Below are 57,671 nucleotides of genomic sequence, written 5' to 3' on the forward strand. Positions count from 1 at the left end.
AATTACACCGCATATAAAGTACGCCCCAGCCATCACCAACAGTCCTAAACCAATCGAACCATGTTGTGATAAATAACCGATGGTTAATGGAGAGAAAATTGAAAGTACTTTACCGATGTTATACGCACCGCCGACCGCCGAGCCTCGAATTGAGGTTGGAAAACTTTCAGTCATATACGTGGCATTGATTGCATACGGTATGCCGTATAGAAAACCAAAGAACAGCATGAGCCATAAAATATTGGCAGGCGTGTTAAGGTAAACAATCACGGGAATAAATAGAGCTGTGCCAATTGTGCCGAATGCAAATACAGCGCGGCGACCCAATTTATCCGCAATAATCCCAGCAATAATTTTGGCAAACATCATGATTAAGAAAGTGCCGACCATATACATCGCCATTTCTTTAAACTTGATTCCTAGATCAGATTCCAAATAAGCCGGCAGCCAGTTACTCACCCCGTAATAACCAAATTGCAAAGCACCAGTACTCAAAATCCACAGTACAAACATGGTGCCATGTTTCTTATCTTTCAAAATTTCCCAATACGGATTCTGACGTTTAACAGGCTGTGCATTTTGTGGCGTTGCAATGACTTTTAATTGGCGTGCTTTTTTCCATGACTCAGGCTCAGGTACGATAAAATGCATCAGTACTGATAAAATAATCGGGGTAATTGCAAGCCAATATAGGAAACGCCAGCCATGTTCAGGAATAATATGACCTGCCAATAAAGTCGCAAGTAAAGACCCCAAGGTATAGCCCGTCATCAGTGTTGCCAACACTGTAGAACGATGTTTGGTCGGCACCATTTCAGACATTAAAATATTACAGGCAATATAAAGTGCGCCTAAGCCCATTGCACCGACTGTTCTTAAAATCGCAAATTGCATATATGAATGCGTAAAACCCAATGCACAGGTCAGAACAGAAGAAAAAGCAATAAAGAATACGATCACGCGTACTCGGCCAAAGCGATCACAAGCCCATCCACCGACTAACCCCCCCACAGCGGAACCTAACAGTGTCAAACTGCCCAATGTCCCTGCTTGTACACCGCTTAGATGAAACTCGGCCTTTAAACTGGTCAAACTTAATGCTAAAAAGCCTAAATCTGCGCCATCACAAAGCAAAGTAAAAAATGCAAAGATAAAGGCCGTAATCCAAATCTTTTTGGGTGTCTGAATCACCTCTCCAGCACCATTATTACCGCTATTATTTTGTGTAACTGTTTCCGTTGTCATGTCCATATCCTCAGAAGGAATATGAGGCATCCCCTGCCTCATGGCATCTAATTGTTATTAGGCTGTAGCGTCCCTAATCATGTTTTTTGCGATAATCAATTGTTGAACTTGCGTGGTTCCTTCATATAAACGGAACAAACGCACATCACGATAAAAACGTTCAATGGCATATTCACTGATATAACCAGCACCACCGTGAATTTGTACGCAACGATCTGCGACCCGACCACACATTTCAGTGGCAAACATTTTTGAACAAGATGCTTCTGTACTAATGTTTTCACCATTATCACGGCGACGCGCAGCATCGAGCACCATACATTTTGCCGCGTAAATCTCAGCTTTTGAGTCTGCAAGCATGGCTTGGATCAATTGAAAATTAGCAATCGGCTGACCAAATTGTTTGCGCTCAATGGCATAGTGAAGTGCGTCATTTAACATCCGTTCAGCCACACCGACGCTATATGCACCAATATGTAAACGACCTTTATCTAAAACCTTCATGGCTGTTTTAAAACCAATACCTTCAATCCCACCAATCAGTGCTGATGCTGGAACGCGGCAGTTTTCAAAAATCACATCACAAGTATGAGAACCCTTTTGTCCCATCTTTTGATCGATTTTTCCCAAACTAATCCCAGGCGTATTGGCTTCAACTAAAAATGCAGAAATACCACTTGCACCTTTAATATCAGGATTGGTCCGTGCCATCACGGTAAAAGTAGCAGCATGTGGTGCATTGGTAATAAAGCGTTTGGTACCATTTAAAACATAAAAATCACCATCCTTGACTGCACTGGTTTTTAAAGAGGCGGCATCTGAACCTGCCTCAGGTTCGGTTAAGCAAAATGAACCAATAATTTCACCGCTGGCATAACGAGGAAGATATTTTTGTTTTTGTTCTTCTGTGCCATCAATCAAAATCGCACTTGAACCAATACCATTGTTGGTACCAATCAGTGAACGGAATGCTGGTGAAGTTTGTCCAAGTTCAAATGCAACATTCACCTCCTCTTCCATGGTAATTCCCAATCCACCATATTCTTCTGGAATGGTTAACCCAAACAAACCTAATTCACGCATTTGTTGCACGATATCCTCAGGAATTTTGTCCTGCTCGGCAACCTCATGTTCACGTGGAATCAATTCATTTTTTACAAAGTCACGAATTGTTGTGAGCAACTGTTGCAACATTCCTTCATCACGGATCATCTATGATCTCCCTTCTTTTGTAGCTTCATTGCATCCATCAGCTATTCCAGCTGGGTAATGGATACCCTGTTTTAAATCTTGTTTACTGCGAATGTGTTTCATAGTACGAGATTAAAAACACAAATTTCAAGCTTTTTTGAAAATTAATTTCATTAAGCGAAATTTTACACTCTACCAATATTAAATATCAATCACTTAGAAAAATATGCAGGCGATAAAGTGTCAAAAGGAATAAAAAATACTTGAAATAAATTTCAAAACACGCATTATTAAAGAAACATAGTTTTGATCTGCGAAACAAGGAATCAAAAAATGAGTGAAATAACAGGGAACAGTTTCATTGAAGTTGACTATTCTGTTCAGAAAGTAGCGATCGTGAAGATTAATCGTCCAGAGGCTAAAAATGCCTTAAATACACAGGTACGTCAGCAACTGGCTCAAGTGTTTACTGAGTTAAGTTTTAATGACCAGATCCATGCCATTGTGCTTACAGGTGGTGAAGAAGTTTTTGCCGCAGGGGCAGACTTAAAAGAAATGGCAAGCGCAACCTCTACAGAAATGTTGCTACGTCATACAGAACGTTATTGGAATGCAATTGCGCAATGCCCTAAACCCGTGATTGCTGCTGTAAATGGTTATGCACTGGGTGGCGGTTGTGAACTTGCCATGCATAGCGACATTATTATTGCGGGTAAAGGCGCAACTTTTGGTCAACCTGAAATTAAAGTCGGTTTAATGCCTGGTGCTGGTGGAACCCAACGTCTCTTTCGTGCAGTGGGTAAATTCCACGCGATGCGTATGATCATGACAGGTGTAATGGTCAAAGCAGAAGAAGCATATAGCATTGGACTGGTTTCCCAAGTTACTGAAGATGACCAGACCATCTCAACCGCTATTCAAATGGCGCAAAATCTGGCAAAAATGCCACCCATTGCCCTGCAACAAATCAAAGAAGTTGCTTTAATGAGCGAAGATGTTCCATTAAATGCAGGTTTGGCATTGGAGCGTAAATCATTTCAATTGTTGTTTTCGACCGAAGATAAAAATGAAGGCATTCAAGCGTTTATCGAAAAACGCAAACCTTCATATCAAGGCAAATAAGTTTAATTGATAACAACAATGGAATAGAAATGGCTAGAAAAGTATTGATTAGTGCAGGCGGTTCAGGAATTGGACGATGTATTGCAGAAGCATTCTTAGCGCATCACGATGAAGTTTTCGTTTGTGATATCAATGCAGAAAGCTTAGCGCAATTCCAAAAGGCCTATCCTGCACTACATATTTATGCATGTGATTTAGCTAACCATGATGAAATCAAATCTATGTTTAGTGATGCCATCAGCAAACTGGGGCATATTGATGTTCTGGTCAATAATACAGGGATTTCTGGCCCAACCATTGCAGCAGAAGAATTGAGTTTTGCCGATTGGAGTGCGGTATTAAACCTTAATTTAAATAGTACCTTTGCTATCACCCAACTCGCCATCCCCTTTTTAAAACAGTCGGAAGCAGGTGTCATTATCAATATGTCATCGATCGCTGGACGTTTGGGCTATCCATATCGTTTGGCTTACGCGACCTCTAAATGGGGATTAATTGGTTTTACCAAAACATTGTCGATGGAACTTGGTGCAGACAATATTCGAGTCAATGCCATACTTCCAGGTGCAGTGGATGGGGAACGAGTTCAACGGGTGTTACAAGCGCGTGCAGATGTCGCGCAAACATCCTTGGATGCCGTTACGCAAAATGCACTTAAAAATCAATCGCTCAAATATTTTGTCAATCCAAAGCATATTGCCGATTTGTGCATATTTTTAGCCTCGGAAAGCGGTTGCTCTATTTCTGGACAAATTTTACCGATTGATGGTGATAAACAATGTCTGAGTTAACCCACCAGACTGTACTGATTTCTTTCGTTTCTATTTTTTCCGTCTCTAATTTTTCGTTTAATCTGGATCAGTTATCAGGATGATCGACATGACTTATGATATTCAAAGCATGGCTGTAATTGGTGTTGGCATTATGGGCAGCGGTATTGCTCAAATTGCCGCACAATCAGGTCATACCACTTATTTATATGACACCAAAGAAGGTGCTGCGCTACAGGCCAAAGAAAAGCTGGCAGCAACATTTCAAAAGCTGGTCGATAAAAATAAAATCAGCGCTGAACAGGCGGAAAATGCCAACAAACATTTGATCGTTGCCGCGCAACTTGAAGATTTAAAAGCCTGTGACTTGATTGTGGAAGCGATTATTGAGCGTTTAGATATCAAACAAGCGTTGATGCAACAACTCGAAGAGATCGTTTCAGACACCACTATTTTAGCCTCAAACACTTCATCGCTTTCAATCACAGCCATTGCAGCAAACTGTAAAAAACCACAACGTGTAGTCGGTTTCCATTTCTTTAATCCGGTACCGCTGATGAAAGTTGTGGAAGTGATCCAAGGATTAAAAACGGATCCACGCATTGTAGCTGCATTAAATGAGCTATCACGTGCATTTGGTCATCGACCTGTTGTTGCCAAAGATACCCCAGGATTTATTATTAATCATGCGGGGCGCGCCTATGGCACCGAAGCGTTAAAAATCTTAAATGAAAACGTCTGTGACATCAGTGAAATTGACCGCATTTTAAGAGATGGTGTTGGTTTTAGAATGGGACCATTCGAACTCATGGATTTAACAGGACTGGATGTATCACATCCTGTAATGGAGTCGATTTATCATCAATACTATGAAGAAGCCCGTTACAAGCCCAATCCATTGACCAAACAAATGCTTGAAGCCAAACAACTTGGGCGTAAAGTTAATCAAGGCTTTTACCACTATGAAACAGGCACAAAAACAGGTGAAAAACCTGCACAGTTTGTTGAGCGTTTAACCAACTATCCAACAGTTTGGATTGCAGCTGATTTTGCTGAAGATAAACAACAACTGGAAGATTATTTAATCCAGCAAAATATTGTCTTAGATACAGGTTTAGAACCATTACCTGAGAGTTTATGTTTACTCGCTTGCTACGGTGAAGATACCACCCAAGCAGCGACACGTTTAAAAGCCAATCCACAACAAGCTGTTGCCATAGATATGCTATATGGCATAAGCAAACATAGAACGTTAATGCCGTCACTGGCGACAAGCACTGAGTATCGTCAAGCAGCCCACTCTATGTTTAATTTAGATGGTGCTATGGTCAGCATGATCGCTGAAAGTATTGGCTTCGTGGCACAACGTGTTTTAGCCATGGTGATTAATTTAGGTTGTGATATTGCACAACAAAATATTGCCAGTGTCGATGATATCAATGCCGCAGTCCGTTTAGGTTTAGGCTATCCATTTGGCCCTATTGAATGGGGTGATCATATCGGTAGCCAAAAAATCTTACTCATTCTCAATCGTATCTCAACACTGACCTATGACCCACGTTATCGCCCTAGCCCATGGTTACAACGTCGTGTCGCATTAAATTTACCGCTTACTTTTAATTCTGGATTTTGAAAAGGAACTTCTCAATGTTAAATGCCTATATTTATGATGGTTTACGTAGCCCGATTGGTCGTCATGCAGGTGAGCTTGCTTCAGTACGTCCAGATGATTTAGCTGCGGCAGTTTTGCAAAAGCTCCTTGAAAAAACTGGGGTTCCGGGTGCAGCGATTGAAGATGTTATTTTAGGCGATACCAACCAAGGTGGTGAAGATAGCCGTAACGTTGCCAGAAATGCCCTATTAATCGCGGGCTTACCTGTGACTGTTCCCGGCCAAACTGTAAACCGTTTATGTGCAAGTGGTTTGGGTGCTGTGATTGATTCTGCACGCGCCATCACCTGTGGCGAAGGCGACTTGTATATTGCGGGTGGTGTAGAAAGCATGTCACGTGCTCCATTTGTGATGGGTAAAGCTGAAACTGCCTATAGCCGTGATGCCAAAATTTACGACACCACAATTGGCTCACGCTTTCCAAACAAAAAGCTGATTGCGCAATACGGTGGTCACTCAATGCCTGAAACTGGTGACAATGTCGCAGTTGAGTTTGGCATTACCCGTGAACAAGCAGATTTATTTGCTGCCCAATCACAAGCCAAGTATCAAACAGCCAAACAAGACGGCTTTTTTACTGGTGAAATTACCCCAATTGAAGTCTTTCAAGGCAAAAAGTTACCGCCAAAACTGGTTTCTGAAGATGAGCACCCTCGCCCAAGCTCAACGGTTGAAGCCTTAACCAAATTAAAACCATTATTTGAAGGTGGTGTAGTCACTGCTGGAAATGCGTCGGGTATTAACGATGGTGCTGCTGCATTGCTCATCGGTTCCGAAGCAGCGGGCCAAAAATATGGCTTAAAGCCAATGGCAAAAATCTTGTCAGCAGCAGCAGCAGGTATTGAACCTCGTATTATGGGTGCTGGCCCAATCGAAGCAATCAAAAAAGCCGTTGCACGTGCAGGGCTAACTTTAGATGATATGGATATCATTGAAATCAATGAAGCTTTTGCTTCACAAGTATTATCTTGCTTAAAAGGTTTAGATGTTGATTTTAATGATCCGCGTGTCAACCCAAATGGTGGTGCAATTGCCATTGGCCATCCACTTGGGGCTTCTGGTGCACGTCTTGCACTGACAGTTTCGCGTGAGCTGATCCGCCGCAATAAGAAATATGCTGTCGTTAGCTTATGTATTGGCGTAGGACAAGGCTTAGCTATGGTGATTGAAAACGTGTCATAGCATTGACTGTTTAATCACTAACCGAGTATCCATTCATCACAACAGCGCAGTGATGAATGGATTTATTTTGCAGAGCGAAATATAATAGCCAAACTGTTGCTTTATTATATTTGAGTATTGAATGTCTCAGAATTCAGAAACTGAACAACCTATAAATTTTGATGAGATACGTCTTGATCCTATTTCACATATTCATCGGGAAAATAACCCCCAATTTATCGCTTCTTTAGCACGTGGTTTAGAGCTATTACGTTGTTTTTCTGCCAACAATCAAGTCTTGGGTAACCAAGAACTGGCAAAAATGACGGGTTTACCAAAACCAACCATTGCGCGGATAACCAATACCTTAGTGTCATTAGGCTATTTAAAACAACTACCTAATTCCACCAAATATACCTTGGATATCGGTGTTTTATCTTTAGGCTATGCAGCCTTGTCCAATATTTCTATCCGTAATATTGCACATCGCTATATGGAAGAAATGAGCCAATATGTACAAGCACCTGTTGCAATGGCAACCCGTGACCGTTTAAACATGGTCTATATCGATGTGGTTCAGATCGAAACTGCTTTAAATATGCGCCGTCCCATCGGCTCAACCCTACCCATTCACAGCAGTTCCATGGGTCGAGCTTGCTTGGCGGCTACACCTGAACGTGAGCGTAACTTTTTACTGGATGCGCTTAAACAAAAAAATGCTGAAAACTGGCCTGCAATTAAACGTTCTTTAGAACGAGCTTTCCGAGATTATCAAGATTACGGATATTGCCTTTCTTTAGGTGAATGGCATAAAGAAGTAAACTCTGTTGCTGTACCTTTAGTCAGCTCCAAACATGGTCTTTATGTGTTTAACTGCGGTGCACCAAGTTTTCATTTAAACCCTGAAAAACTTGAAGGTGAAATTGGACCCCGTTTAATCCATATGGTGCACAACATTCAAGATGCTTTGAGTGAAACGCCTTAACAACCATGTTTAAAATCAGATGCTTAAAATCAGCAGATACATGGTTGTGTGGATTAAAAGTTCCGATTTCATAATGACAAACCATAGGCATGATGAAAAACACTCTCTATACCCCAACCATTATTTTAATGGCAGTTGCAGCAGGCATCTGTACTGGTGGGAATTATTTTAGCCAACCACTGATTCATTCCATTAGTCTAAGTTTAAATTTAGCAGATACCACCACAGCATGGGTGCCTACTTTAGCGCAAATCACCTATGCAGCAGGTCTGCTGTTTTTAATGCCTTTAGGGGATATTCTCGAAAAGCGTAAGTTGTTGTTTATATTTATGCTGCTTGCCTCAATTGGGCTAATTATTAGTGGTTTTTCCCAGAATATTTATCTGTTAATGTTCGGTACCATCATTACAGGGTTATTTTCTAGTTCAGCCCAACTGTTGTTACCACTGGCTGCCAGTCTGGTTCCAATTCAACATAGTGGTCGTGTTGTTGGTTTTTTACTGAGTGGGTTAATGATGGGTGTCTTATTGGCACGCTCATTATCAGGGATGATGTCGACGCTTTTTGCTTGGAATGTTATTTATCTGCTCAGCGGTTTTTTATTATTGCTCATTGCGATTATTTTGTACCGTAATATTGGCTTATTTCCTCCAACCAAATCTGAAAATTATCTCAAAACAATTCACTCACTGCCGCAAATCTTTATTCAAAATCGTCGCCTAAGAATCAGAACCTATATTGGTGGATTAACCTTTGCCTGTGTAAGTTTAACCTTTACCACCATGTCTTTACTCTTAGCTCCCGCACCTTATTTTTTCAGTGATTTTACGATTGGCTTATTTGGATTTGTCGGTGTTTTAGGGACATTCGTTGCCAATTTTTCAGGTAAATTTATTGATCAAGGCTATATTCATAAAATTTCGATATGTTGTGGTATCGGTCTGATCTTAAGTTGGCTATTGTTTTTGTTGCTCCCTTATCATTTTATCTTTTATATCATTGCCTTACTTATCCTTTACGCCTCACTCTCGGCTGTTCATGTCACCAATCAAAGTATTGTCTTTAAGCTTAACCAACAATTACGTTCACGTTTCAATGCGATTTATATGACAGGTTATTTCGCTGGCGGTGCTTTAGGGACCACGGGTGGAAGCTATGCATGGAAACATTTTGGCTGGACAGGTGTATGTATCTTGGGCTTAGTTTTTGCCCTGCTGTGTTTATATTATTGTCTTGCAGATGCTAAAAATCAGCACAATTCATAGTGTTGTGCTGATCTTTAAAAGCAGTCTTTCATCATCGAGATAAAGCTGAACTCAAATAGATATTTATAAAAGCCCGAATAAACGCCCACGAATAATGTCTTCTGCATCTTTTACAATACGGTTGACCAGTTCATCACATGTCGGAATGTCATGGATCAGACTGGCAACCAAACCACATGACCACGCCCCAGCATTGACATCACCATCGATCATCACTTTAGGATAAACACCTGCAACTTCTTCAATGATATCTTCAAATTTAATCTGGTCACCAAGTGCTTTTTCTTTGGCTACAATTTTTTCTACAGCCGCATTATTCATAACACGCTCAGTGTTACGTAAAGCACGCATAATTAAACGGGTATCTCTTTCCGTAGCATTCAGGATCGCTTGTTTTACATTTGCATGTACCGGCGCTTCTTGAGTTGCAATAAAACGCGTTCCCATATTAATGCCATCCGCCCCCATCGCTAAAGCGGCAGCAAGTGAGCGTCCATCAGCCATACCACCTGATGCAACAAAAGGAATTTCTAAGGTATCGGCAGCTAAAGGCAATAAAATCATATTCGGTACATCATCTTCACCGGGGTGCCCACCACACTCAAAACCATCGACAGAAACAGCATCACATCCAATTTTTTGAGCTTTTAGACTATGCCGAACCGAAGTGCATTTATGAATTACTTTAATTCCAGCAGCCTTTAAATAAGGCATGACCTGTTCAGGATTACGACCTGCTGTTTCTACAACTTTTACCCCACCCTTAATAATTGCCTCGACAAAACCCGGATAATCAGGTGTATTGACTGTGGGTAAGAAAGTTAGATTGACACCAAAAGGCTTATCGGTCATTTCTCGACATCGGGCAATTTCTTTTGCTAGATTTTCAGGTGTTCTCTGGGTTAAACCGGTAATAATGCCTAACCCACCCGCATTTGAAACTGCAGCAGCCAGCTCGGCAAAACCGACATAATGCATACCGCCTTGAATAATCGGATGTTCAATTTCAAATAATTCTGTAATTTTGGTTTTCATATTCTTTCCACTCACTATTTTATATTTAGAGGCTCATTTCTTAGCATCCTATGCTTATCGATGATTTATTAAATCTGATCGATCATGAGTCCACTGTATTCTCACTTTGTTTGCAAGGTGACGAATTTAAACAAGCACTGAGTGCATTGATGAAAAAAACACCCATTTTCCGTAAGCAAACTAATTAACATGCATCTTATTAAAAAGGCCAACAATGTAGATCGTTGCTGGCCTTTCAGTTTTAAAGCAATAAAATTAGCTAATTTCAGTGCGGATATTATTCACCATATGTAGAAGACGCGGTGCAATATCCTCTTCAAGTTTTTCGCGGTTCATAATAAAGCTTGGTCCGCCGCAGTTAAATACCAGTAGACCATGTTGTTCATGAATCAAGGGAACTGCCACTGAATTGACATCTTTATGCCATTCACCAATTGAAAAACAATAACCAAAATCTTGATAATCTTTAAATGCCTTATCTAAATCACGGTTGATCTTGATCCAATCGTCTTTATGTTTGCTACGGATTGCATCAAGTAAAAACTCTCTTTCATCTTCAGGCATTGCAGCCAGACATGCACGTCCCATTGAACTTAAATGAATCGGTAAATAAGTACCGACTTGGCGACGCATGGTCATATTGCCCTTGCCTTGTACCACATCCAAATAAATCATATTTAGACGATCACGCGTTGCCATTGCCACAGCAGCACCCGCATAATCCGCTAAATTTTTCATATAGGGATGTGCAATATTACGGATAGACACATTAGAAAGCATGGAGTAACCAAACGCCAAAACCCCAACTGAAAGTTGAAATTTGCTTGAATTTGGGACCTGCTTGATATAGCCCAAACGTGACAATGTGTGCGTTAAACGGGTAATGGTCGGTTTAGGCAAACCGGTCATTTGTGATAACTCTTGATTACCCAAATGCTGATGTTTTGGGGTAAAGCAACGTAAGAGTTCTAAACCACGTCCTAAAGCTGTAATAAATTGACGATCATTTTCATCTTGCATATCTTCAATCGGATGCAATAACTCATGCCTCAAAGGCGCTAATAATTTTTCTGTTTGTTCTGCATCTACGGCATCATTCATGGTTATACCAATTCACATATTTGTTTCGCACTGCGAAAATTATAATCTATTTTTTCTATAAATAGCAAAAAGCAATCATCTGATTCACTTTGAAAATAAAACGATGCATCCATCTCGATGTGAAAAGTCTAAATTTGCTTATTTTATTGAAAAAAATGGCTTTAGACTGCTCACATCATCTATTTAAAAACTATCCTATCACGCCTTTGGCTTTTAACTCATCAAGTTTTGCTGGAGAGATAATACGGCCTAAGATTGTTTGAGTATGTTCGCCTAATAAAGGAGGCGCATTTCTATACTCTACAGGTGTACGTGAAAGCTTAATCGGAGAACCCACCACAGTAAGTTTTTCACGTTGAGGATGTTGCATTTCTACCAGCATCTCTCGCGCAAGCACTTGAGGTTCATTAAAAGCTTGTTCTAGATTATTAATCACACCAACGGGCACTTTAGCAGCATAAATTGCACTTACCCACTCATCGGCAGTCTTGCTTAAAAAATGCGTTGATAAAATTTCGATCACTTCATCACGATGCTTAACACGATCTGCATTACGGGTAAATCGAACATCATTGGGTAACTCTGGCAAACCAATACTTCTACACAGTTGGATAAACTGGGTGTCATTACCACAAGCAATGATAAACTCTCGGTCAGCGGCTTTAAACAATTGATAAGGCACAATATTGGCATGTGCATTGCCATAACGTACCGGCACTTTACCAGATGAAAGATAATTCATTCCTTGATTTGCCATTGTGGCAATTTGCACATCAAGTAAAGCCATATCAATATGTTGCCCTAAACCTGTTACATGACGATTGAGCAAAGCAGCTTGTATGGCAATGGTTGAATATAGTCCCGTTGATAAGTCTGAAAATGCGACACCTACTTTTTGCGGACCACCACCAGGAAAATCATCTTTTTCACCCGTGATGGACATCAGTCCACCCATTCCCTGAATGATAAAATCATAGCCAGGTTCTTCTGCTCTCGGTCCATTTTGACCAAAACCCGTAATCGAGCAATAAACCAGTTTAGGATTAATTTCTGATAAAGAAGCATAATCCAAGCCATATTTTTTCAAAGAACCAGCTTTGTAGTTTTCAATGACCACATCGGTATCTTGAATAAGTGCTTTAATGAGTGACTGCCCTTCAGGATTTGCAATATCTATTGCAACAGAAAGTTTATTGCGATTGGTCGACTGATAATAAGCGGCTTCTCGTGTCTCTTGTCCGGCGTCATCTTTCATCCAAGGTGGTCCCCAAGAACGCGTATCATCACCTAGTTTCGGTCTTTCAACCTTAATCACTTCTGCGCCTAAATCGGCAAGAATCTGTCCACACCACGGTCCAGCCAGTACTCGACTTAAGTCAAGTACACGAATTCCATTTAAAGCACCCATGTTTATTCCACTAACCTTTGATTAATTTCCTACAGGAAAATTTATTTAATATAAATTTCGCATAGCGATATATATTTTTAATATACACAGAAAACTTAAAAAATAAAACTTAATTTTTTCATCAAAAGTGATGATTTTTATTCAACAAATATAGATTAATTAAATCAAATAATTAGCCAACTGAAAAACAAGCACAATATACCGCATTGCGAAATTAATTTTCAAAATATATTGTTTTCTACTGATCCTTTGATTACTATCGCATCAATATGCAGGGTTTTAGCAACATCTCCTCGATGTTTTCAACATGTTGTACAAAGGACAAGACTATGATTCGAGATCAGGAAACACTCAAACAACTGGTAGATATGATTCGACAGTTTGTAGATGGTGTCCTCATTCCTCATGAGAATGAAGTCGCAGAAACAGATCAAATCCCTCAAGCCATCATTGAGCAAATGAAAGCTTTAGGTTTGTTTGGACTGACGATTCCAGAAGAATATGAAGGTCTTGGCTTGACCATGGAAGAAGAGGTGTCTATCGCTTTTGAACTTGGACGTACTTCGCCTGCCTTTCGTTCACTGATCGGCACCAATAATGGAATCGGTTCGAGTGGTCTGATTATTGATGGTACCGAAACTCAAAAATCATTTTTCTTGCCCCGTTTAGCACGTGGTGAAGTGATCAGTTCTTTTTGCCTAACTGAACCAGATGCAGGCTCAGATGCTGCCTCTTTGAAAACCAGCGCAGTAAAAGAAGGTGAGTTTTATATTTTAAATGGCACCAAACGCTTTATTACCAATGCACCTCATGCAGGGGTATTTACGGTGATGGCACGAACCAATCCAGACATTAAAGGTGCTGGTGGAATTTCTGCTTTTATTGTAGATCGCAAAACCGCAGGAATCTCTCTAGGTAAAACAGATAAAAAAATGGGGCAAAAAGGTGCGCATACCTGCGATGTGATTTTTGAAAACTGTCGGGTTCCTGCCTCAGCACTGATTGGTGGTGTCGAAGGTGTAGGATTTAAAACCGCAATGAAAGTCTTGGATAAAGGTCGTTTACATATCGCCGCAATCAGTGTCGGTGCTGCCATACGTATGTTAGACGATACTTTAAAGTTCGCCCTTGAGCGTAAGCAATTTGGACAAGCGATTGCTGAATTTCAACTGATTCAAGCCATGCTTGCTGACTCCAAAGCAGAAATTTATGCAGCGCAATGTATGGTTTTAGATGCGGCAAGACAACGTGATGCTGGGCACAACGTCAGCACAGAAGCATCATGCGCAAAAATGTTTGCCACTGAAATGTGTGGTCGCGTGGCCGATCGCTGCGTACAGATTCATGGTGGCTCTGGCTATATCAGTGAATATGCCATTGAACGTTTTTACCGAGATGTACGTTTATTCCGTCTCTATGAAGGCACCACCCAAATTCAACAAATGATTATTGCGCGAAATATGATTCGTGCTGCGTCTTAATTAATTTTTAGGCACTTTAAAACGATTTGAAGTGCTGTAAATCAAATGTAGGTAATGGATTATGGCGACAAACTACAATACACATCTCTCTTCAATACAGCCTCATACTTGGAAAATTGCATTTATTTTTGCATTTTTAGCCTTGTTGGTGGATGGTGCCGATCTGATGCTGCTGTCTTATAGTCTCAACAGTATTAAGGCAGATTTTGGTTTAAGTTCCGTGCAGGCAGGTATGCTGGGTAGTTTTACCTTGGCGGGTATGGCTGTTGGTGGGATATTTGGGGGATGGGCATGTGACAAATTTGGTCGAGTACGGATCGTGGTTATTTCTATTCTCACCTTCTCACTACTTACATGTGGACTAGGCTTTACCCAAAGTTTTCTTGAATTTGGGCTATTACGCTTTTTTGCTTCTCTCGGACTAGGCTCGCTTTATATTGCCTGCAATACCTTGATGGCGGAATATGTACCTACACGTTACCGTACAACGGTATTGGGTACCTTACAAGCAGGTTGGACGGTTGGCTATATTGTTGCAACGCTACTCGCTGGATGGATTATTCCAGATCATGGCTGGCGTATGCTGTTTTATGTTGCCATTGTGCCGGTGTTGATTGCTGTTTTAATGCATCTTTTAGTACCAGAACCACTCGCATGGCAACAGTCTCGTTTACAACAACCAACACGTGACAAAAATTCTGAAGAAACTTCAGCATTTAAACTGATTTTTAAAGATAAACGAAATCGTAATATGTTTATCTTGTGGGCGCTCACAGCAGGCTTCTTGCAATTTGGTTATTATGGGGTAAATAACTGGATGCCTTCATATCTAGAAAGTGAATTAGGCATGAAGTTTAAGGAAATGACCGCATATATGGTCGGTACCTATACCGCCATGATCCTCGGTAAAGTCCTTGCGGGGATGATGGCTGATAAACTTGGTCGTCGCTTTACTTATGCCTTTGGTGCGATTGGGACTGCTATTTTTCTACCACTGATTGTTTTTTATAACTCACCCAGCAACATTTTATATTTACTGATCGCTTTCGGATTTTTATACGGTATTCCTTATGGTGTAAATGCCACCTATATGACGGAAAGTTTCCCAACAGCGATTCGTGGTACAGCGATTGGTGGTGCCTATAACGTGGGGCGTCTTGGTGCAGCACTTGCGCCTGCAACGATTGGCTACTTGGCGTCGGGTGGTTCTATTGGTTTAGGTTTTGTGGTGATGGGAGCTGCTTATTTAATTTGCGGTGTTATTCCTGCCCTCTTCATCAAGGAAAAACTCTACGATCCGCAAAAATCGTAAAAGTAGACCTTGTAAAATCAGTTATCCCATTTTAAAGCCAGCTAAATCTAGCTGGCTTTTTTGTGGATATCATTTTGAATTTGCTCATCAAGTAGCCCTTTTTTGATGCTTTTCTATTTGATATTTTTACCCCAATAAATTAAAATACCGCTAAGCGAAATAGGATTTCTTTTTATGAAAGATTTACAACGAGAGTCAATGGAGTTTGACGTAGTGATCGTAGGCGCAGGCCCTGCGGGTCTTTCTGCTGCGATTAAAATTCGTCAATTAGCGCTTGAAAACAGTCTTCTAGACCTTTCCGTCTGTGTGGTTGAAAAAGGCTCTGAAGTCGGTGCGCATATTCTTTCTGGTGCTGTACTTGAACCTCGTGCAATCAATGAACTTTTCCCTGACTGGAAAGAACAAGGTGCACCTTTAAATGTACCTGTGACTGAGGACAAAACTTATTTCCTCATGTCTGCTGAAAAGTCACAAGAAGCACCACACTGGATGGTGCCTAAAACCATGCACAATGATGGTAACTATGTTATTTCATTGGGTAATGTCGTGCGTTGGTTAGGTCAAAAAGCGGAAGAGTTAGAAGTTTCTATCTTTCCTGGCTTTGCTGCTTCAGACATCCTTTATCATGAAGATGGTTCTGTAAAAGGCATCCAAACTGGTGATATGGGTATTGGTAAAGATGGTGAACCGACGCATAACTTTACCCCCGGCTACGAGCTTCATGCAAAATACACAATTTTTGCAGAAGGTTGCCGTGGACACCTTGGTAAACGTCTGATTGCAAAATACAACTTAGACCAAGATGCTGATCCACAACATTACGGTATCGGGATCAAAGAACTTTGGGAAATTGACCCTGCAAAACATAAACCAGGTTTAGTGATGCATGGTTCAGGCTGGCCTTTGGCAGAAACAGGTTCTTCAGGCGGCTGGTGGTTATATCACGCTGAAAACAACCAAGTGACCTTGGGGATGATTGTCGATTTATCTTATGAAAATCCACACATGTATCCTTTTGCTGAAATGCAGCGTTGGAAAACACATCCACTGATCAAGCAATATCTTGAAGGTGGTAAGCGTATTTCTTATGGCGCACGTGCAGTTGTTAAAGGAGGTCTAAACTCTCTACCTAAACTGACCTTTCCAGGCGGTTGCTTAATTGGTGATGATGCAGGTTTCTTAAACTTTGCTAAAATCAAAGGCTCTCATACTGCGATGAAATCGGGTATGTTATGTGGTGAAGCTGTATTTGAAGCAATCCAAGCAGGTCATGAGAAAAGTGGCGATTTAGCGGTTGCGCGTGTCGCTGAAGGCGAAGATTTCTTTGCCAAAGAATTGACTGCATATACTGACAAGTTTAACAACAGTTGGTTAAAAGAAGAATTACATCGTTCGCGTAACTTTGGTCCAGCAATGCATAAATTCGGTTTATGGATGGGTGGTGCATTTAACTTTATCGATCAAAATATCTTTAAAGTGCCATTTACCCTACATGACCTTGCACCTGACTTTAGTGCATTAAAAACTGTAGATGCTGCGACATTTAAACCTACTTATCCAAAGCCAGACGGTAAATTAACCTTTGATCGTTTATCTTCTGTATTTGTATCCAATACCGTACATGAAGAGAATCAGCCAGCTCACTTAAAGCTGACCGATGCTTCTATTCCAGTCAATGTCAACTTACCAAAATGGGATGAGCCTGCTCAACGTTACTGCCCTGCTGGTGTTTACGAGATTATGGAAAATGATGATGGTTCTAAGCGCTTCCAGATTAATGCTGCAAACTGTGTTCACTGCAAGACTTGTGATATCAAAGATCCATCTCAGAATATCACATGGGTAACACCGGAAGGTGGTGGTGGGCCTAACTATCCAAATATGTAAGCTGGATACTTAGGACGATGCTTTAATGCTGCTCACCACTAAACATGCGAGTGTTTAGATAATTTTGTGTAGTATTAACAGCGTCTTTTACCCCAATTTGTCGAGTGATATAAGCTCTTCATTTTCATTATTTAGGTAAGCTTAGTTCCCAAGGGAGCTAAGCTTGAAAGGCAAAATAGAATAAGTCTTGGCTCAAATTAAGTTGACTATAACTTAATTTTGCACTTTAATTTTATTGATTAAAAGATACAAATGATTGAAAAAATGATGAAATTTAAAATTAAAAAACTGCTGTATCCTCTGATTATTCTTACATTGTTCCCCTCTACACTTGTATTTGCAGAAAGTTTTGAAGCGCTACTCGAAAAAGCTAACAATGGGGACGTAAAAGCGCAATACCAAGTGGGTTATCTTTATAGCAGTGGCAATCAGGGTGTGTCCTTTGATGAAGAAAAAGGTGTTTTTTGGTTTAAAAAAGCCGCTGAAGCGGGTGATGCAAAATCTCAACTCAGTTTAGCAATGAGTTATTTATGGGGATCAGGTATCAGTAAAAATTCCCGTAAAGGTATTGAATGGCTGACCAAATCTGCAAATCAGAACAATGCCATGGCACAATACAATTTAGCTGAAGAATATTCAGATGGGAAAAATATAAAGAAAGATCAAGATCTTGCAAATTATTGGTATCTTAAGTCGGCTGAAAATGGTGATGTGTCAGCACAATTTAAATTGGGATCTCTATACTTAGATGGAAATTCAGGCCTACCTCAAGATATCAATAAAGCGAAAGCATGGCTGAAAAAAGCCGCAGATCAAGGCTATGAATTAGCGCAACGGCAATTGGCTACACTATGATTGAAGACAATAAAACCACCAACTCACTAACTTATAAGGTTGATTTTTAATGATTATTTTTTTTGACTGATACTTTTTCAAATCAGCGGTTTTACAACATTTAAAACCTCATGGCTTTTAACAATTAAACAAATACATTGATCAAAAATGGCTTTTGAATTTTGTATAAATTCATCTTCCATCGCATCTAAATGTAAGTGGCTTTCTTTTTGGACTTTTTTGTACAAAGCAAATAAATCATGCTTATACTGAGACTTACAACTGAGATTGAAATCCTTAAGTTCTTGCTCAAGTTCTAAGCGCATATTTTCAATAAAATGCTGACGTGAAGCTTTATTATTCTGAATATAAAATAAGCGTGTTTGTTCATAAGTGCCTTTATGAAATATCATTTCATAAATTTTCATCGTAATACTTACCTATAGATTCGTATTATTACTCTTAAAATACAGCTCATACAAATGCATTATTTAATAAAATTTATCTGAGTCCGTATTGAGATAATATATTTTCTGTCTTTTATAAATATCTTTATCCATTGCTTTTTTATTCAGCCTTAAAAACTCCTATTTCCCTTGGGGAAAGGAAATAGGATCAAGGCATCAAGAATCTTTAAAAAAAGATCTCCCTCTAATTCTGTAGAATTTATCACATTAATCTTCAATTAATCAATACACCATCAACATAAAAACAGACAGTTCTGTATATTTTTGTTTAAAAAATATTCATTCGCAACCAAAGTGACTTGTTTATTTACATCGGCGTTTAAAGTTTAATCAGATTAAATTGTAGAGCTGGATAGATTCAAATTGTTGCTATGCTAAAACCAATGATATTACAAAGGTGTATTTTAATATCATGTATTAAACTATTACGAATATAAAACTTTCCGAATATGCCTAAAGCATATCCAAGGCCTTGTTATAAGCTGATGGTGCTCATTTTTTTAAGCCTAGCAGTATTTTGGTTTTATTAAACAGCTCAACATGCTTACTTTTAAATGATTTCAACATCTATTTGGAAGCATATTGAGGGCTTTTCTTTTTTTTAGATTAACAATCAAATTTTAATTATTTTTACCATAAAAATTAACACTCTAAACTCAGCCTAATTTTTTAGAAAACCAAGTCGACACGTATGTCTCATAAAAATCTGCTTACTACACTTTCCATTGCATTATTCAGCCTTTCAATTTCAGCATGTAATAATAATGATTCCGACCATTCAAATACTGTGGTGGAAACCAAGAAACAACCAAACATTTTATTCATCATGGCAGATGATTTAGGTTATTCGGATTTAGGCGCTTTTGGTGGAGAAATACACACCCCAAATATTGACGCACTGACCAAAGAAGGTCGGATTTTAACGGACTACCATACTGCCCCGACCTGCTCACCGACGCGTTCACAATTGATTTCGGGTACAGACCACCACTTAGCTGGCATTGGGGCTATGGCTGAGCTCACCCCTGCCCACTTAAAAGGCCAGCCAGGTTATGAGGGCTACTTAAATGAGCGCTCACTCTCAATTGCAGAAGTGCTTAAAGATAATGGCTACCGAACCTATATCAGCGGAAAATGGCACCTCGGTTTAACCGCTGAAACAAACGCACATGTAAAAGGCTTCGATCACTCATTTACGCTATTACAAGGTTTAGATTTACACTTTAAACAAGCACCTAGTGCCTACAAACGTAATGCCACCTATACAGAGGATGGTAAAGTTGTTCCAATTTCAGCCTTACCCGATGATTTTTTCTCAACTAATTATTTCACCGATAAATTAATTAGCTATTTAGAGTCAGGAAAAAATTCAGGCAAACCATTCTTTGCCTATGCTGCTTACACAGCACCTCATTGGCCATTACAAGCCCCAGCTGAATATCGTGACCGTTATCGTGGCGTGTACGATGCTGGTTATGATGTGATTCGTAATGGTCGTATTGCCCGCCAAAAACAACTTGGTCTAATTCCAGCCAACTTTACTGCAGCCGAACCGATTGCGACACAAAATGCACCACAAAAATATGGCAAATGGAATGAACTTTCCGCTGAGCAAAAAGTATTAGAAGCACGCAGAATGGAAATCTATGCGGGAATGGTTGAAAACCTTGATGCCAATATTGGACGCGTGATTGAGTATTTAAAACGAAATAACTTATACGACAATACTTTAATTTTCTTTGTTTCAGATAATGGGGCTGAAGGCTTTATCCGTGGTAATTATGGAGCCGAATCAGGTTTTGATAATCGGGTGAGTAATGTCGGTACATCCAGTTCTTATCACTATGTCGGTCCGCGTTGGGCTGAAGTCAGTGCTGCGCCTTTCCACTTATGGAAAGATACTGCAGGTGAAGGTGCAACCACAGCACCAGCCATTGTTAAACTTCCTCATCAAAACAAAGCGCAAGCAACCTATCATGGTTTTGCTTCAGTGCTCGATGTTTTCCCAACCGTTTTAGATTATGCCAATATTGCCGTCCCACAAGGTCAATATAAAGGCCGTCAGATTAATACCCCAAGTGGCTACTCTTGGAAATCGGTGCTTGAAAATAAAGCGCAGACGATTCGCCCTGTAAACTTTAGTTTTGCTGATGAATTGCATGGCAGTAAATATGCGCGTCAAGGCGAATGGAAAATTGCTTTACAAGGTAAAGCAGAGCTAGGAACGGGAACTTGGGAATTATATAACTTAAAAAATGACCGTGGTGAAACCCAAAACCTTGCACAAAATAACCCAGCAAAACTACAAGAACTGCTTGATGTATATAACAAATACACCCAACAAAATGGAGTCAAGGAATACAACATTCAATGAAGTTTAGCCCTCTTTTAATTGCACTGTGTAGCCTGTTCCTTGTAACAGGCTGCAATAAGGTTACGACCGACTCGCATCATTCTCCCAAACAAACCAGCAAAGCTTCTACACCGCTTGGTTCATTGCAGCAATGCGAACACTATTCAGGTTTACCTGATGCATGGCAAAAAAAGCCAACAGCGGGGATGGTTTGGATTGCCAAAGGCTCATTTCAGCTCGGCTCCGATAAAGCCTATCCCGATGAACTTAATTTTGGGCAAAAACAACGTCAAGTTGAGGGTTTCTGGATCGATCAAACCGAAGTGACTGTGGCGCAATTTAGCAGTTTTGTAAAAGCCACAGGCTATATAACCGATGCAGAGCAACAGAAACAGGCGGCTGTATTTTCACCAGATGCCAATCAGCCTAATCAGTGGTGGCAACTCAAATCTGATTACACTTGGAAAACACCCAATGGCGCTTCGGGTCAAGCTCCACGCCCTGCTGAACCTGTTCGCTATGTGACCAAAAATGATGCCGAACATTATGCAGTTTGGTTAGGACGAGATTTACCTACTGAACCAGAATGGGAATATGCTGCCAAAGCAGGTTCAAAAGTCGATACGCCACTGCATCAAGCACCTCAGGATGCCCATCAACATCCACAAGCCAATTATTGGCAAGGTGAATTTCCATTGCATAATTCTGTAGAAGACCATTTTGCAGGTGTGGCACCTGTCGGTTGCTACCCTGCCAATGCGTTCCAATTGTTCGATATGATTGGTAATGTTTGGGAGTGGACCTCTTCTGTATATCAAGGTGCGCATGATCAACATATGGGAAATTATACGGATCTGCGTCAGCAAAGCATCGCAGCAACCCAATATGTGATTAAAGGTGGTTCTTTCTTATGTGCTTCTAGTTATTGCTCTCGTTATCGAAATAGTAGTCGTTATCCGCAAGAGTTTGATTTGGCTGCAACGCATGTGGGGTTTAGAACAGTATTACGTACTCACCCATGAGACAAGGATGGGTTAAAATCTAAAGATATGGCGAATTTACACACTTAAATATGAATTCGCTTACTTTAAAAAAGAAAGGTTGAAAAGAACAAAGCAACACTTAACCACTTTCGCTAAAAATCAGTGCTTATACACGTTTACGTTTTTCAATCATCTTGCCAAATACCAACCCCAATTCAAACAGCATCCACATTGGAATTGCCAGCATGATCATCGAAATAGCATCTGGTGGCGTGACAAACATTGCAATAAAAAAACAGCCCACAATAATAAAGCGTCTTTTTTCCACCAGTGTTTGCGTGCTGACCAAACCGATTAAAATCAGTACCAGTGTAATAATTGGAATTTCAAAAGTGACCCCAAACACCAAAAAGAGTTTTAAACAGAAACTTAAGTAACTGTTAATGTCCGTCATTGGTGCAACGGTATCAGGTGAAACACTGATAAAAAAATGCAGAATCGAAGGCAAGGCAATAAAATAGGCAAAGGCAATCCCTGAATAAAACAAGCAAATACTGCTCAATAACAATGGCAATGCTAGACTCTTTTCTTTTTCATACAATGCAGGTTTAATAAATGCCCAAATCTGATAAATAATGAAAGGCATCGCCAACATCAGCGCAATAAAGAAATTCAGTTTAAAAGGTGCCATAAATGTTGCAGTTACATCTGTAGCAATCATAGTCGAACTGGCAGGTAATTGGGCACGTAATGGTTCAGATAACATTGAATAAGTTCTGTTTGCAAATGGCAGCAAACAGAAAAAAAGCACAATCAATACCCCGATAATTTTAAACAAATGCTGACGCAACAGCATCAAATGTCGGGTGATCGGCATTGCTTCAAGCTGAGTCGCTTCTTCAGAAGCTTGCTCTTGCAGCTGCGGTATCATTGACGTCATACGGCCACCTTCAATTGCGATATTGATTTGGATTGAACAGGAACAATGCTGAGTTTGTCATCATTAGATTTAGCCTGTTTTAGCCAAATACTTGGCAAATAGACTGTAGGAATATCACGTGAGACAGGTTGATAAATCTGCTTCACTCTCAGCTGGGCTATTTGCTGTTCTTTTAATTGCGGTTGTTCTAATTGCTGTTTCTCTAATAGCGCTGGCGCTTGTTCTGGCTGTATAGTATCTCCAGGCATAGCCGATAATTGCTGTAGCTCATGCATCTGCGCCTGCATTTTTTGCTCTAATTCTTGAATGCGCTGCATCTCATTCTGCATCTGTTCGCGCAATTCGGATAAGCGTAATTCACGGTCAATGTCGTTCTGAACATTGCTGATGAGACGTTTCAATTTACTGTACCATTTCGCAACAAAACGCGCAGCTTCAGGGAGTTTATCTGGCCCTAACACCAACAGCGCAATAATCCCAAAAACCAATAATTCAGAAAATCCGACATCAAGCATGTGTTAATTCTCCAGTTTTAGTGCTTTACCGTAGAGTTCACATCAGCATTGCTATTTTGATGTTCATGTGTTCTTGGTTCATTCAGTGCAGCAGTGGTTGTTTCATCATCTTGAATTGATTTTTTAAAATCCTTCACCGCACCGCCGACATCTTTACCTAAATTTTTTAATTTAGATGTGCCAAAAAGTAAGATCACCACAATTGCAAAAATAAGTACGTGCCAAATCGATAATCCAGCCATGGTTTTTTACTCCTAATGTTATTGTGTTATTTCATTATGTGTACAAAGACAGCTAAACCCTGCACTACTGAAGAAATGACGCGATAGCAATAGCATCTAAATCTTCTTCAGTAGTCAGGCGATATAAAATTAAATAAACTTTTATTAAGCAGTTTTCTTAATCGAACGGGTATTAACCAATTGATTATTCAACACCACTTGATGCCCACGTTTTGTATCCACAGTATATTGCGGCTCTTTAATGGTATCGACATAGATCCAGTCCGCTTGAACCTGCGTTGCAGTAAAGCTGACATTTAGATAACCACGTTGATTTAGATTGGTATAATCCAACTCATCAATCAGTGTGGTAAACGCCATTTCAAACTGCTGTAACTGTTCCACTGGAATATTGAGATACTTTTCAATTCCCGGCGATGACACTGAACTTGTCGCCAGCTCGACACCGACAAAATCACCCGCCTGACTATACAACTCTGATGACCATGCATTATGGGTATCACCTGCCAGCACTACGACCTTCTTGTTCAATGCTTTTAAAGTGTTATACAGAATTTCACGTTCAACATAATAACCATCCCAAGCATCTAAATTATAAGGTGCGACAGTAGTTAAACGTGCCTTTTCAATTGCGGTCAATGTTGGATCGCCCTGTAGCACACGCATTTTCAGTTGCACTAACTCCATGATCATCGTATTGATTTGATTTAAAACCTCTTGAGTTGCGTTTCCACTCAGAACTGCACTCAACGGTACCAGTAATTCAGCAGGGATTAATATCTTACCCATCAACACTTGCTGACCCAATACATTCCAAGTTGCCTTGGATTGAGCCAACTTTTGCTGTAACCATTCACGTTGGGTATACCCCATCAAGGTTCGATTCTGATTGGTTAAGTCAGTCTGAAAACGTTGAAAATCCATACCAGAAGCGGTGATATAATCGGTATATTCCAGTTGCTTATCTCTGGCAAGGATACGGGTATCTAACATGGTCAATTGCACCAGTGTACCAAAGTCAAACTGACGATAAATATTGAGATGATCATTTGCGGAAATAGGACGAATCGGCATCCATTCAAAGTACGCTTGTAATGCTGCAAGTTTACGATCGAGGAAAGACCCTTCATTGGCTTGGTGATTTTCAGCACCATCTCGCCATGTATCATTTGCCAACTCATGATCATCCCAAATCACAATAAATGGGTGACGGTGATGCAATGTTTGTAAATCTTTGTCTTTACGATATAACGCATAGCGTTTGCGATAATCATCTAACTTGATAATTTCTTGATTATTGTCCGCAGCCAAAGTACGTCCTAACTTCACTGCATCTTCTGTTGCATACCCACCTTGACCATATTCATAAATATAATCACCCAAATGAATCACCACATCAACATCTTGCTTAGCCATTTCACGATAAACATAGAAATACCCTGCCGGATAATTCGCGCAAGAACATACCGCAAAACTGACCTTGGTCGGATTGATTGGTAATGTTTTGGTTTGTCCAACTGGTGAAAATTTATTGCCAAAGCTAAAACGATAGAAATAGCGTTGATCTGGTTTTAAGTTTGTGGCATCAACTTTCACCGTGAAGTCTTGTGCTTTTGCTGTGGTGACTTTGTCTGTTTTAATGATTTGCTTGAATTGATCATCTAAAGCAATTTCCCAAGTCACTTGCAAACGTGCACTGCTATCATTGGGCGTTAAGCGTGTCCATAAAATCACGCGATCTTGTAAAGGGTCTCCACTGGCAACCCCATGTTCAAAATTGACTTGTAGTGTTGTTGATTCTCGATCTGAACTGTCATTACATCCCGTAAAACCCGCAGATAAAGACAGTGCACCAAAACCGAATAGGCTTTTTTGAATAAGTTCTCGTCGTGTAATTTTGGCTGTCATACTTTACTCCTTAAACTATGGCTAGATTACAAATACTAAATAAGACCTAACTTTATTTATTCTCTACGGTCCCATTAACTAGATTGATTCATTGAATACACATGCATTAATTGAGAATATCTAGCGATTTTTCCGTATCATAAATTTTTTCCAAACTGATAATTCTCCGCTTATCATATCTGTCACTAAAAATTTCTTTTCTAAGCACTTCAATTGATTTTTCCTGATCAAGCATATTTAAATCACGCTGCAAAATTTCACCTCGCTTTTGCATATATATTTCTGCTTGGTTTTTAAATTGCGCTCTTGATTGATCAACAGATTCCATCCGCTCGGTCACTTCAGGACCAAACACTTTTAACCGCTCCTTGCGTATCTCTTCCTGTGAACCTCCTCTATTTTTTATTTCCTGAACTTTACGAGATACATCGTTAAAGTCTTTATTAAACTTTATGGCCTTTCTCGATTTTTCGGGCAGGTTGCTTATCGCTGTATTGAGTTCCTGTTCAATTTCATCATCTGTCATCCCTGTAGATTGATTTATTTTTAATACAACCAACTCATAATCTTCAATTTTGTCACTTGCACCAAATAATGCCTTTATCTCAAAGGGAGTGAAAAATCTTGCTCGGATAGATCTAATCGCATCTAACAGTCTTTTCGCATTTATATAATTCGCTTGATTTTTCGAATGTGCCTTATGGGTTAAAATGACCTGATCGGTATATTTGACATACCTAATCCATAAATCCTTTACGATACTTTGAGTCGGATCAACCAACAGCTTATTGAAAAAATTTAAACCAAAATTGGTAGGATCAGATTCAGTTGGATTATTTTTTAGCAACTTATCAAAACAATCCTTGGTCATATTATCCAAAACAAAAGTTTGATTTGTATCAAAACTTAATTCACAGTAAATATTCCCTCCAAACGCATCAACCGCAATGGGTATAAAACCATTGCTTGGTTTTATACCACCTATATTTAAAGCGGTCGCTTGATCTGGCTTTAAATCCTCCTGATTGTTTGTCTGTTTATCTATTGGCTTAAACACAAGCCATAGAAAACAAACAATAACCACTAGAAAAAAAGATGAAACTAAAATACTTTTTTTCATTTAAAATCCCTGATTTTTTGTTTTAAATAAAATCAAGCTATATTTATTCTTTATAGATCAATATAGCCCAAAGTCAATCACATATTATTTTTCTTTAAATAATTTGTATGATCTTTTAAAACATCAATTGGGTTTGGAATTGTTGCCCATTTCGTCGGTGTTTGAACCCAACCCCAATTCCAAGGCCAGCCTGAAACTGAGAATGATTCATCGTATTTACTAAATGTTCCTGACTGTTCTCTATGTTTCCAGTTATAAATTCCTTTTAAGTTTCCTAGACGACTACTACATACCGAGACCGTACCATCATGTGCTTGGTTGGGAAATAAATTTACCACTTCATCAATTTTTCCCGTCCATGATGTCATATAAATAGGATAGGAATTTCCATCGGATCCTTTGATAAAATATCGATCAGGTGTATTGGGTAGATTATAATCGCTTGGATTAGCTGTCTGTTTTAGACATTGAGCAGAAATGGGAATACCTTCAGGGAATAAAGTATTAAAATCTTGCATACTTTTGGCACTATTGGCTCGGATCCCTTCAAGCAAATTAATATAATTTAGACTGTTACGACGATAATCTTCATCTGGTAATTTTCTAACACCCTCACCGCCCCACACCCAGAACGAGGTGTTGGCATTAAAGGTTTTAATATCATTTTCATCTAATCTGCCATCAATTATAATTTTATGAAGTGCACTTAAAAAATCATGTCTATAAATGATATTTTGCAAAAAATTCAACACAGACTGTAGCGAAGAATAAGGCAACATACTGCTAATATCTAATTTCCCAGTTGCTTCATATTCTTGGATATTTTGATCAGCAAATGGACTTCCCCGATGTGGAGAACCAACAGTCGCGATGGAGGACACCAACTCAGGTTTAACCCCAAGCGCATAACGGGATGTTGGTCCCCCTTGACTATGTCCTACTAAATTAAATTTAACGTCATCACGATAGTAAGTCGTTTGGATATACTGTAAATGCTTGATTAATTCTTCACCACGATATTCATTGCTATTTAAAGGACTTATAGAAACAGCTATGGCTGGTGTGGACTGTTCAGCCAATTGAGTTAATGTTGAGCCCCAGTAGTCATAAATAGAAAATTTTCCTAAAAACTTTACATGTTCTGCCCCAGCTAAGCCATGTACAAGCACAATTGGTTGAGGACTATTTTTATTTTCATAGCTGTCTACAATTGGATTTACATTAAAACCCGCAAAAGAATAGCTTGAATAAACTACTGTTGAAATTAAAAATGCCCACTTGGATAAAGTAAAATCTTGCATACGTACTCCAATTTATAAAAATTTTCTTGTCATGGTCTATATCGTCGTCTCAAACTAAAATACATACCAAGATTCACAAATCCTTCGTGCTGTCTTATCGATTGGTATTGATTTAAATCATTTCTTAAAGTTATAAAAGTTGTGGAATTTTATTGATAAATATTCACAACACAGTGTTAAAGTATAAAATTTAGAAATATGCGTATTGACATTTCACTACGAATTCATTGACAAATTACGACAAATATAAAGACCGATATGTATAAAGTATTTTCTTTTAGGGTTTTAGTAAATTCAATGGAATTAAACATACAAATAAAAATCACTTGAATAATAAAAAACTTATTATCTTAAATGCTTAATTATTATTTATGATGATGAAATAAAGTCAGGGTATAAATACAAAATTAAAATCATACCATCCAAGGTTATTATTTAATTTTCATTTGATTAATATAATAAATACAACCAAACCAACTCATTATTTATACAAGTGATTTATATCTAGTCATTGATCATAAATAAAGCATATATTTTTGTATAAACTTTTAGAAACTATTGGTTATCAATTCATTTTTTGTACTTTGAATCATAGATGGTTGTCTACCATAGGGCGACATGGATGTCGCTGTTGGGTGGGAGTACATATTTTTAAATGCTTCATTTTTAAACGCTTCATTTTTAAATATAAATATCCCACCTCACATATCTAAGTGACTAATAATTAATAAATTACAGATCAAAATCAATAATAATTTTAATCACATCTGCAGGTGCCGATGCCGCCAACTCAAATGCTTGAATACTTTGATTAAAATGAATTTTTTTTGAAATTAGCGGTTTCACATTAATTTGACCAGAAGCAATCAGCGCAATAGAACGCTCATAATCATTTGCGTAACGGAAAATTGAAATCGTCTCAATCTCTTTGACCTGCATGGCAACAATATCTATCGGCACAGCATGTTGTGGCATTCCAACAAAAACCAGTTTGCCCGCAGGTTTTAGACAATCGGGCGCTGCTGCAATTGCGCTTGCATGACCACTACAGTCAACAAATAGGTCGACACCACCGACAAAGTGCCGTTGCACAAAGCACTTTAAATCTTCCTGTTCGACATTACATGCAATTAAACGCTCACCATAATGCTGGACTAAAAAATCCAACTTTTGCTGTTTTACATCCGTAATGATAACTCGACTACAACCTGATGCGAGTAATGCCAATGCCATTAAAGCACCAATCGTCCCTGCACCAGTAACCACAGCAGTATCACCAGGTGAAATACCCACTTTGCGAGCCACATGTACACCTGAGGCCAAAGGTTCAACCAGCACTGCTTCTTCAAGGCTGACATGATCTGGTACCTTAAAGGTTAAGTTTGCAGGATGGACCACAGTCTCACGCAATACACCATGTACAGGCGGTGTTGCCCAAAACTGAATATTCGGATCAAGATGATACAGACCCTGCATCGCTTCTGGAGAATTTGGCTCAAAAACCCCAGGCTCCATACATACACGATCGCCTATTCTTAAATGTTGAACTGCTGAACCTACTTCAACAATGATCCCACTCGCTTCATGCCCCAGAATCATTGGTGCATTGACAATAAAATCACCAATTCGACCATGCTGATAATAATGCACGTCACTGCCACAAATACCCACTTTGGCAATTTTAATGCGTACATCAGTTGCGCTTAGATATTCATTGATCTCAATATCACGAATTTGCAGTTTGTCTCTTTCTTCCAGTACCAATGCTTTCATTGTGATTGCTTCCTTGGGTGTTGTTTTCCGTTGTTGCTTTTTTTGTTTTTGACTTTCTGCTGCTGCTGACTTATTCCACTGGGTTGTGTTGCAATGGTTGATGTCATTTTTAATTGAGTCATATTTTCAATTGAGTCGCATTTTTAAAATGAGCGATCTTATAAGACCACTCATTTTTGAATAATCAATTAAAGCCTTACCACCAATATTCCAATTGAGCACCAAAGTTTGAACCACGATTCACATTGTGAAAATTGTTAGTCGGCATCACCAAATCACGCATTTTTTGCTCATTATCGTTCCAAAATGCATAGGTATAATAAAGGCGCAGTTCTGGACGATCATAATAGCCTGTGCCCTTTATCGACCAGGTTGGTGCCAGTGTCAATTTGGTCAGATTACGGGTTTGGTCATTGGCCTTAATTTGGTCATAGCCAATTTCAGTGGAAATTTTAAAATGATCTTGAACCACATACGCCACCCGAGAGCCCACTGAAATCCAATCACGATCTTGTTGATCCTTTAGTTGGTCTTTTTGGTAAATAAATTGAGCTTGTCCATTGAATTTCTTACTGTCTGAGCTCCAATCCAAGATTTCAAGAAAGCGCAGTGAAGAAGTATCACGATCCAGCTCAGGGTTACCGGTATAACTCAGCCCGATCCCAGCGCCTTGACCATATTGTAGGGCCACGGTATTTTTACCATTCAATACTTCAGCAGTAACATTTTGCACGGTCAATGCCCAGCCCATCTCATCTGCATCAATCAATGACAAACCAGTATTGATTGTATTTTTAGAACCGATTGGAATCCCTTTGACTGTCACATCATGTCGATTGATATATTTTTCCTGAAATACATTGTCTTTTCGGGAAAACACATAACTTAAGGACAAGTCATTGATTTTATAATCATCAATACCGAAGCCAGTAGCACTCTGATTCCAATAAAAGAAATCAGTCATGTGAATGTCATTACGTTGATAAAATCGCCTACCTGCCCAGAGATTTGCCCCATTCAGATAGGAAATATTTCTCCAATCCAAATAAATTTGATTCATTCGGGTAAAACCATTGTCGTCATTAAAACTTAATGTTTGCCCATATTGGTTATAGAACTGAAGCATTCCTTTGATGTTCAGTTCGGAATTATCTTTTAATTTGATCAGGTTTTGTTGGGCAAAAAACTCACCGTATTGTTCACATTCATTGCCAAGACGATACTTAGTCGGCGCCCCCGTGAGTCGAAAACACTCTTGTATTTTGCCATTTTCAGTTGCACCGATTCCCGTACGGAAATAGCCACCAAATTCGATCGCAGATGCAATTTGCGACAATAAAAAAACCGCTGTTCCAACAATCCATAAGTTTGTTTTCATGTTAAATTCCTTTTTTAAGCATGAGTTTGCCTTATCCCTCTGATTCATTCAGTTGGATGGAGTAAAGAGCGCACTCGTTAAAGTTATATTTATTTCAATTCGATTTAGAGTTTAATAATGAGATAAAATCATCTCCTTTAATTCATCTCATTGCCTTTATTTTCAAGCACATTAGGCTTGATTTTTACTTAACGTAAATCCACAGGAAGTAAGTCTTCCGCAATATTTTGATAACACACAGGACGCATAAAGCGACGAATCGCCAGCGTGCCTACAGAGCTTGCACCAAAGTTTGTTGAAGCTGGATAGGGTCCGCCATGAACCATGGCATCACATACCTCAACCCCAGTTGGGAAACTATTTGCAAGAATACGACCTGCTTTACGTTCCAGCACAGGCAGTAATTGACTTGCAACGTGATGATCTGCTTGATCAAGATGAAGCGTACAGGTAATCTGCCCCTCAAGGGACTTCGCCACGTGCATCAATTCATCGATATTTTTAACAATAACCACTAAACCCAGTGGTCCAAATACTTCTTGTTCTAAGGTCTTATTCTCCAGCCATGCTTTGCCTGTTGTAACAAACAGATAAGGACTCGCATTACGCAAATCACTGCTTGAACTAAAGACTTCACTTACATCTGCTGTATTTGCCAAACGTTGTTGCCCTTCACGATAAGCCTCGGCAATCGCATCGGTTAACATAACCTGTGCTGGAACAGATTCAAGTGTTTTTACAACAGTTTGAATATATGCATCTGCTGCTAAACCTTCGATCAACACGGCGACCCCAGGATTGGTGCAGAATTGACCTGCGCCTAATGTCAATGATTCAGCCCAGCCTTTGGCAATTTCAGCACCACGATTGGCAATCGCATTGGGCAAAATAAACATTGGATTGACAGAACCCAGTTCACCAAAGAACGGGATCGGTTCTGGACGTGCAACACAAAGATCATATAAAGCACGTCCACCACGCAACGAACCTGTAAATCCAACCGCTTTAATCAACGGATGTTGTACTAAGCTTTGACCAACATCTAATGCTCCACCGTGGACTAAACTAAATACACCAGCGTGCAGTCCACATTTTTCAATCGCAGCATGAATCGCTTCAGCAACAATCTCCGCTGTACCTGGATGTGCCTCATGCCCTTTAACCACAACTGGACACCCTGCGGCCAATGCCGATGCTGTATCCCCGCCTGCTGTTGAAAATGCCAGCGGAAAATTTGATGCACCAAACACTGCAACTGGTCCGATTGGGCGTTGCATCAAACGAATATCTGGACGTGGCAATGGCTTTCGATCCGCAAGTGCAACATCATGCCGGCGATCCAAAAACTCACCTTTCAAGATATGTGCAGCAAAAAGTCGCAGCTGCCCCACAGTACGCCCACGTTCTCCTTCCAGTCGAGCCTTGGGCAACCCTGTTTCTTGGGTTCCAATCTGGGTAATCGCATCTGCTCGAGCTTCGATTTCATCAGCAATGACATTGAGAAAAGTCGCGCGCTGCTCAAGCGTTGAGTAACCATAAGTGCAAAAAGCATCTTCTGCCGCTTGGCACGCTTGATTGACAAGTTCACGATGACCGACAGAAAAACGAGATACTGAACCATCAATCGGGTTATTGGTAAAAGTCTGATCAGTCGCAATCCACTTCCCTGCGATTAAGTGCTGACCATGTGGTTGAAAAGACATTGTGCTTTTTCCTCGATCAAGTTGAGTAAATTAACCAAAATAACGGACGCGGAAAGCATCAATCAGTACTGCAATAAAAATCATGATTCCTCCAATCATTCCGACATAAAAAGAAGGCACATTGATAATTGCAAGTCCGACCTGAATGATCGTGAGTAGCAATACACCACCCAATACACCTTTCACATTGCCACGCCCACCAAATACACTGACACCACCAATAATGGGCGCCGCAATCGCATAGAGTAGATAGCTTGAGCCTTGATTTGATGTAATCGCCATTTGCCATGAAGCCAGTAAGAATCCCGCAAGAGCAGCAAGAAACCCAGAAATGGTATAGGTCATAATTTTGATACGCTTCACTCGGATTCCTGCAGAGAGTGAAGCAGCAGGATTTCCACCTACAGCATAGATTGAACGACCTAAAACGGTATGTTTCAACATCACGCCAATAATCAACAACATGATCAGAAATACCACTGGCATTAATGGCCAAGTCCCGAGGGCTGCTTGCCCAATCCAGGTATAAGCTTCTGCAAAATTATTCAGTGTTTTGCCTTGTGTTAAGGCCAAAAGTGCACCTTGAAGGATGATCATCATTGCTAGAGTTTGGATCAGTGCAACCATTTTTAATTGGGTGATACACCAACCGTTAAAGAACCCAATAAAAGTACCGACCAATAAGCCCAGTAAAATCGCGGCAAACCAAGGTAATCCCCAATCAGAATAAGCAAGTGCGCCCACAGCAGCGGAAAAACCTGCATTTGCTGGAATTGAAAGATCGATTTCAGCAATCAACAATGGCAATGCAACAGCCAAACCCAAAAGCCCTAAAACGGTTGCCTGCACCATGATATTTTGCAAATTAAAAACGGTAAGAAAGTATTCATTAAATGCACCAAAAATGATGACCAAAGCGATCAACCAAATCCAGACCACGTTGTGGAGCACCCAACCTAAAATTTCGCGGGTATTTTTCTTTGCTGTAATGTTGGTGATCTTATTGTCTGCTGCTATTTCATTACCCATTGCATCTCTCCTTACTCATTGCATCTATCCTTATGATTGTCTCGTGACATCACGCCTGAACGGATGCGCGTAGACGGTCGACGGTAATCTCCTGACCCGTCAATGTTTCTTTTACAGTCCCTTGATCAAAAATACACACCCGGTCGACCACACGAATCAATTCGTCCATATCGGTTGAAACAATGATGACCGCAACACCAGCACGACTAAGTTCATCAATGATGCGCAATACATCTTGTTTCACCCCAATATCAATTCCACGTGTCGGTTCATCCACCATCAGCAATCGTGGCTTTGCTGCCAACACTCGTCCTAAGCACACTTTTTGTTGATTACCACCACTCAATGTATCCACTGCATATTCAGCATTGGGGGCTTTCACCCCCATTGCGTTAAAATAATGCTGAATCACCGAATCCTCTGCCTGTTGATCGATAAATCCCAATTTTGAGCGTTGTGATAAAGAAGAAAGCGCAATATTCGATCCAATTGACATCTGTCCCACCGCCCCATCATGACGACGATCATCAGAAAGATAAGCAATTCCCATATCAAAGGCTTCATGTGGAGATGTTGCTAAAGCTTGCGCATCTTCGCCATGCATTGAAATTGAGCCTTTTGCAGGATGCAATCCAAAGATTGCCCGAGCAATTTCTTTGGCACCTGCGCCAGGCAGACCTGTAAATCCAATCACTTCGCCTGGACCAATGTTCAGTTGTTGCAAGGCCAAATCTTTGCCATATATATTTTTTAAACAAACAGCAGGGATTTGACCGGTGTAATCACATCGCTCCCGTTGAAAAAGCGCAAGATCTCTCCCGATCACCAACTCAGTCAGTTGTTCAGAACTCATGTTACTCACATTGTCAGAACCACCTGCCAAACTGCCATCACGTAATACAGTCACCGCATCACAAATTTCAAGAATTTCATCGTTGTAGTGTGAGATAAAGATAAACGTTACCCCCGTAGCTTTTAATTTATGCATAAAATCAAATAACTGACGGCGATCAGCAACAGTTAATGCCGCTGTTGGCTCATCCAAAATAATCACTCGACCACCAGAGAACATCGCCCGTAGAATATTTAACTTACGTCGTGCCACCGCATTTAAATGCCCTGCTAGCGCTTTGGCATCGATATTGGTTCCTTCAAGCATGCGACTTGCATTGCCACGCAAAGTTTTCCAATCGATAAAGCCTTTTTTATTCGGCCAAATACCCAGCATCAGGTTTTCTTCTGCGGTCATGTTGTCAATGATCATTGGCTCTTGTGTCACCAAGAAAACCCCAGCGGCTTCCATTGCTTTGACATCAACATGCTCAAGTACACGACCATTTAAAATAATTCGCCCAGATGTGGGGGTGACTTGTCCCGAAATGATGCCAACCAATGTGGATTTACCTGCACCGTTTTCACCCAGCAAGCCATGAATAGAACCTTTACCAATCTCAACCGTGACACCGCGTAGTGCTTGAACCACACCATAACTTTTGGTCACATTGTCAATGCTTAGGATCTTCTCATTAATTGCCTTATCAATATTCCGTTCATGTAATCCCATTTTTTCTCTCAACATTGCTTATTTGTCATCACTGGAACAAGTCTGCTTTACTCAATGCGAATTAAGCATAGGGAATGCCCCAATCCTTCTCAGCCACTGCCCCCCAATGTCTTGCATCACTTGCATTGTCCTTATTGATGACAAAAGCAGGAATAATCAGTGTTGGTCCTGTTTTACCTTTTACGATGACGCCTTTTTCCCAAAAGTACTTGGTGTTGTGGTATTCACCCAAAGGCACTTCTGCATTCTTCAATGAATGCTTAGTTAGCATTTCAACTGCAATCTCACCATAAGCGATTGGGTCTTGGGATACACATGCATCCATATAGCCTTCCTGAATCCATTTCAAAGCAATTGGTTCACCATCAATCGTCACGAAAATAACATGGCCTTCCTCACCGACCTTCTTCCAACGATTTCTTTGTTGCAATGCAGTCGCAATACCGCGAGCAGGAGAATCTGAAGGTGCATGTACAGCATCTAGATCAGGATGCTCAGATAAGGTAGATAAAGTTACCGCCAGCATTTTTTCCAGTTGCCCTTCAGTCGGTCGAGACAAATAGGTAATTTCTGGGTATTTCGCAAAAACTGAATCCATGCCTTCTTTACGTAAACGCCATGCCACAGAAGCCAAAGCACCAAAACAATTTAAGACTTTACCTTTTGGCTTTCCGTACTTTTTGACCAGACGACTTACAATCTCCTCTGCAGCAATGACACCGCCTTGAAAATTATCAAAACTCACAGTAATTGCGACATCACCACCATCCGCAGGCGTATCGATAATACCGACAGGAATTTTTTGCTGGTTATAGCGCTGGATGGCAGAAACAATCGCCTGACTGTCTATTGAATCTGAAATAATCGCCGATGGTTTTGATAAGAGTAAGCTCTGCCACTGCTCAAGCTGACGGGTACTGTCAAAGTTTGCATTGGTGGCTTGAAACTCGCCTGAGTTGGCTTGCACCGCACGTTTAACAGCTTCTTCCTGAATCACAAAAAAGTAGTAATCAAGACTTTTATTGGAATATGGAATTGAAAGACGAGTTGCGGTTGATGTAGAACGACTACATCCTATAAGCCCTCCCCCCAAACTCAGTCCTATACCTGCTGCAACTGCGCTTTTAAATAGATTACGGCGGGTTATTCCGCCCTGATTTGATTTTGTCATTGGAATATCTCCTTTATTCCTTATTTATTAAATCTAGTAATACTACATTTTCAATTAAACTGTCAATAACATCCCATACAGAATATTTAAAAAATAATCTTTAGATACAATAAATAGATACTTAAAATTAAACAATAAAAGCTTAAATATATAATAAACACGGATATTTAAGAGAAATATCAACCATTTTATTCTGGTAAATCGATTTTAGTTTTATAACCATAAAATATAGTTTTACTATATTATCGCATTTTGACGTAAGAGGTTCCATCAAAACACGCCACCACCATCCCCACCGCTTCACGGGTAAACAGACCATTTTCGACCACACCCGGAATTCGATTGAGCTCAATCTCTAATGGTGATGGATCTTTGATTATTGGCCCACAATGGCAGTCTAGAATAAAATGACCACTGTCTGTCACGACGGGTTGCCCATCACGCATTCGACGTTCAATCCGTATATTGTCAATACCATGTTCTGCAAGTACACGTTCAACCATTACTAAGGTTTGCTTCCATGCAAATTGCACCACCTCAACTGGAAGCGGAAAGCCACCCAAACAATCGACAATCTTGGTTTCATCACAAATACAGATCATTTGTTTAGAAGCATGTGCGATGATCTTCTCCCAAAGCAAACAAGCACCACCGCCTTTGATCATATTAAACTGATGATCAACTTCATCTGGACCATCAATGGTCAGATCAATTTCACCGATCTCATTGGGATCCGTGATTTCAATCCCCACCTGTTGTGCCACCTCAATGGTTGAACGAGAAGTGGTGGTACACCTCAGGGTTAATCCATGTTCTCGGATGTGTGCACCCAACTCTCGAACAAAAAAATGCGATGTCGTTCCAGAACCTAAGCCCAATTTCATACCATCATGGATAAAATCCTGAATTACTCGGCGTCCTGCTACTTTTTTTGCCTCATCCTGTTGATTACTCATTCAGTACTCCTGTTACTTACGCAGCTTCACTGCTACTTTTTAATTGATCAAATCTTGTCCGTGTGCCATAAATCAAGCGCCGGCAATTGATCAGGAAATTGACTACCACTTGCGATTGCAATGGCAGTGACTAACATATTGGTCACCAGATGATGGTTCAGACGTGAAGCCAACGGCGTCATAAGCTCAGTATGCTCATAAGGCTGCACGGCAATCAGCACATCTGAAATCTGTGCCAATGGACTATCATGTGCCGTAATCGAAACCACTTTTGCACCACGTTTACGGGCAATGCTGGCAATCTCAACCATTTTCCGCGTATGTCCAGACTGCGAATAAATCAAAATAACTTCTTCAGGTCTGGCGCTATCGGCATGAATACGTTGGTGCTTTGTACCAAGCAAGGCCTGACAGCGGATACCCAGTCGTTGAAATTTATGTTCTGCATCCACAGCATTGATTTCAGACATTCCTGTAGCATAAATGCCAACCCAATTTGCTGCTTGTAGGCAACCTGCTCCCGCCGTGATTTGCTCTGGCACTAAATCTTCAGCCAAGCGCTGAATTGCATTCAGTGAATTACGGCAGGTTTTCCGCACAATATTTTCAATACTGTCATTGGGAATAATTTGCTCATAAGCAAATGGTGCAGATGGCACTAAGCTCTGCGCCAACTGAAGTTTTAAATCCTGATAACCCTCAAAACCAAAACGGCGGCAAAAGCGCATAATGGTTGGATCACTGACAGAACAGACTTCAGACAGACTCGCCATACTCATCTGGATCACTTCAGATGGTGATGTCACCACAAAATCAGCCACACGTCGTTCAGCACGATGCATATTTTCACTTTCTTGAAGAATCCGCTGTAACAAACTGACGGTCATCCCACCACACTCCTCGCCGCCACTTGACAGCACATCAAATCAAACTTGTAATAAATCCGCCAAACGACTTAAACGTTGCTTGGCAGAAATCTCCACTTCTGGGCCACCGCCCCAAGGTACAACAAAAAAAGGCACATCGGCACCCACTGCGGCTTGTTGATCAATGGGTGTATCGCCAACATAAGCCCAGCCACCAGAAACCAAATTCATCGCGTCCGCCACAGCCAACAAATGTTTTGGATCTGGTTTACAGGCAGGTACCACATCCGCACCCAAGGCCACATCAAATAATTCAGACAAGCCCAATTGCTGCAACACTTTAGCAGTGATTGCATGGGTTTTGTTGGTACAAATGCCCAATTTTATCCCAGCCGATTTTAACGCCTCAAGATCTTCACGTACGTGTGGAAAAATTCGGGTATGCCCCGCAGGATTGGCCAGATACGCCTGTTGGTAGCATTGTAGAGTTTGCTGTAAGGTGAGTTCGTCATACGTAACACCCAATTCATCTAAAATATCGATAATCAGCCGACGTGGACCATTGCCAAGAAATTTTTCAACAAAATGCGCCTCAAGCTTGGGCCAACCATTTTGAGCAAAGCCAATATTTAAAGCCTCCGCAATATCAGGCGCACTATCAATCAGCGTGCCATCTAAATCAAAGATAAATGCAGAATAAGCAGTCATAAAAAACTCCTGAGAATTATTGGTCAAAAATTGGAGAACTTAACGCGGTAAGCGCTTGCCCCAATACGGGATAGAGACTGCGATACATTTCATGCGCTTGTGCATACACCTCAGTGACTGCTAAATTTGGCTGTTCTCTAGAAATTGCCCGAAAGTTTTTGATCGCACTCTGCGCATCGGGCCAAACCCCCATTGCCAAGCCAGCAACCAATGCAGCACCAAAGGCGGCACCTTCAGCAGCACCATCGGTCGTCACCACCTCACAACCAAATACATCGGCCTGGATTTGTCGCCAAAGGGTAGACTTTGCACCACCCCCAGAAGCTTTAATCACATGCTTTTCAATCCCTAATGGCTGCATTAAGGAATACATATCCGCCAAGGCATGCACCACCCCTTCCATCACAGACCGAGCAACATCACCACAATCATGTCGCGCAGTGAGACCGATAAGCGCACCACGCGCTTTAGGGTCGGCATGTGGGCAACGCTCGCCATACAGATAAGGTAAAAACAATAAGCCCTTTGCACCCGCCGTACTCGCTGTTGCTTTGGCAACAATTTGTTCAAATGAAAGATGTTGCCCGTCAGCAATATGACAAAAATTCTCACGAAACCAATTCATTGCACTGCCAGCATTGAGGGAGACACCCATACAATGCCATTTATCAGCAGCCACATTGCAGAAAACCTGCAAACGACCTTTCGGGTTTTCTTGTGCTGTATCTAAGGCAGCAGCGAGGATCCCACCTGTACCAAGTGTGGTTTGCAATTCACCCGGCTCAATCACCCCAGAACCAAAAGTCTGAATTACCGAATCCCCGCCCCCACCCGCAACAGGCAATCCCTCTGGAAGACCGAAGAGTGCTGCACCTGCTGCTGAGACGTGTCCTGAAATCACTTGTGATTCAAATACCGGTGGGAGTATTGCAGGATCAATTCCTATCTTTTCAATCAAGCCCATCGCCCATTGTCGTGCACGCACATCAAACAAGCCTGTGCCAGAAGCATCAGAAACCTCAGTGGCAATCACCCCAGTCAGACGTAAACGCAAATAATCTTTCGGGTTCAGCATGCTACGCATACGCGCAAACAGTTCAGGCTCATGGCGTTGCATCCAAAGAATTTTGCCACCGGTATAGCCCACCAACATTCTGTTATTGGTTGCCGCAAGTAATCCATCTAAGCCACCAGCAGCCACGACAATATCATCACATTCAGCTTGATTACGTTGATCATTCCATAAAATGGCTGGGCGTAAAACTTGCTGTGAAGCATCAAGTGGAACCAAACCATGCATCTGCCCAGACAAGCCAATACACAATATTTGCACTGGAAGCGCTTTGGCCAATGCCCCTGCGACAGCCTGACGTGCACCCTCCACCCACAATTCAGGATCTTGCTCAGTCCAACCTGGTCGAGGCCTAGACAATGGATAAGTTGCGATATCGGCTGCAACAACTTTTCCTTCAATATCGATCAATAAAGCCTTACATCCTGAAGTTCCTATATCTATCCCTAGAAGTACTTGCATAAATCAATTCTCCACGCCGTGGTGTAAACGAATATGTTTGAAATTAAAATATTCAAGCAATCCTTCACGACCATGTTCGTAGCCAACGCCACTTTGCTTACGACCACCATAAGCAGCATTCATTATTCCAGCGTCAACGTTATTGATCGCAACATTGCCATAGTCAAGACCCGCTGAAACCCGATGAATTTCTGTCAAATTTTGAGCATAACAATAAGCTGCTAAACCATAAGGCGTATCATTGGCATAGTTGATTGCCTCATCCAAATCATCAAAAGGTGCAACCCCAACCAAAGGACCAAACGTTTCTTCGCTCATGACTTGCATACTATGCTTACAATCCGCGATCACAGTTGGACGAAAAAAATGTCCTTTGGCATATTGAGTCCCCTCTGGTGCTTTACCACCAGCCACCAATCGTGCGCCTTTAACCAAAGCATCTTGGAGATGGATACGCGTTTTATCCAAAGGTTCAGCAGATGCCATTGCGCCGAGATCAGCGGCTGGATTTTCCAAGCCGTTATCGACACTCAATGCATCAGCTGCTGCTGCAAGTTGAGTAACAAACTCCTCATATACTGCGCGATGCACATAGATGCGATTAATCGCAATACAGATTTGTCCACAATTACGGAAGCTACGACGTGCTGCACCTTTGACCGCTGCATCAAGATCGGCACTCGCAGTGACAATCATTGGGCAATTGCCACCCAACTCTAAAGACAGTCGCTTCACTTGTAGGCAGCTTTGTTGAATATGCAAACCCACTGCACTTGAGCCCGTAAATGCAATTTTATCCACTTGCGGATGCTCGACCAGTGCCTGCCCCACTTGTGAGCCTTTACCTGTCAATACATTGACTACACCTGCAGGAATACCTGCTGCATGACATTTTTGTGCAATTGCCAAAGCAGTAAATGGCGTCAATTCAGCAGGTTTAATAACGATGCTACATCCAGCAGCAAGGCTGGCACATAATTTCCATCCAACCAACTCAGCGGGATAGTTCCATGGTGTAATTGCAGCAACCACTCCAATCGGTTCACGTACCACTAAACTTTGGAATCCTTGTTGATCATTGGGAATAATTTCACCATGCACTCGCGTGGCTTCTTCAGCATAAAAATGACATGCTTCAGCGAGTTTTAGAATTTCACCTTTTGCTTCATTAACAGGCTTGCCTTGTTCCGCTGTCATGATCATTGCCATATTTAAGGCATCCGCAGCAATAAGGTCGCCTAAACGATGCAAAGCGATCGCACGCGTTTTTGGCACAAGCTTAGACCATGAAGCAAATGCATGACGTGCAGCAAAAACAGCCGCATCAATCTCATCCGTTGTTGCTGCAGCAATATGACCAATCACCTCACCCGTTGCAGGGTTTAGCACAGGCAAGCGTGGTCCTTTACCTTTAGAAAATTTTCCGTCGATATATAAAGTACTGTCGAGTACAGCGATTGATTCAGCTAAAGCATTATTTTTCATCATTTACTTCACGCCTTCCTATGCGAGTAATCTTGTTATTCATTGTTAAAATATATAGTAATACTATTTTTATGCAAGAATAATTTATAAATTATCTAAAAACCCTTTGGGAAAACATCAAAATCAACAATAAAAATAAAATATTTTATAATTAAAAAACAATTATATAAACACATAATCTATTAATATAAGCGAATAATCTCTGCATATACTCAATACACTACTTGACCAATGCTAAAATTAAAAAGTAGTATTACTAGATAGAGCAAATGATAAACAAAGGAAGGATTCTCCATGTTACCCACATCACTCAACAGCGCCAAATTGGTTGGACGTGTTTGGCTTCCTCACAAAGGGCCATCGGTTGTCATCTTACGTGACAACATACTGATTGATGTTACTGAGTCAGTCATCTCAATGGCTGATTTTCTTGACCATGATCCTGCTGGTCGTTTTGACCAACTCACAGGTGAAGTACTTGGAAGAATTGAAGATTTGGTGCTTGATCCTACAGAAATGGGTTACCACGCAGATCGTCCTTGCTTACTTGCACCCTGTGACTTTCAATCCTTAAAAGCTTGTGGGGTTACTTTTGCCAAAAGTATGGTTGAACGTGTCATCGATGAACGAACCTCGGGTGATCCAGCTCGTGCCGAAGCATTACGTCAACGTATAGGTACACTAATCGGCGGCAGTTTATCGAATATTCAAGCGGGTTCTGAGCAAGCAGCCGAAGTTAAAGCGACCTTGATCGCTGAAGGTTTATGGTCACAATATCTCGAAGTCGGGATTGGGCCAGATGCCGAAGTCTTCACCAAGTCACAACCCATGTCTGCTGTAGGTTATGGTGCACAAGTGGGAATTAATCGGATTTCAGCATGGAACAACCCTGAGCCAGAAATAGTGTTGGCGGTGGATAGCCAAGGCAATATTCGTGGTGCAACGCTGGGCAATGATGTCAATCTACGCGATGTTGAAGGCCGTTCAGCGCTATTACTCGGCAAGGCAAAAGACAATAACGCATCATGTTCAATTGGCCCGTTTATTCGTCTATTTGACTCAGATTTCACCCTGAGCGATATTGAGAATGCCACGCTTCACATGTCTGTAACTGGTGCAGAAGATGGTTTTAGCATGTCGGGACATTCCAATATGGCGGAAATCAGTCGTAAACCCGCACATCTAGTCGCACAAACCTACAATGACTCGCATCAGTACCCAGATGGCTTTATGTTATTTTTAGGCACAATGTTTGCGCCAACACAAGATCGAGAAGGTCAAGGTTCTGGCTTTACCCATAAACCAGGTGACGTGGTCGAAATCTCAACTCCGCTTTTAGGCACATTACGTAATACTGTTGTTTATGCTGATCAAGCACAACCATGGACTTATGGAATCCGTGCACTGATGCGTAATTTAGTAAAACGAGGAGTGCTCTAATGAAATTAGTGGTCACTGATCAAGCCTTTGGCAATACACGACATGAGCAAGCAGCCGCGCAAGTTGCTGGGGCAAGTTTTGCAGCATTTCAATGCCGTAGTGAAGCAGAAACACTACAAGCCGTTGCAGGAGCAAATGTAGTACTCAACAACTTTGCACCAATGACCCATCGTGTGATGCAGGCCATGGCAACTGGTGCAACCATTGTACGTTATGGCGTTGGTGTCGATAATGTTGATCTCGTCGCCGCAAAACAACTTGGGATACAGGTATGTAATGTACCTGATTATGGTATTGAAGAAGTCGCTGATCATGCAGCTGCCATGACCTTGATGATGGCTCGTAAACTCAATCAGTATGACCAAGGTATCCGCGCAGGTGAATGGAAGATCGACCAGATGGTTACAGGTATTCGTTCATTGCGTAATACCACTGTAGGTTTAATCGGGCTAGGACGTATTGCGAAAGCTTATGCCTCACGCCTCGCAGCCTTTGGTTGTCATATGATTGGCTTTGACCCATATGTCACTGAAGCGCAAGCAAAAACACTAGGCGTTCACCTGATGTCACAGGATCAAGTGATTTCTTCTGCCCATGTTTTATCGCTACATGTTCCACTGACCTCAGCAACACGTCATTTGATTGATGCTGAGGCGATGGCAAAAATGCCTCAGGGTTCAATCATTATCAATTGCTCAAGAGGTGGACTGATTGATGAAACAGCATTAGCCGCAGCCTTGTTCAGTGGACAAATCTCAGGCGCAGGACTCGATGTCTTTGCACAAGAGCCATTACCAGCAGACTCGCCTTTACGTACAGCACCTCATTTAATCATGTCTCCACATGCAGCGTTTTTTTCTGATACATCGGTAGATACCTTACAGCGCTTAGCCGCTGAAGAAGCATTACGCAGTTTACGTGGTGAACCGTTACGATGCTCACTCATCACATAAAATGGAAAAGACAAAGAGAAAAGATATGGATTATCGCAAGAAAATGGACTTAAGCAATAAACTGGCACTGGTCACAGGTGCAGGTCAAGGCATAGGCGCAGCAATTGCTGAAGCACTTGCTGCGACAGGTGCCGAAGTTATTTGTACCGACATCTTACTGGATCGTGCAACAACAACTTCACAAGCGTTAAAGGCCAAGGGCTATGTTGCACGTGCGGAAAGCTTAGATGTCACGGATAGTGCAGCGATTAACGCGCTTGCTCAAGCATTACCAGCGCTGGATATATTGGTATGTAATGCGGGCATTGTGACGAATACCCCAGCTGAGCACATGACAGATGAGGAGTGGGATAATGTCATCAACATCAACTTGACTGACATCTTTAAAACTTGTCGTGGCTTTGCCCGTCAAATGCTAGATGCTGGACGAGGATCGATTATCAATATTGGTTCAATGTCAGGACAGATTGTCAACGTGCCACAACCGCAATGTCACTACAATGCCTCAAAAGCAGGCGTGCATCATTTAACGAAATCGCTTGCAGTTGAATGGGCTCAACGTCATATTCGAGTGAATGCTGTTGCCCCCACCTATATTGAAACACCGTTATTAAAAAACCTTGAAAACCAAGATCACTTAGTCAATCAATGGCTGGATATGACACCGGCTAACCGTATGGGACAAGCGCATGAAATTGCGTCTATTGTGCAATTTCTGGCTTCAGATGCCTCAAGTCTAATCACAGGTTCAATCATTACGGCGGATGCTGGTTATACCTGTATTTAAAATCAACACGCTCAATGCGATCTATTAAGCTTGGGCCTAACTCGAAAATAAAGGAAGATGATCTTATTCAAGCATTGGAACAGAATCAGATTATGGGGTATGGTACAGATATAGTGGATCAGCAATCCAGTTGAGCGGCTTGTTGTTTAATCAAGCTGAATAGCCCAAAGCAACTCAAGCCTCATCTGCTTAATTTATCCATTACAGGAGAGATGACTAAAACAACCACTGAAATATAGCAATGATTATTTTCAACACTATTTCGATATTAAAAGACGATTTAAACAAGAATATCCCAAGGATTAAACGGAATTTAATTGACTGGACAAACAAAGTGAAAATGATGCTGAAAGAGAAAAAATTCTTGTGAATTTATTGAAATTTTCTCTTTTAAAAACTTAACTTATACCCTACTCGCTCAAAACCTATTCATTTTAAATGCACTGCTTTTAAATGTAAGACCCTAAATGATTAGGTTATTTAAAACAATGAATTGAATCAATGGATGTTGATATCAATACAGTAAAAATCAATTCTCATGGACAGGAATAACAAGGGAGAACACTATGGCTGGTTTATCAATTTGGCATGTGATCATTTTTGCAATTGTGGTTATTTTATTATTCGGGACATCTAAGCTTAAAAATATTGGTAAAGATGTTGGCGGCGCAGTCAAAGACTTTAAAAAATCAATGCGTGAGGAAGAAAACATCGCATTGAAAGAGACCAACACGCTTGAACATGAGGAGACCAAGAAACCATCCGACTCAACCATTAACAGCTAAGTTTAGGGATGATATAGATGTTTAATGTTGGAATGTCTGAACTTTTTGTGTTTGGCATTATCGCTCTTCTGGTACTTGGGCCAGAAAAACTGCCAGAGGCCGCTCGTTTCGCGGGGAAATGGTATGCCAAACTCATGCATTTTGTGAACAATGCCAAACAAGATATTGACCGTGAACTCGGATTATCCGAACTGCGTGAGCAAGTCCAACAAGAAATGCAGCGTATGGCCGAGCTTGAACAAAAAATGCAATCCCAACTTGCTGAACTTCGGCAGCAAACAGAGGCAAGCGACGCTAAACAACAGCTACAGAGTAGCGCTACTGAAAAAACAGCAAAGTTTAACAGTTTGATTTATTGTAATTTATTGAATAATCAAGCGTATTACTCAGTATTTACACCCTATTATTTACAAAACTATTTACAGCATCAACAAGCATCTGATGATCATCAGACAGAGCCTAAAGCCTCATCTCCAGTAAAATTAAAGGTGATCGCATGAATACACAGCTCCCTCAATCTTCATCACCCGCTGTGATTGCAAAAGACCTACCGTCTGAAGAACTACAGCAAATGCCATTGATTGAACATTTGGTCGCGCTTCGTCAACATTTGTTTAAAACGGTAGGGGTTCTATTCGCACTATTTTTTTGTTTATTGCCTTTTGCCAATCGAACATATCAACTACTCTCAGAACCGTTAAGAGCACAACTTCCTGCCAATTCATCCATGATCGCAACAGATGTTACTGCAACGTTTATGGCACCCTTTAAGCTTAACTTTTTTGTGGCAATTCTGCTGGCAATGCCTTTTATTATTTATCAGCTCTGGAGTTTTATTAAACCCGCACTTTATGAAAAAGAAAGATCTCTGGCACTTCCCTTGTTGTTGGGTAGCATCCTATTATTTTACGCAGGGATTGCCTTCGCTTACTTTATTGTACTGCCTTCTATTCTGCATTTTTTCATCAGTGTCTCCCCCGAAACCGTCGCACCCATGACCGATATCAATAGTTATCTCAGCTTTTGTTTAAAGTTATTTTTGGTGTTTGGGGTAACTTTTGAAATTCCAATGATCACACTTTTATTGATTTTAATTGGTGTGGTTAGCACTCAGAGTTTAATTGCAAAACGCCGCTTTATTATAGTGGGCTGTTTTTTTATCGCTATGTTTGTAACACCACCTGATGCAATTTCCATGATTATGCTTGCGATCCCAATGTGGTTATTGTTTGAGCTGGGTTTATTATTTGGAAAATTACTGGAAAAGCGAAGAAAGCGCTAAACTCATCCAAATAGCTTAAAACACTTAACCTAAAATCTGAAACTAAACCCAAAATTTAAACTTAAAAAACTTATAATCAAAGAAATGGCATGCTCATCAATGAGCATGCCATACAAGATTATGCAATTTTAATAATCGGTTTGAGTGTAATACCCTTGTGACTATCTATCGCAGCTTGATTGATTTCATCAAATGCATAGAATTTTACAAGTTGGTCAAATGGAAATTTCCCTTGTTGATATAAGCGGACTAACTCAGGGATAAATTTCTTGGGTGAGCCACTCCCCTCAACAACACCTAAAATGGTTTTCCCACCCAATAACAGATCATTTACATCAAATTGTGCAGTTGTGCCTAATTGAGGTGCACCTACCACGGCGATTTTGCCTAAAATTCCCAGCGCATCAACACCTTGCTTTAATATCTCAGGTCGCCCAGTAGATTCCAATGCAAAGTTGGCTCCACCATCGGTAATCTCTTTAATCGCAGCCACAGGATCTTGAGTTTTACTATTGATCACATGGGTTGCACCCAATTGTTTTGCCAGCTCCAAACGAGATTCAACAATATCAACAGCAATAATGATCGAAGCACCACACACTTTTGCCGCAAGCAAAGCACTCAGACCAACAGCACCAGCACCCCAAGTCACAAAACTACTGGAAGGTGTCACTTTTAAAGCATTTATACATGCACCAGCACCTGTTTGAATACCACAACCTAATGGTCCTAATAGTTCAATTGGTACGTCTTTGGTCACTTTAACCGTGTTATTTTCACGACTTAAAGCATAGGTTGCAAAGGAGGATTGGGCAAAAAAATGATCATTTACCACGCCATGATCATGGGTACAAAGTGCATGATTCCCTTCTGAATCCGCCCCACTAAAATTTCGTCCAAAAAACTCTGAACAATAGGCAGGATTTCCAGTATTACATTGGGTACATTTTCCACAATACCCGTAACTTAAGACCACATGATCGCCCACTTGAAGCTCGGTTACATTAGGGCCAATCGCCTCGATAATTCCTGACCCTTCATGTCCAAGGACAGCAGGCAGCGGAACCGGATAATATTGATCACGTACAATCAGATCGGTATGGCACATTCCTGTAGCAACCACTTTTACCAATACTTCATCACCTTGCGGCTGACGTATTTTTAAAGCTTGCAGCTCAAAGTCAGCACCTTTACATGGGGTCACTGCGGCAATAATATCTTTTAATTCACTCATCGTATAACGTCCTGTAATGATTTATTTAATTGTTTAAAAAGGATAATGTGGCGCTTGAGCCTGTACTGTAATCCATTGCCATTGGGTAAATTCATCGGCATTGGCAGGGCCGCCAATACGCGTACCATTACCTGATGAACCAAAACCACCAAATGGATTGACCGTTTCATCATTTACGGTCTGATCGTTGATATGTAGCAAGCCCACTTTAAGCTGCGCTCCGAGTTGCATACCTCGTCCCACATTGGAGGTAATAATGCCTGCTGAAAGCCCATAATCGCCGTCATTGGCTAATTCAATGGCCTGTTCATCTGAGCTAAACGGGATCAACACGGCAACAGGACCAAAAATCTCTTCACTAAAAATCGAATTGTTTGCAGTCACATCGGTCAGTACAGTCGGTTGAAAAAACACCCCATCGGCATGTCCACCGATTTCCAATGTTGCGCCTTCATTAACCGCAGCGCTGACCAATTGTTCTACACGTTGCGCTTGTTTGGCATTGATCAATGGCCCAATGGTGACATTCTTGTCACAAGGATTCCCTACCACAAAATTCTGCACTTTTTCAATGACACGCTGTTTGACCTGTTGATAAATTTTTTGGTGAATCAAAATCTTGCCAGAGGTCATACAAATCTGCCCAGAATGTAAAAATGCACCCCATGCAATATTTTCTGCTGCCAACTCAATATCCGCATCATCCAAAATAATCAGTGAGTTTTTCCCACCCAATTCTAGAGAGACTTTCTTTAAGGTCTTTGCCGCATTCGCCCCCACAATCCGTCCAACTTGGGTTGATCCCGTAAATTGGATACTGGCAATATTTTTATCCAAAGTCAGTGCTTCACCAACTTCTGCCCCACCTGGCAATACATGCAGCAGCCCCTTTGGCAATCCTGCAAGTTCAAAAATCCGTGCAATCACATAGCCACTGCACACTGCTGTACGCTCATCAGGTTTTAACACCACCGCATTACCAAAGGCCAAAGCCGGTGCCACAGCACGTAAAGCTAAGTACAGTGGAAAGTTAAATGGAGAAATGACCCCAACAACACCTAAGGGCAAGCGTTTCGCTATACTTAATTTGCCATTTTGCGTAGGTAATAATGTGCCCTGTTCAGTTGCAGGTGAAGCAATACAATGTTTAAGCACTTGAATCGCAATACTCACTTCAAAGCCTGCTTTCAGTTGTAATGAGCCACTTTCCTTAACCAGCCACTCAATCACTTCCGCTTGATTTTCTGTCAGTAAAGCAGCAGCTCGCTCAAACACTGCCTGACGCTCTTGATAATTTAAAGCCCACCACTGTTGTTGAGCGGCTTTGGCTTGTTGTGCAGCACTCACCACATCAGCGGCAGAGGCATAACCGATTTCACCAAGCACTTGACCTGTTGCAACCTCAATCACACTGTAGGTGTCTTGGGCTGACTGCCATGAACCGTTAAATAATTTTTTATCCCAAACTTCTTTTGTGAATATAGACATGATGACCTCTTCAAAATTTATTTAAACAATTGCTTTACTGTTCCAACTGCATCCTTGTAAAAAATGACGCAATCAATGTGTTACACCTGCTTTAAATTAAAAAATGTAAAAAACACGAAAATTCAAACCGTAATCCTTCTTAAATCCGCTTTCTGTTCGTGTGTCTGAAAGCAACTGCGCACTTAATTGAGTTTTTGCATTCAGCATTTGCTGAAACTCCAATCGCGCTTGTTGTTTTTCCATGTTCTGATCCAGTTTGATTCCATCCAATTGTTGCTCACCCCCATAATTTGCGGCATAACCGAGGGCTATTCTCTGTTTAGAATTCAAGTCGTAACGTAAGTTAAATTGAGTTTGATAGCTGGTCGCTTGTGAAAGTGTTTGATCGCCCTTTCCCGCTTCATCGTTGTCTCCATACAAAATCACATCTTGATAAAGTTCAAAAGCAAGCTTGCCATATAGCGGCTGTACCCATGCCAGTTGAAGATCATACTTAAATCGGTTTTCGCCTAAATTCACCGCGTCATTTCGATCATATTGCCCAAATGGCAGATAAATAAATGGGGTAAATGCCAGATAACGACCCGATGAACCTTGTTCAGGTTGATTAATCAACCAAAAAGCAGAAGCAATCACTGGATCTGCAAAACCTGAGGCATTGTTTAAATCAGTATCGCCAATTTGCGTATGCCGTATTGTTCCAAATGGTAAAATTATTTGAGGTGTTGCACGTAAACCAGCGATGTCGGTGTAATGAATTAAGCGCGCAATACCGATATCCGATTTAGATTCAGCTCTGGTTTTATCGCCATTTTGGTAATAACCCTCCATTTGACTATGTTGATAATAGAACACACCTGCATTGGTCCCTTTTGGCAATGCTGTATAATCCCCCACGTTTACGTCAATCGCATGGCTATACTGTACAAACATGCCACTCAACATAAGAAGCAGGCTATTTTTATTGCTAAAACGCATCATTTATTCCCTTTAGTTTCAAGCATCCTTTTCACTACTCATTGCACTTGTTTAAATTTTGAATCAAAAATCAATCGATTTATCGATGACGAATCGACCATCTACACTTAATAAATCGATTGATAGATTTGTTTTAATCAAATATGAGCCATAGAATATTTGCAGTTAGCGTGCCAATATTTTTATAATTAATAATCATAGACTTAAAATAAATCCACATTCCCAATGTCCAATAAATGGACAGCATTGAGAATACACTGTCCAATCAATGGACAATCACTGGGGGCCTAAAACAAGGATGAGGGTTAAATATGAATAATGGTTAAAAACAAGAATAAGGGCTAGTTAAGTTTAAAAATAATGCGTACGTAATAAGTTGATATTTAGGCAACTTTGAGTTGCCCTAGCATGATGAACAATCAGAAAAAAGCCAAAGCTGTTTCGACAAGGCCTAATATACAGTCCCAAGATCAAGCTTTGGATGGAGTAAACGTTGCAATAAAATCAGTATTAATTGCCAATATATTTATATATCGTTGTTCTTGAAATGTTTAAGCGTTTCGCTGTCCTTGCGATATTGCCATGTTCTTCTTGTAACACTTGCACAATCATTTGCTTGGTCAAGCTATTTAAGTTTTTATTTTCATCTAATATCAGTTGCTTACTTTGCTGCTGAATCGCTAAATCAGCTTCAGGTAAATATAAATGATTTAAAATTTCACTGTCTTTAAACGCTGCGGATAGCTTCACCACATGAATTAATTCACGAATATTTCCTTCCCATGTGTGCCTTTCAAATTGTTGTTCTACATGGCTCGACCATTGCGCTATGCCAAATTGATCCAGAATGTGATGTAAAATAACCTGTTTATCTTGACGTAAGCGTAAGGGTTGTAAATGTACCTGAAAACCGCAAATACGATAATATAAATCACGGCGGAATGACTGCTGTTGTATTTTACTTTTTAAATCCTGATGTGTTGCACATAACAGTTTAAATGCTGACTTGATCGGTTTACGTCCTCCAACCCGATAGAACTGCTGATCTTGTAACACTCTTAAAATTTTCACTTGTAAATGTAAAGGTAAATCACCAATCTCGTCGAGAAAGAGTATGCCCTGATCTGCCAGTTCAATTAAGCCTTTTTCGCCTTGCCGTTTAGCACCTGTAAAAGCGCCGCCTTCATAACCAAATAATTCTGCTTCAAGCAAATGATCTGGTATTGCACCGCAATTAATTGAAATAAAAGGCAAATCTACATCCAGCTTCTGATGTAACTGCTGAGCAAAATGATCCTTACCTGTACCTGTTTCTCCGGTAATCAATACAGGAATATCGGCTTTTAATGCTTTCAGCGCTTGATCAAGCAAATGCTGTGTCGTGAATTTGCTTGTTTTATTCTGCAACGGCCCATTCACACTACGTAGCTGGGCATAAAAAAATGCATGGTCAAAACTTTGAATTAAAAAACAATCACTCGAATTTAACGGATTCAAATGCTCAGTGAGTAAAAAATGATCCATTGGTTGCTGCAACAATTGCTCAATAGAACAGTTCAGCAATTTCAACGCCATTTGGTTGGCTTTGAGGATTTTTCCTGAATGATCCAGTACCATCATGCCCGTATAGGCATTGTCCAGTAAATCTTTGGAATGTTGAAAATAAAGGACCCGTTGATCAGGTTGTAGCGCTGCCTGAATAATCTTATTTTCCAAAATATAACTTTGGTAAAGTAAGTGACGCAACCAATTGCTCGCCAAAAGCCCTTGTGGTGAAGTGATATCTAAAGCGCCGAGCACATCACCACAGCCATTGAATATCGGAACCGATGCACAAGAATAATTTGAAAATTCATCCAGATAATGTTGATGCCCTGTCATAATCATAGGCTGTTTAGACATCACACTACATGTCGGTGCAATCGCACCAAACACAGAGGGCTCAATAATACGACCCGTACATAAATAATGATATTGGTCATCTAAATCAGGATTGTGACGTTCAGCAATAATTTTAAGCTGATGATTAATTAAGAAAACGATAACATCCTGTTGCCCAAATAAGCGCCAGACATCATTTAATACACCTTCAGCCAATGCGGCTAATTTTATATCGCCCTGTGAAAGGTCAGCGACAGGAAACTCGTCTAAGTCAGTGATTTTGGAGAAAGGGCTCAAGCCCGAATTTTTTGCACTTTCCCAAAGCTGTAAAATAGGTGAATCTCGTTGCACAATCTCTGGCAGTTCTCCAGTATTGTAAAAGTTATATTTAATATTTTGCCAAGAAAATTCAGATAACCCATCCATAAGCCTATTCCAAATCCAGCAGTTGCTTTCGATCATCCCCTTGATGATCCCAATATAAAATCACCCTCTCTAGAATATGACAAGGGCTAAATACAATTAAATATGTAGCGCAACATCTGCACTATCACAAAATCCCATACGGAGATTTAAAATAAATATTGATGTAAATCAATTATATTACACATTGCATACTGTCTTTAAATGCAGTCTAGACTTCATTCTTAAATGTTATTTTTCAATCTAAATAAAATGAAATCAAACAATATGTTTGGGGTCTGTTGAGAATTCGTCTATGTTTGCGACTATGTGTGTTTTTTAGGCGATACTAGGCGCGAAATACGAAATTTAGTCATTCTAAATGAGTAGTTTGTAACGACGTAGCGGCAAAAAACACGCTAGTCCCCCGCTGCGCCTTGCGCTGCAAACAAAGCAGTGCTTTGTTCTTGCTCAGGGTTGTGGCTAAAATTATCTCAGCCTTCGTTATGAAACTCGAAAATAGTCTCGCTATTCTCTTCGTTTCATGCCTTGCCTGCTCAATTTTAACCTACAACGCAAGCCATTTATGAAATATCAACAGCCCCTCATCAATGAAATCATAAATGGCGCAAATAACACCATGATGATTCCTGAAATAATCATGGATAGACTGGCAATCACCCCTTCTAACTCATGACGTTGTCTTGCTCGCGCAATCCCCATCGCATGAGCGGCATTTCCTAGAGCAGCGCCTTGTGCAATACGGTTTTTATAGCGCATCCATAACAGTAAAAAATCACCAAATAACATCCCCACTAAGCCTGTTATGACCGTAAACAAGGGAATTAAACTGATTGAGCCGCCAATCTTTTCAGTCAACTCCAAAGCAAATGGAATAGAAATCGAACGTGCCAAAAGACTATTTTTCAAAATTTCGTCGAAATTGAACATACTTGCCAATAGCCAGCTACTTAAAATCCCCACCAGCATAGACACACTAGAACTGACGATTAAAACGAAAAAATATTGTTTGACGATCGCTCTATAACGAAATACAGGAATCGCAAATGCCACTGTAATTGGTCCTAACATGGCAACCAAATATTGGGTGTATAGGTAATAGTCTTGAAAGCGATGCTGAAATATAAAGATCAAAATAATACTGAGACTCGGCACCACAATAATCGGAGAAAAATATATTTTCTGGGTAAAAACAAATACGCGCTTTGCCACGAAGTAACACACTACCGTCCACAGCAAGTAAAAAACGCCCCACAACTCCGTCATTCCACATCATCCTGTTGCAAGAATAGTTTCACCACCAACACAGAGCTTGCCATCACCAAAGCGGTACTGAGTAAAATCACCAGAAATATTTTCCAACCACTGATCAAAAGCAATTGCTGATACTGGATCACACCGACCACTGGCGGAATAAAAAACAGTAACAGCTCACCCAACAGAATATCGGCACCTAGACTCACCTTTTCCAAGTTAAGCCATTGCATTTGCAATAAAATTAGCAATATAAAAAAACCTAAAACACCTGATGCAATGGGTAAATTCAACAGTTTTTGCAACATATATGCAAAACCCCAAATCGCGATAATCAAGCTGATTTGGTAGCTCGCGCGCTTAATGGTGGTTAACTCAGATCTTGTATAAAACACTGTCATTTACATCCGTATATTCATCATGACTCAAGCTAAATTTAACGGTACATACCTTTTTTCAACTTAAAATTGAGTGATATATCCGTAGTTTGCAGTGCATTAAAGAAAAAATATAGCTACAAAAGCAGCCGATAAAAATATAACAGTTTAGCCATTTTTTAAAAATCTGTTATATTTTTTCTCCTCATTTTCTGTACCTACATCCCAACTAAATAATGGTGCAACATCATAATAATTATTTCTAAGTAGGTAGTTTTTATGGAACGATCTATGGTTTTTTCCAAACTTAATCATGACGGTCATGGGTCTATAGCGGTCCAATGCCTCAAGCAACGATGGGGCATGCAATGAGTCTCGGATTAACTGCACTAGAACTGGCAAGAATTCAGTTTGCTTTCACTGTGTCTTTTCACATTATTTTCCCTGCAACCTCCATTGGTTTAGCCTGTTTCCTTGCACTGCTGGAATGGAAATGGTTGCGTACACAAAACCCAGTTTACAAAGACCTTTTCAAATACTGGATTAAGATTTTTGCTGTTGCATTTGCTATGGGTGTTGTTTCAGGCATTGTCATGGCCTACCAGTTTGGTACCAACTGGAGTGAGTTCTCGCGTATCTCAGGCAGTGTGACGGGACCATTACTCACCTATGAGGTTTTAAGCGCATTTTTCTTAGAAGCAGGCTTCTTAGGAATCATGCTTTTTGGTTGGGGCCGAGTCACCGCAAAAGCACATTTTTTTGCCACACTTATGGTCGCCATCGGAACCTGTATTTCCATGTTCTGGATTTTGTCCTCTAACAGTTGGATGCAAACACCACAAGGTTTTGCAATAGAAAATGGCATCATTGTCCCGAAGGACTGGTGGGCAATTGTATTTAACCCCTCGTTCCCCTATCGCTTTGCACATATGGCAACAGCTGCATTTTTAGTGTCTTCATTATTGGTTGTAGGCACAGCGGGCTGGCACCTGCTTAAAGGTCGTCGTGATGAATTAATTAAAAAATCATTCTCTATGGGTTTATGGATGGTGCTGGTAACCTCTTGTTTACAAGTGGTTATTGGCGACAACCATGGTTTAAACACCTTAAAACATCAACCAGCGAAATTGGCAGCAATTGAAGGACACTGGGAGACCAACCGTGACCATGCGATGCCACTTCTGCTGTTTGCAACACCAAACATGCAACAAGAAAAAAATACAACTGAATTCGGTATTCCCTATTTAGGCAGTTTGATTCTAACCCACTCCTTAGATGGCGAAGTCACTGGATTAAAGGATTTTGCAGCTGAAGATCGCCCAAATGTAGCCATCGTGTTCTGGAGCTTCCGTGTCATGGTGGGGCTTGGCATGTTAATGGTACTGCTGTCTTTAACAGCCTTATGGTTACGCAAAAAGAATCGCCTCTATGAGTCTACATGGTTTCATAAATTCGCCATTGTGATGGGTCCAACGGGTTATATCGCTTTACTCGCAGGTTGGGTTACAACAGAAGTAGGAAGACAGCCTTGGGTGGTTTATGGCGTGTTACGTACCAAAGATGCGTTATCGCATACCGTAACAGCAGACCAAGTGGGACTCAGTCTGATCATTTTTGTACTGGTGTATACCGTTGTATTTGGTGCAGGGATTTATTATATGTTCAGACTCATGAAATCTGGACCTGAGTTTTTAACTCATTTAGATCCTGAAATAACTGGTTTAGGGCATTTTAAAACCCCATTACGCCCCCTCAGTGCTGTGGATGATCCAATCGATGGACAACAAGCGCCGCTAGATCAAAATAAGGAGAAACATCATGATTGATCTCGCTTTAATATGGGTCGGCATTATTGGTTTAGGTGTACTGATTTATGTGGTGATGGATGGTTTTGATTTAGGCATTGGCATTCTCTTTCCATTTATTCCAGACCGACAAGAACGTGATGTCATGATGAATACGGTCGCCCCTGTCTGGGATGGTAACGAAACATGGATGGTGCTTGGCGGCGCGGGATTATTTGCAGCCTTTCCGCTGGTCTATTCTACGGTACTCTCTGCTTTATACCTTCCCATTATATTTATGGTGGTCGCATTGATTTTTCGTGGTGTTGCCTTCGAGTTCCGCTTTAAAGCAACTCGAACCAAATACTTATGGGATCAAGCCTTTATTTGGGGATCAATCTTATCCAGCTTTTTCCAAGGGGTTATCCTTGGTGCATATATCCAAGGTATTCAAACCACTGCGGGTATTTATAGTGGCGGTGTATGGGATTGGTTTACCCCTTTTTCACTTTTCACTGGTTTAGGTGTTGTTGTCATGTAT

At 40.7% G+C, this 57,671-nt stretch carries 49 protein-coding genes and 1 pseudogene (2 of these 50 only partly in view); 21 read left to right on the forward strand and 29 right to left on the reverse strand.

The genetic code is table 11. The annotated features are described in order from the left end of the window. On the reverse strand, positions 1-1,245 hold the 5' portion of the coding sequence (locus PYV58_RS13715) for an MFS transporter (RefSeq protein ID WP_016539715.1). Its footprint begins 51 nt before the window's first position; only the first 1,245 of its 1,296 coding nucleotides appear in the window; its start codon is at positions 1,243-1,245; its stop codon lies off the left edge, out of view. Between the two features lie 57 nt (positions 1,246-1,302). Next, complete coding sequence (locus PYV58_RS13720) at positions 1,303-2,457, reverse strand: acyl-CoA dehydrogenase family protein (RefSeq protein ID WP_004721459.1); 1,155 nt, start codon at positions 2,455-2,457, stop codon at positions 1,303-1,305. 312 nt (positions 2,458-2,769) lie between these two features. Between PYV58_RS13720 and PYV58_RS13725 the strand changes: the two genes are divergently transcribed. The 6 genes from PYV58_RS13725 (at position 2,770) to PYV58_RS13750 (ending at position 9,410) form a co-directional block, all read left to right on the forward strand. Then, complete coding sequence (locus tag PYV58_RS13725; protein WP_034614875.1) at positions 2,770-3,558, forward strand: enoyl-CoA hydratase; 789 nt, start codon at positions 2,770-2,772, stop codon at positions 3,556-3,558. Between the two features lie 29 nt (positions 3,559-3,587). Further along, positions 3,588-4,349, forward strand: coding sequence for an SDR family oxidoreductase (locus PYV58_RS13730; protein WP_034614871.1), 762 nt, complete (start codon positions 3,588-3,590; stop codon positions 4,347-4,349). Positions 4,350-4,437: 88 nt separating this feature from the next. Next, positions 4,438-5,961, forward strand: a complete 1,524-nt coding sequence (locus tag PYV58_RS13735; RefSeq protein ID WP_034614868.1) for a 3-hydroxyacyl-CoA dehydrogenase — start codon at positions 4,438-4,440, stop codon at positions 5,959-5,961. 14 nt (positions 5,962-5,975) lie between these two features. Then, positions 5,976-7,181, forward strand: a complete 1,206-nt coding sequence (locus PYV58_RS13740) for a 3-oxoadipyl-CoA thiolase (RefSeq protein WP_034614864.1) — start codon at positions 5,976-5,978, stop codon at positions 7,179-7,181. Positions 7,182-7,302: 121 nt separating this feature from the next. Then, positions 7,303-8,145 (forward strand): IclR family transcriptional regulator, encoded by an 843-nt coding sequence (locus PYV58_RS13745; RefSeq protein ID WP_004721464.1) that lies wholly within the window; start codon positions 7,303-7,305, stop codon positions 8,143-8,145. 89 nt (positions 8,146-8,234) lie between these two features. Further along, positions 8,235-9,410 (forward strand): MFS transporter, encoded by a 1,176-nt coding sequence (locus PYV58_RS13750; protein ID WP_034614862.1) that lies wholly within the window; start codon positions 8,235-8,237, stop codon positions 9,408-9,410. A 63-nt stretch (positions 9,411-9,473) separates the two neighbouring features. Here PYV58_RS13750 and PYV58_RS13755 read toward each other — a convergent pair whose 3' ends face one another. Further along, positions 9,474-10,445 (reverse strand): nitronate monooxygenase family protein, encoded by a 972-nt coding sequence (locus tag PYV58_RS13755; RefSeq protein WP_004721466.1) that lies wholly within the window; start codon positions 10,443-10,445, stop codon positions 9,474-9,476. 50 nt (positions 10,446-10,495) lie between these two features. On the opposite strand from PYV58_RS13755, the pseudogene PYV58_RS13760 reads away from it, so the two are divergent. Further along, a pseudogene (locus tag PYV58_RS13760) lies at positions 10,496-10,633 on the forward strand (enoyl-CoA hydratase); the annotation flags it as partial. 67 nt (positions 10,634-10,700) lie between these two features. Here the strand turns inward: PYV58_RS13760 and PYV58_RS13765 are convergent. Both PYV58_RS13765 and PYV58_RS13770 read right to left on the reverse strand, forming a co-directional pair. Beyond that, the gene (locus PYV58_RS13765; RefSeq protein ID WP_004721467.1) at positions 10,701-11,546 is read right to left on the reverse strand and encodes an IclR family transcriptional regulator; all 846 of its coding nucleotides are present in this window, start codon (positions 11,544-11,546) and stop codon (positions 10,701-10,703) included. 190 nt (positions 11,547-11,736) lie between these two features. Further along, a complete protein-coding gene (locus PYV58_RS13770) occupies positions 11,737-12,954 on the reverse strand; it encodes a CaiB/BaiF CoA-transferase family protein (protein WP_034614859.1) in 1,218 nt (405 codons plus the stop codon). 329 nt (positions 12,955-13,283) lie between these two features. Between PYV58_RS13770 and PYV58_RS13775 the strand changes: the two genes are divergently transcribed. The 4 genes from PYV58_RS13775 (at position 13,284) to PYV58_RS13790 (ending at position 18,489) form a co-directional block, all read left to right on the forward strand. Next, complete coding sequence (locus PYV58_RS13775; RefSeq protein WP_004820521.1) at positions 13,284-14,435, forward strand: acyl-CoA dehydrogenase family protein; 1,152 nt, start codon at positions 13,284-13,286, stop codon at positions 14,433-14,435. A 61-nt stretch (positions 14,436-14,496) separates the two neighbouring features. Further along, entirely contained in the window at positions 14,497-15,747 is a 1,251-nt protein-coding gene (locus tag PYV58_RS13780) for an MFS transporter (RefSeq protein WP_004820519.1), read from the forward strand. Positions 15,748-15,921: 174 nt separating this feature from the next. Next, complete coding sequence (locus PYV58_RS13785; protein WP_275059550.1) at positions 15,922-17,634, forward strand: electron transfer flavoprotein-ubiquinone oxidoreductase; 1,713 nt, start codon at positions 15,922-15,924, stop codon at positions 17,632-17,634. A 264-nt stretch (positions 17,635-17,898) separates the two neighbouring features. Beyond that, complete coding sequence (locus tag PYV58_RS13790; protein ID WP_227504262.1) at positions 17,899-18,489, forward strand: tetratricopeptide repeat protein; 591 nt, start codon at positions 17,899-17,901, stop codon at positions 18,487-18,489. Between the two features lie 77 nt (positions 18,490-18,566). Here the strand turns inward: PYV58_RS13790 and PYV58_RS13795 are convergent, their stop codons facing one another. Continuing rightward, positions 18,567-18,896 (reverse strand): hypothetical protein, encoded by a 330-nt coding sequence (locus tag PYV58_RS13795; protein ID WP_004721480.1) that lies wholly within the window; start codon positions 18,894-18,896, stop codon positions 18,567-18,569. A gap of 730 nt (positions 18,897-19,626) precedes the next feature. On the opposite strand from PYV58_RS13795, the gene PYV58_RS13800 reads away from it, so the two are divergent. After that, complete coding sequence (locus PYV58_RS13800) at positions 19,627-21,309, forward strand: arylsulfatase (protein ID WP_004820514.1); 1,683 nt, start codon at positions 19,627-19,629, stop codon at positions 21,307-21,309. Continuing rightward, on the forward strand, positions 21,306-22,310 hold the full coding sequence (locus PYV58_RS13805; protein ID WP_034616094.1) for an SUMF1/EgtB/PvdO family nonheme iron enzyme: 1,005 nt from the start codon (positions 21,306-21,308) through the stop codon (positions 22,308-22,310). The genes PYV58_RS13800 and PYV58_RS13805 overlap by 4 nt, the downstream gene beginning before the upstream one ends. Positions 22,311-22,437: 127 nt before the next feature. Here PYV58_RS13805 and tatC (PYV58_RS13810) read toward each other — a convergent pair whose 3' ends face one another. The 17 genes from tatC (PYV58_RS13810) to PYV58_RS13890 all read right to left on the reverse strand — a co-directional run bounded on the left by tatC (PYV58_RS13810) (position 22,438) and on the right by PYV58_RS13890 (position 42,467). Beyond that, positions 22,438-23,211, reverse strand: coding sequence for a twin-arginine translocase subunit TatC (gene tatC, locus PYV58_RS13810; RefSeq protein ID WP_034616091.1), 774 nt, complete (start codon positions 23,209-23,211; stop codon positions 22,438-22,440). Continuing rightward, positions 23,208-23,726, reverse strand: a complete 519-nt coding sequence (gene tatB, locus PYV58_RS13815) for a Sec-independent protein translocase protein TatB (protein WP_034616089.1) — start codon at positions 23,724-23,726, stop codon at positions 23,208-23,210. The genes tatC (PYV58_RS13810) and tatB (PYV58_RS13815) overlap by 4 nt, the downstream gene beginning before the upstream one ends. A gap of 17 nt (positions 23,727-23,743) precedes the next feature. Continuing rightward, positions 23,744-23,968 (reverse strand): Sec-independent protein translocase subunit TatA, encoded by a 225-nt coding sequence (gene tatA / locus PYV58_RS13820; RefSeq protein WP_034616086.1) that lies wholly within the window; start codon positions 23,966-23,968, stop codon positions 23,744-23,746. Positions 23,969-24,112: 144 nt separating this feature from the next. Continuing rightward, entirely contained in the window at positions 24,113-25,876 is a 1,764-nt protein-coding gene (locus tag PYV58_RS13825) for an alkaline phosphatase D family protein (RefSeq protein ID WP_034616083.1), read from the reverse strand. Positions 25,877-25,982: 106 nt separating this feature from the next. After that, the gene (locus PYV58_RS13830; RefSeq protein WP_034616080.1) at positions 25,983-26,996 is read right to left on the reverse strand and encodes a lipase secretion chaperone; all 1,014 of its coding nucleotides are present in this window, start codon (positions 26,994-26,996) and stop codon (positions 25,983-25,985) included. A 77-nt stretch (positions 26,997-27,073) separates the two neighbouring features. Then, positions 27,074-28,297, reverse strand: coding sequence for an alpha/beta fold hydrolase (locus PYV58_RS13835; RefSeq protein ID WP_034616079.1), 1,224 nt, complete (start codon positions 28,295-28,297; stop codon positions 27,074-27,076). Positions 28,298-29,029: 732 nt separating this feature from the next. After that, on the reverse strand, positions 29,030-30,070 hold the full coding sequence (locus PYV58_RS13840; protein WP_034616076.1) for an NAD(P)-dependent alcohol dehydrogenase: 1,041 nt from the start codon (positions 30,068-30,070) through the stop codon (positions 29,030-29,032). Between the two features lie 196 nt (positions 30,071-30,266). Then, entirely contained in the window at positions 30,267-31,448 is a 1,182-nt protein-coding gene (locus tag PYV58_RS13845) for a carbohydrate porin (RefSeq protein ID WP_034616073.1), read from the reverse strand. A gap of 188 nt (positions 31,449-31,636) precedes the next feature. Continuing rightward, the gene (locus tag PYV58_RS13850; RefSeq protein ID WP_034616070.1) at positions 31,637-33,151 is read right to left on the reverse strand and encodes an aldehyde dehydrogenase (NADP(+)); all 1,515 of its coding nucleotides are present in this window, start codon (positions 33,149-33,151) and stop codon (positions 31,637-31,639) included. 30 nt (positions 33,152-33,181) lie between these two features. Beyond that, a complete protein-coding gene (locus PYV58_RS13855; RefSeq protein ID WP_034616067.1) occupies positions 33,182-34,180 on the reverse strand; it encodes an ABC transporter permease in 999 nt (332 codons plus the stop codon). A gap of 49 nt (positions 34,181-34,229) precedes the next feature. After that, positions 34,230-35,759: a sugar ABC transporter ATP-binding protein gene (locus PYV58_RS13860; protein WP_264673507.1), complete on the reverse strand. Its 1,530-nt coding sequence runs from the start codon at positions 35,757-35,759 to the stop codon at positions 34,230-34,232. 46 nt (positions 35,760-35,805) lie between these two features. Then, positions 35,806-36,915, reverse strand: coding sequence for a sugar ABC transporter substrate-binding protein (locus PYV58_RS13865; protein WP_004820493.1), 1,110 nt, complete (start codon positions 36,913-36,915; stop codon positions 35,806-35,808). Positions 36,916-37,157: 242 nt separating this feature from the next. Beyond that, positions 37,158-37,871, reverse strand: a complete 714-nt coding sequence (gene rpiA / locus PYV58_RS13870) for a ribose 5-phosphate isomerase A (RefSeq protein ID WP_034616061.1) — start codon at positions 37,869-37,871, stop codon at positions 37,158-37,160. A gap of 47 nt (positions 37,872-37,918) precedes the next feature. After that, complete coding sequence (locus PYV58_RS13875; RefSeq protein WP_004721513.1) at positions 37,919-38,758, reverse strand: MurR/RpiR family transcriptional regulator; 840 nt, start codon at positions 38,756-38,758, stop codon at positions 37,919-37,921. Positions 38,759-38,797: 39 nt separating this feature from the next. After that, positions 38,798-39,445, reverse strand: coding sequence for an HAD-IA family hydrolase (locus PYV58_RS13880; protein ID WP_034616059.1), 648 nt, complete (start codon positions 39,443-39,445; stop codon positions 38,798-38,800). Positions 39,446-39,461: 16 nt separating this feature from the next. Further along, positions 39,462-40,979, reverse strand: a complete 1,518-nt coding sequence (gene xylB / locus PYV58_RS13885; protein ID WP_034616056.1) for a xylulokinase — start codon at positions 40,977-40,979, stop codon at positions 39,462-39,464. A gap of 3 nt (positions 40,980-40,982) precedes the next feature. Beyond that, a complete protein-coding gene (locus PYV58_RS13890; protein WP_034616053.1) occupies positions 40,983-42,467 on the reverse strand; it encodes an NAD-dependent succinate-semialdehyde dehydrogenase in 1,485 nt (494 codons plus the stop codon). Positions 42,468-42,758: 291 nt separating this feature from the next. Here PYV58_RS13890 and PYV58_RS13895 point away from each other — a divergent pair, with 291 nt between their 5' ends. From PYV58_RS13895 to tatC (PYV58_RS13920), 6 genes are all read left to right on the forward strand, one after another. Beyond that, positions 42,759-43,904, forward strand: a complete 1,146-nt coding sequence (locus PYV58_RS13895) for a fumarylacetoacetate hydrolase family protein (protein WP_275059551.1) — start codon at positions 42,759-42,761, stop codon at positions 43,902-43,904. Further along, the gene (locus PYV58_RS13900; protein ID WP_034616046.1) at positions 43,904-44,857 is read left to right on the forward strand and encodes a C-terminal binding protein; all 954 of its coding nucleotides are present in this window, start codon (positions 43,904-43,906) and stop codon (positions 44,855-44,857) included. The genes PYV58_RS13895 and PYV58_RS13900 overlap by 1 nt, the downstream gene beginning before the upstream one ends. Positions 44,858-44,882: 25 nt before the next feature. Further along, entirely contained in the window at positions 44,883-45,644 is a 762-nt protein-coding gene (locus tag PYV58_RS13905; protein ID WP_034616044.1) for an SDR family NAD(P)-dependent oxidoreductase, read from the forward strand. A gap of 566 nt (positions 45,645-46,210) precedes the next feature. Then, the gene (tatA, locus tag PYV58_RS13910) at positions 46,211-46,429 is read left to right on the forward strand and encodes a Sec-independent protein translocase subunit TatA (RefSeq protein ID WP_004721526.1); all 219 of its coding nucleotides are present in this window, start codon (positions 46,211-46,213) and stop codon (positions 46,427-46,429) included. 17 nt (positions 46,430-46,446) lie between these two features. Next, positions 46,447-46,929: a Sec-independent protein translocase protein TatB gene (tatB, locus tag PYV58_RS13915; protein ID WP_034616041.1), complete on the forward strand. Its 483-nt coding sequence runs from the start codon at positions 46,447-46,449 to the stop codon at positions 46,927-46,929. Then, entirely contained in the window at positions 46,926-47,711 is a 786-nt protein-coding gene (gene tatC / locus PYV58_RS13920; protein WP_034616039.1) for a twin-arginine translocase subunit TatC, read from the forward strand. Before tatB (PYV58_RS13915) ends, tatC (PYV58_RS13920) begins: the two co-directional genes overlap by 4 nt. Positions 47,712-47,829: 118 nt before the next feature. Here tatC (PYV58_RS13920) and PYV58_RS13925 read toward each other — a convergent pair whose 3' ends face one another. The 6 genes from PYV58_RS13925 to PYV58_RS13950 all read right to left on the reverse strand — a co-directional run bounded on the left by PYV58_RS13925 (position 47,830) and on the right by PYV58_RS13950 (position 55,370). After that, complete coding sequence (locus PYV58_RS13925; protein ID WP_034616037.1) at positions 47,830-48,945, reverse strand: NAD(P)-dependent alcohol dehydrogenase; 1,116 nt, start codon at positions 48,943-48,945, stop codon at positions 47,830-47,832. A 33-nt stretch (positions 48,946-48,978) separates the two neighbouring features. Then, positions 48,979-50,433, reverse strand: coding sequence for a benzaldehyde dehydrogenase (locus PYV58_RS13930; protein ID WP_034616035.1), 1,455 nt, complete (start codon positions 50,431-50,433; stop codon positions 48,979-48,981). Between the two features lie 96 nt (positions 50,434-50,529). After that, positions 50,530-51,411 (reverse strand): transporter, encoded by an 882-nt coding sequence (locus PYV58_RS13935; RefSeq protein WP_034616032.1) that lies wholly within the window; start codon positions 51,409-51,411, stop codon positions 50,530-50,532. A gap of 510 nt (positions 51,412-51,921) precedes the next feature. Then, positions 51,922-53,718, reverse strand: a complete 1,797-nt coding sequence (locus PYV58_RS13940) for a sigma 54-interacting transcriptional regulator (protein WP_034616028.1) — start codon at positions 53,716-53,718, stop codon at positions 51,922-51,924. 570 nt (positions 53,719-54,288) lie between these two features. Further along, positions 54,289-54,981, reverse strand: coding sequence for an LrgB family protein (locus PYV58_RS13945; protein ID WP_004820463.1), 693 nt, complete (start codon positions 54,979-54,981; stop codon positions 54,289-54,291). Continuing rightward, positions 54,978-55,370: a CidA/LrgA family protein gene (locus tag PYV58_RS13950; protein WP_171077812.1), complete on the reverse strand. Its 393-nt coding sequence runs from the start codon at positions 55,368-55,370 to the stop codon at positions 54,978-54,980. The genes PYV58_RS13945 and PYV58_RS13950 overlap by 4 nt, the downstream gene beginning before the upstream one ends. A 344-nt stretch (positions 55,371-55,714) precedes the next feature. Here PYV58_RS13950 and PYV58_RS13955 point away from each other — a divergent pair, with 344 nt between their 5' ends. Together PYV58_RS13955 and cydB are read left to right on the forward strand one after the other, a co-directional pair. Continuing rightward, positions 55,715-57,172 (forward strand): cytochrome ubiquinol oxidase subunit I, encoded by a 1,458-nt coding sequence (locus tag PYV58_RS13955; RefSeq protein WP_034617972.1) that lies wholly within the window; start codon positions 55,715-55,717, stop codon positions 57,170-57,172. Beyond that, positions 57,165-57,671, forward strand: the 5' portion of a protein-coding gene (cydB, locus tag PYV58_RS13960; protein WP_034617970.1) for a cytochrome d ubiquinol oxidase subunit II. Its footprint extends 498 nt past the window's final position; 507 of the gene's 1,005 nt are visible here — the first part of the coding sequence; it begins with the start codon at positions 57,165-57,167; its stop codon lies beyond the right edge, outside the window. The genes PYV58_RS13955 and cydB overlap by 8 nt, the downstream gene beginning before the upstream one ends.

This window comes from Acinetobacter sp. TAC-1 (genome assembly GCF_029025845.1).
Taxonomy (GTDB): domain Bacteria; phylum Pseudomonadota; class Gammaproteobacteria; order Pseudomonadales; family Moraxellaceae; genus Acinetobacter; species Acinetobacter guillouiae.

Excerpts from the sequence above, each read along its gene's own strand:
- PYV58_RS13890 (WP_034616053.1), bottom strand. The coding sequence starts at position 42,467 with ATGATGAAAAATAATGCTTTAGCTGAATCAATCGCTGTACTCGACAGT.
- PYV58_RS13955 (WP_034617972.1), top strand. The coding sequence starts at position 55,715 with ATGAGTCTCGGATTAACTGCACTAGAACTGGCAAGAATTCAGTTTGCT.
- PYV58_RS13830 (WP_034616080.1), bottom strand. The coding sequence starts at position 26,996 with ATGAAAAAAAGTATTTTAGTTTCATCTTTTTTTCTAGTGGTTATTGTT.
- PYV58_RS13790 (WP_227504262.1), top strand. The coding sequence starts at position 17,899 with ATGATGAAATTTAAAATTAAAAAACTGCTGTATCCTCTGATTATTCTT.
- PYV58_RS13950 (WP_171077812.1), bottom strand. The coding sequence starts at position 55,370 with ATGACAGTGTTTTATACAAGATCTGAGTTAACCACCATTAAGCGCGCG.
- PYV58_RS13845 (WP_034616073.1), bottom strand. The coding sequence starts at position 31,448 with ATGAAAACAAACTTATGGATTGTTGGAACAGCGGTTTTTTTATTGTCG.
- PYV58_RS13935 (WP_034616032.1), bottom strand. The coding sequence starts at position 51,411 with ATGCGTTTTAGCAATAAAAATAGCCTGCTTCTTATGTTGAGTGGCATG.
- PYV58_RS13860 (WP_264673507.1), bottom strand. The coding sequence starts at position 35,759 with ATGTTGAGAGAAAAAATGGGATTACATGAACGGAATATTGATAAGGCA.
- PYV58_RS13825 (WP_034616083.1), bottom strand. The coding sequence starts at position 25,876 with ATGACAGCCAAAATTACACGACGAGAACTTATTCAAAAAAGCCTATTC.
- PYV58_RS13770 (WP_034614859.1), bottom strand. The coding sequence starts at position 12,954 with ATGGGTGCTTTAAATGGAATTCGTGTACTTGACTTAAGTCGAGTACTG.
- PYV58_RS13865 (WP_004820493.1), bottom strand. The coding sequence starts at position 36,915 with ATGACAAAATCAAATCAGGGCGGAATAACCCGCCGTAATCTATTTAAA.
- PYV58_RS13925 (WP_034616037.1), bottom strand. The coding sequence starts at position 48,945 with ATGAGTGAATTAAAAGATATTATTGCCGCAGTGACCCCATGTAAAGGT.
- rpiA (WP_034616061.1), bottom strand. The coding sequence starts at position 37,871 with ATGAGTAATCAACAGGATGAGGCAAAAAAAGTAGCAGGACGCCGAGTA.
- PYV58_RS13850 (WP_034616070.1), bottom strand. The coding sequence starts at position 33,151 with ATGTCTTTTCAACCACATGGTCAGCACTTAATCGCAGGGAAGTGGATT.
- PYV58_RS13800 (WP_004820514.1), top strand. The coding sequence starts at position 19,627 with ATGTCTCATAAAAATCTGCTTACTACACTTTCCATTGCATTATTCAGC.
- PYV58_RS13730 (WP_034614871.1), top strand. The coding sequence starts at position 3,588 with ATGGCTAGAAAAGTATTGATTAGTGCAGGCGGTTCAGGAATTGGACGA.
- PYV58_RS13740 (WP_034614864.1), top strand. The coding sequence starts at position 5,976 with ATGTTAAATGCCTATATTTATGATGGTTTACGTAGCCCGATTGGTCGT.
- PYV58_RS13805 (WP_034616094.1), top strand. The coding sequence starts at position 21,306 with ATGAAGTTTAGCCCTCTTTTAATTGCACTGTGTAGCCTGTTCCTTGTA.
- PYV58_RS13905 (WP_034616044.1), top strand. The coding sequence starts at position 44,883 with ATGGATTATCGCAAGAAAATGGACTTAAGCAATAAACTGGCACTGGTC.
- PYV58_RS13750 (WP_034614862.1), top strand. The coding sequence starts at position 8,235 with ATGATGAAAAACACTCTCTATACCCCAACCATTATTTTAATGGCAGTT.
- tatB (WP_034616089.1), bottom strand. The coding sequence starts at position 23,726 with ATGCTTGATGTCGGATTTTCTGAATTATTGGTTTTTGGGATTATTGCG.
- PYV58_RS13735 (WP_034614868.1), top strand. The coding sequence starts at position 4,438 with ATGACTTATGATATTCAAAGCATGGCTGTAATTGGTGTTGGCATTATG.
- PYV58_RS13930 (WP_034616035.1), bottom strand. The coding sequence starts at position 50,433 with ATGTCTATATTCACAAAAGAAGTTTGGGATAAAAAATTATTTAACGGT.
- tatC (WP_034616091.1), bottom strand. The coding sequence starts at position 23,211 with ATGACGTCAATGATACCGCAGCTGCAAGAGCAAGCTTCTGAAGAAGCG.
- PYV58_RS13780 (WP_004820519.1), top strand. The coding sequence starts at position 14,497 with ATGGCGACAAACTACAATACACATCTCTCTTCAATACAGCCTCATACT.
- PYV58_RS13895 (WP_275059551.1), top strand. The coding sequence starts at position 42,759 with ATGTTACCCACATCACTCAACAGCGCCAAATTGGTTGGACGTGTTTGG.
- PYV58_RS13900 (WP_034616046.1), top strand. The coding sequence starts at position 43,904 with ATGAAATTAGTGGTCACTGATCAAGCCTTTGGCAATACACGACATGAG.
- PYV58_RS13835 (WP_034616079.1), bottom strand. The coding sequence starts at position 28,297 with ATGCAAGATTTTACTTTATCCAAGTGGGCATTTTTAATTTCAACAGTA.
- PYV58_RS13755 (WP_004721466.1), bottom strand. The coding sequence starts at position 10,445 with ATGAAAACCAAAATTACAGAATTATTTGAAATTGAACATCCGATTATT.
- PYV58_RS13725 (WP_034614875.1), top strand. The coding sequence starts at position 2,770 with ATGAGTGAAATAACAGGGAACAGTTTCATTGAAGTTGACTATTCTGTT.
- tatC (WP_034616039.1), top strand. The coding sequence starts at position 46,926 with ATGAATACACAGCTCCCTCAATCTTCATCACCCGCTGTGATTGCAAAA.
- PYV58_RS13945 (WP_004820463.1), bottom strand. The coding sequence starts at position 54,981 with ATGACGGAGTTGTGGGGCGTTTTTTACTTGCTGTGGACGGTAGTGTGT.
- PYV58_RS13875 (WP_004721513.1), bottom strand. The coding sequence starts at position 38,758 with ATGACCGTCAGTTTGTTACAGCGGATTCTTCAAGAAAGTGAAAATATG.
- PYV58_RS13745 (WP_004721464.1), top strand. The coding sequence starts at position 7,303 with ATGTCTCAGAATTCAGAAACTGAACAACCTATAAATTTTGATGAGATA.
- PYV58_RS13765 (WP_004721467.1), bottom strand. The coding sequence starts at position 11,546 with ATGAATGATGCCGTAGATGCAGAACAAACAGAAAAATTATTAGCGCCT.
- tatB (WP_034616041.1), top strand. The coding sequence starts at position 46,447 with ATGTTTAATGTTGGAATGTCTGAACTTTTTGTGTTTGGCATTATCGCT.
- PYV58_RS13775 (WP_004820521.1), top strand. The coding sequence starts at position 13,284 with ATGATTCGAGATCAGGAAACACTCAAACAACTGGTAGATATGATTCGA.
- PYV58_RS13940 (WP_034616028.1), bottom strand. The coding sequence starts at position 53,718 with ATGGATGGGTTATCTGAATTTTCTTGGCAAAATATTAAATATAACTTT.
- tatA (WP_034616086.1), bottom strand. The coding sequence starts at position 23,968 with ATGGCTGGATTATCGATTTGGCACGTACTTATTTTTGCAATTGTGGTG.
- PYV58_RS13720 (WP_004721459.1), bottom strand. The coding sequence starts at position 2,457 with ATGATCCGTGATGAAGGAATGTTGCAACAGTTGCTCACAACAATTCGT.
- xylB (WP_034616056.1), bottom strand. The coding sequence starts at position 40,979 with ATGCAAGTACTTCTAGGGATAGATATAGGAACTTCAGGATGTAAGGCT.
- tatA (WP_004721526.1), top strand. The coding sequence starts at position 46,211 with ATGGCTGGTTTATCAATTTGGCATGTGATCATTTTTGCAATTGTGGTT.
- PYV58_RS13840 (WP_034616076.1), bottom strand. The coding sequence starts at position 30,070 with ATGAAAGCATTGGTACTGGAAGAAAGAGACAAACTGCAAATTCGTGAT.
- PYV58_RS13855 (WP_034616067.1), bottom strand. The coding sequence starts at position 34,180 with ATGGGTAATGAAATAGCAGCAGACAATAAGATCACCAACATTACAGCA.
- PYV58_RS13795 (WP_004721480.1), bottom strand. The coding sequence starts at position 18,896 with ATGAAAATTTATGAAATGATATTTCATAAAGGCACTTATGAACAAACA.
- PYV58_RS13785 (WP_275059550.1), top strand. The coding sequence starts at position 15,922 with ATGAAAGATTTACAACGAGAGTCAATGGAGTTTGACGTAGTGATCGTA.
- PYV58_RS13880 (WP_034616059.1), bottom strand. The coding sequence starts at position 39,445 with ATGACTGCTTATTCTGCATTTATCTTTGATTTAGATGGCACGCTGATT.